Annotated in this window: 52 protein-coding genes (2 of these 52 cut by a window edge); 24 read left to right on the top strand and 28 right to left on the bottom strand. The window is 48.2% G+C overall.

All coding sequences use genetic code 11. The features are described 5' to 3' along the window. Both DVO77_RS05610 and DVO77_RS05605 read left to right on the top strand, forming a co-directional pair. On the top strand, positions 1–369 hold the 3' portion of the coding sequence (locus DVO77_RS05610) for a DNA-J related domain-containing protein (protein ID WP_119977640.1). The gene continues 315 nt to the left of window position 1, outside the view; the window shows 369 of its 684 coding nt (coding positions 316–684); its start codon lies off the left edge, out of view; its stop codon occupies positions 367–369. Between the two features lie 151 nt (positions 370–520). Further along, positions 521–1,183, top strand: coding sequence for a thiol:disulfide interchange protein DsbA/DsbL (locus DVO77_RS05605; RefSeq protein ID WP_119977639.1), 663 nt, complete (start codon positions 521–523; stop codon positions 1,181–1,183). Between the two features lie 155 nt (positions 1,184–1,338). Here DVO77_RS05605 and DVO77_RS05600 read toward each other — a convergent pair whose 3' ends face one another. From DVO77_RS05600 to DVO77_RS05585, 4 genes are all read right to left on the bottom strand, one after another. Continuing rightward, positions 1,339–2,496 carry a tetratricopeptide repeat protein gene (locus DVO77_RS05600; RefSeq protein WP_119977638.1) on the bottom strand — a complete coding sequence of 386 codons (1,158 nt, stop codon included), beginning with the start codon at positions 2,494–2,496 and terminating at the stop codon, positions 1,339–1,341. An 82-nt stretch (positions 2,497–2,578) separates the two neighbouring features. Next, complete coding sequence (locus tag DVO77_RS05595) at positions 2,579–2,929, bottom strand: hypothetical protein (protein ID WP_110457522.1); 351 nt, start codon at positions 2,927–2,929, stop codon at positions 2,579–2,581. A gap of 227 nt (positions 2,930–3,156) precedes the next feature. After that, positions 3,157–4,407: an ammonium transporter gene (locus tag DVO77_RS05590; RefSeq protein WP_110457266.1), complete on the bottom strand. Its 1,251-nt coding sequence runs from the start codon at positions 4,405–4,407 to the stop codon at positions 3,157–3,159. A 12-nt stretch (positions 4,408–4,419) separates the two neighbouring features. Then, positions 4,420–4,758, bottom strand: coding sequence for a P-II family nitrogen regulator (locus DVO77_RS05585; RefSeq protein ID WP_110457265.1), 339 nt, complete (start codon positions 4,756–4,758; stop codon positions 4,420–4,422). A gap of 251 nt (positions 4,759–5,009) precedes the next feature. On the opposite strand from DVO77_RS05585, the gene DVO77_RS05580 reads away from it, so the two are divergent. Then, complete coding sequence (locus DVO77_RS05580; protein ID WP_110457264.1) at positions 5,010–5,552, top strand: hydrolase; 543 nt, start codon at positions 5,010–5,012, stop codon at positions 5,550–5,552. A gap of 154 nt (positions 5,553–5,706) precedes the next feature. Here DVO77_RS05580 and nrfA read toward each other — a convergent pair whose 3' ends face one another. Further along, positions 5,707–7,107: an ammonia-forming nitrite reductase cytochrome c552 subunit gene (gene nrfA, locus DVO77_RS05575; RefSeq protein ID WP_119977637.1), complete on the bottom strand. Its 1,401-nt coding sequence runs from the start codon at positions 7,105–7,107 to the stop codon at positions 5,707–5,709. A 245-nt stretch (positions 7,108–7,352) separates the two neighbouring features. Here nrfA and narQ point away from each other — a divergent pair, with 245 nt between their 5' ends. Together narQ and DVO77_RS05565 are read left to right on the top strand one after the other, a co-directional pair. Continuing rightward, complete coding sequence (gene narQ, locus DVO77_RS05570) at positions 7,353–9,053, top strand: nitrate/nitrite two-component system sensor histidine kinase NarQ (RefSeq protein WP_119977636.1); 1,701 nt, start codon at positions 7,353–7,355, stop codon at positions 9,051–9,053. 41 nt (positions 9,054–9,094) lie between these two features. Next, complete coding sequence (locus DVO77_RS05565) at positions 9,095–9,724, top strand: response regulator (RefSeq protein WP_110457261.1); 630 nt, start codon at positions 9,095–9,097, stop codon at positions 9,722–9,724. A 147-nt stretch (positions 9,725–9,871) separates the two neighbouring features. On the opposite strand, the gene DVO77_RS05560 is transcribed toward DVO77_RS05565, so the two are convergent. Further along, on the bottom strand, positions 9,872–10,246 hold the full coding sequence (locus DVO77_RS05560; RefSeq protein WP_110457260.1) for a YacL family protein: 375 nt from the start codon (positions 10,244–10,246) through the stop codon (positions 9,872–9,874). 220 nt (positions 10,247–10,466) lie between these two features. Then, positions 10,467–11,225, bottom strand: a complete 759-nt coding sequence (fkpA, locus tag DVO77_RS05555) for an FKBP-type peptidyl-prolyl cis-trans isomerase (protein WP_110457259.1) — start codon at positions 11,223–11,225, stop codon at positions 10,467–10,469. Between the two features lie 212 nt (positions 11,226–11,437). Between fkpA and DVO77_RS05550 the strand changes: the two genes are divergently transcribed. From DVO77_RS05550 to pepN, 5 genes are all read left to right on the top strand, one after another. After that, positions 11,438–12,394 (top strand): WD40 repeat domain-containing protein, encoded by a 957-nt coding sequence (locus DVO77_RS05550; protein WP_110457258.1) that lies wholly within the window; start codon positions 11,438–11,440, stop codon positions 12,392–12,394. Positions 12,395–12,403: 9 nt separating this feature from the next. Further along, on the top strand, positions 12,404–12,616 hold the full coding sequence (locus tag DVO77_RS05545) for a SlyX family protein (protein ID WP_110457257.1): 213 nt from the start codon (positions 12,404–12,406) through the stop codon (positions 12,614–12,616). Positions 12,617–12,739: 123 nt separating this feature from the next. Continuing rightward, positions 12,740–14,107, top strand: a complete 1,368-nt coding sequence (locus DVO77_RS05540) for a COG3014 family protein (protein ID WP_119977635.1) — start codon at positions 12,740–12,742, stop codon at positions 14,105–14,107. A 25-nt stretch (positions 14,108–14,132) separates the two neighbouring features. Further along, a complete protein-coding gene (gene lpoB / locus DVO77_RS05535; protein ID WP_119977742.1) occupies positions 14,133–14,726 on the top strand; it encodes a penicillin-binding protein activator LpoB in 594 nt (197 codons plus the stop codon). 101 nt (positions 14,727–14,827) lie between these two features. Then, positions 14,828–17,488, top strand: coding sequence for an aminopeptidase N (gene pepN, locus DVO77_RS05530; protein WP_119977634.1), 2,661 nt, complete (start codon positions 14,828–14,830; stop codon positions 17,486–17,488). A gap of 176 nt (positions 17,489–17,664) precedes the next feature. Here the strand turns inward: pepN and DVO77_RS05525 are convergent, their stop codons facing one another. Together DVO77_RS05525 and DVO77_RS05520 are read right to left on the bottom strand one after the other, a co-directional pair. Continuing rightward, positions 17,665–18,225, bottom strand: coding sequence for a phosphoribosyltransferase (locus DVO77_RS05525; protein ID WP_119977633.1), 561 nt, complete (start codon positions 18,223–18,225; stop codon positions 17,665–17,667). Positions 18,226–18,491: 266 nt separating this feature from the next. Continuing rightward, the gene (locus DVO77_RS05520; RefSeq protein WP_119977632.1) at positions 18,492–20,264 is read right to left on the bottom strand and encodes an alkaline phosphatase D family protein; all 1,773 of its coding nucleotides are present in this window, start codon (positions 20,262–20,264) and stop codon (positions 18,492–18,494) included. 346 nt (positions 20,265–20,610) lie between these two features. On the opposite strand from DVO77_RS05520, the gene DVO77_RS05515 reads away from it, so the two are divergent. Beyond that, positions 20,611–21,030: a CBS domain-containing protein gene (locus DVO77_RS05515; RefSeq protein ID WP_110457252.1), complete on the top strand. Its 420-nt coding sequence runs from the start codon at positions 20,611–20,613 to the stop codon at positions 21,028–21,030. A gap of 4 nt (positions 21,031–21,034) precedes the next feature. Here DVO77_RS05515 and DVO77_RS05510 read toward each other — a convergent pair whose 3' ends face one another. Then, entirely contained in the window at positions 21,035–21,736 is a 702-nt protein-coding gene (locus DVO77_RS05510) for an LrgB family protein (RefSeq protein ID WP_110457251.1), read from the bottom strand. Between the two features lies 1 nt (position 21,737). Then, positions 21,738–22,178 (bottom strand): CidA/LrgA family protein, encoded by a 441-nt coding sequence (locus DVO77_RS05505; protein WP_119977631.1) that lies wholly within the window; start codon positions 22,176–22,178, stop codon positions 21,738–21,740. Positions 22,179–22,286: 108 nt separating this feature from the next. Between DVO77_RS05505 and DVO77_RS05500 the strand changes: the two genes are divergently transcribed. Next, positions 22,287–23,180, top strand: coding sequence for a LysR substrate-binding domain-containing protein (locus DVO77_RS05500; RefSeq protein ID WP_119977630.1), 894 nt, complete (start codon positions 22,287–22,289; stop codon positions 23,178–23,180). 100 nt (positions 23,181–23,280) lie between these two features. On the opposite strand, the gene DVO77_RS05495 is transcribed toward DVO77_RS05500, so the two are convergent. Continuing rightward, complete coding sequence (locus DVO77_RS05495; protein WP_119977629.1) at positions 23,281–24,201, bottom strand: DUF808 domain-containing protein; 921 nt, start codon at positions 24,199–24,201, stop codon at positions 23,281–23,283. A gap of 247 nt (positions 24,202–24,448) precedes the next feature. Between DVO77_RS05495 and rpiA the strand changes: the two genes are divergently transcribed. Continuing rightward, positions 24,449–25,111, top strand: a complete 663-nt coding sequence (rpiA, locus tag DVO77_RS05490; RefSeq protein WP_110457247.1) for a ribose-5-phosphate isomerase RpiA — start codon at positions 24,449–24,451, stop codon at positions 25,109–25,111. A gap of 190 nt (positions 25,112–25,301) precedes the next feature. Here the strand turns inward: rpiA and DVO77_RS05485 are convergent, their stop codons facing one another. From DVO77_RS05485 to nagB, 4 genes are all read right to left on the bottom strand, one after another. Next, positions 25,302–26,282 carry a catalase family peroxidase gene (locus DVO77_RS05485; RefSeq protein WP_162924151.1) on the bottom strand — a complete coding sequence of 327 codons (981 nt, stop codon included), beginning with the start codon at positions 26,280–26,282 and terminating at the stop codon, positions 25,302–25,304. A 268-nt stretch (positions 26,283–26,550) separates the two neighbouring features. Further along, positions 26,551–26,925 carry a PH domain-containing protein gene (locus DVO77_RS05480; protein ID WP_110457245.1) on the bottom strand — a complete coding sequence of 125 codons (375 nt, stop codon included), beginning with the start codon at positions 26,923–26,925 and terminating at the stop codon, positions 26,551–26,553. Between the two features lie 41 nt (positions 26,926–26,966). Next, the gene (locus DVO77_RS05475) at positions 26,967–28,880 is read right to left on the bottom strand and encodes a peptidase U32 family protein (RefSeq protein ID WP_110457244.1); all 1,914 of its coding nucleotides are present in this window, start codon (positions 28,878–28,880) and stop codon (positions 26,967–26,969) included. A 371-nt stretch (positions 28,881–29,251) separates the two neighbouring features. After that, positions 29,252–30,046 (bottom strand): glucosamine-6-phosphate deaminase, encoded by a 795-nt coding sequence (gene nagB, locus DVO77_RS05470; RefSeq protein WP_119977627.1) that lies wholly within the window; start codon positions 30,044–30,046, stop codon positions 29,252–29,254. A 338-nt stretch (positions 30,047–30,384) separates the two neighbouring features. On the opposite strand from nagB, the gene DVO77_RS05465 reads away from it, so the two are divergent. Continuing rightward, positions 30,385–31,035, top strand: coding sequence for a pseudouridine synthase (locus tag DVO77_RS05465; protein ID WP_119977626.1), 651 nt, complete (start codon positions 30,385–30,387; stop codon positions 31,033–31,035). A 147-nt stretch (positions 31,036–31,182) separates the two neighbouring features. Here the strand turns inward: DVO77_RS05465 and lysS are convergent, their stop codons facing one another. Beyond that, positions 31,183–32,685, bottom strand: a complete 1,503-nt coding sequence (gene lysS / locus DVO77_RS05460) for a lysine--tRNA ligase (protein WP_119977625.1) — start codon at positions 32,683–32,685, stop codon at positions 31,183–31,185. A gap of 12 nt (positions 32,686–32,697) precedes the next feature. Beyond that, a protein-coding gene (prfB, locus tag DVO77_RS05455) for a peptide chain release factor 2 (RefSeq protein WP_162924150.1) occupies positions 32,698–33,796 on the bottom strand; the annotation gives its coding sequence in 2 pieces (ribosomal slippage) (positions 32,698–33,720 and positions 33,722–33,796; 1,098 coding nt in all). 610 nt (positions 33,797–34,406) lie between these two features. On the opposite strand from prfB, the gene fdhF reads away from it, so the two are divergent. Next, positions 34,407–38,624, top strand: coding sequence for a formate dehydrogenase subunit alpha (gene fdhF, locus DVO77_RS05450; RefSeq protein ID WP_119977623.1), 4,218 nt, complete (start codon positions 34,407–34,409; stop codon positions 38,622–38,624). A gap of 358 nt (positions 38,625–38,982) precedes the next feature. Here fdhF and DVO77_RS05445 read toward each other — a convergent pair whose 3' ends face one another. The 4 genes from DVO77_RS05445 to ohrR all read right to left on the bottom strand — a co-directional run bounded on the left by DVO77_RS05445 (position 38,983) and on the right by ohrR (position 44,130). Further along, positions 38,983–40,647, bottom strand: coding sequence for a methyl-accepting chemotaxis protein (locus DVO77_RS05445; protein WP_119977622.1), 1,665 nt, complete (start codon positions 40,645–40,647; stop codon positions 38,983–38,985). Positions 40,648–41,135: 488 nt separating this feature from the next. Continuing rightward, positions 41,136–42,311: a 23S rRNA (uracil(747)-C(5))-methyltransferase RlmC gene (gene rlmC, locus DVO77_RS05440; RefSeq protein ID WP_119977621.1), complete on the bottom strand. Its 1,176-nt coding sequence runs from the start codon at positions 42,309–42,311 to the stop codon at positions 41,136–41,138. Between the two features lie 96 nt (positions 42,312–42,407). Then, positions 42,408–43,574 (bottom strand): glycerol-3-phosphate dehydrogenase/oxidase, encoded by a 1,167-nt coding sequence (locus DVO77_RS05435; RefSeq protein WP_119977620.1) that lies wholly within the window; start codon positions 43,572–43,574, stop codon positions 42,408–42,410. 115 nt (positions 43,575–43,689) lie between these two features. Continuing rightward, on the bottom strand, positions 43,690–44,130 hold the full coding sequence (gene ohrR / locus DVO77_RS05430; RefSeq protein WP_119977619.1) for a transcriptional regulator OhrR: 441 nt from the start codon (positions 44,128–44,130) through the stop codon (positions 43,690–43,692). A 448-nt stretch (positions 44,131–44,578) separates the two neighbouring features. Here ohrR and DVO77_RS05425 point away from each other — a divergent pair, with 448 nt between their 5' ends. The 3 genes from DVO77_RS05425 (at position 44,579) to DVO77_RS05415 (ending at position 47,127) form a co-directional block, all read left to right on the top strand. Further along, positions 44,579–45,034 carry a hypothetical protein gene (locus DVO77_RS05425; RefSeq protein ID WP_119977618.1) on the top strand — a complete coding sequence of 152 codons (456 nt, stop codon included), beginning with the start codon at positions 44,579–44,581 and terminating at the stop codon, positions 45,032–45,034. 276 nt (positions 45,035–45,310) lie between these two features. Then, the gene (locus DVO77_RS05420) at positions 45,311–46,729 is read left to right on the top strand and encodes a cytochrome C biosynthesis protein (RefSeq protein ID WP_119977617.1); all 1,419 of its coding nucleotides are present in this window, start codon (positions 45,311–45,313) and stop codon (positions 46,727–46,729) included. Between the two features lie 200 nt (positions 46,730–46,929). Next, positions 46,930–47,127: a cytoplasmic protein gene (locus DVO77_RS05415; RefSeq protein ID WP_110457233.1), complete on the top strand. Its 198-nt coding sequence runs from the start codon at positions 46,930–46,932 to the stop codon at positions 47,125–47,127. A 32-nt stretch (positions 47,128–47,159) separates the two neighbouring features. Here DVO77_RS05415 and DVO77_RS05410 read toward each other — a convergent pair whose 3' ends face one another. The 4 genes from DVO77_RS05410 to DVO77_RS05395 form a co-directional block, all read right to left on the bottom strand. Next, positions 47,160–48,362, bottom strand: a complete 1,203-nt coding sequence (locus DVO77_RS05410) for a GGDEF domain-containing protein (RefSeq protein ID WP_119977616.1) — start codon at positions 48,360–48,362, stop codon at positions 47,160–47,162. A gap of 119 nt (positions 48,363–48,481) precedes the next feature. Continuing rightward, complete coding sequence (gene ahpF / locus DVO77_RS05405; protein WP_119977615.1) at positions 48,482–50,047, bottom strand: alkyl hydroperoxide reductase subunit F; 1,566 nt, start codon at positions 50,045–50,047, stop codon at positions 48,482–48,484. 175 nt (positions 50,048–50,222) lie between these two features. After that, positions 50,223–50,792 (bottom strand): alkyl hydroperoxide reductase subunit C, encoded by a 570-nt coding sequence (ahpC, locus tag DVO77_RS05400; protein WP_110457230.1) that lies wholly within the window; start codon positions 50,790–50,792, stop codon positions 50,223–50,225. Positions 50,793–51,040: 248 nt separating this feature from the next. Then, positions 51,041–51,784 (bottom strand): spermidine synthase, encoded by a 744-nt coding sequence (locus tag DVO77_RS05395; RefSeq protein WP_110457229.1) that lies wholly within the window; start codon positions 51,782–51,784, stop codon positions 51,041–51,043. Positions 51,785–52,161: 377 nt separating this feature from the next. On the opposite strand from DVO77_RS05395, the gene DVO77_RS05390 reads away from it, so the two are divergent. Continuing rightward, positions 52,162–52,707 carry a mechanosensitive ion channel family protein gene (locus DVO77_RS05390; RefSeq protein ID WP_110457228.1) on the top strand — a complete coding sequence of 182 codons (546 nt, stop codon included), beginning with the start codon at positions 52,162–52,164 and terminating at the stop codon, positions 52,705–52,707. Between the two features lie 26 nt (positions 52,708–52,733). Continuing rightward, entirely contained in the window at positions 52,734–53,705 is a 972-nt protein-coding gene (corA, locus tag DVO77_RS05385) for a magnesium/cobalt transporter CorA (protein ID WP_119977614.1), read from the top strand. Positions 53,706–53,911: 206 nt separating this feature from the next. On the opposite strand, the gene DVO77_RS05380 is transcribed toward corA, so the two are convergent. Together DVO77_RS05380 and DVO77_RS05375 are read right to left on the bottom strand one after the other, a co-directional pair. Beyond that, positions 53,912–54,649 (bottom strand): dienelactone hydrolase family protein, encoded by a 738-nt coding sequence (locus tag DVO77_RS05380; RefSeq protein WP_119977741.1) that lies wholly within the window; start codon positions 54,647–54,649, stop codon positions 53,912–53,914. Positions 54,650–54,781: 132 nt separating this feature from the next. Further along, positions 54,782–55,771: a 2-hydroxyacid dehydrogenase gene (locus tag DVO77_RS05375; RefSeq protein ID WP_110457226.1), complete on the bottom strand. Its 990-nt coding sequence runs from the start codon at positions 55,769–55,771 to the stop codon at positions 54,782–54,784. Positions 55,772–56,133: 362 nt separating this feature from the next. On the opposite strand from DVO77_RS05375, the gene DVO77_RS05370 reads away from it, so the two are divergent. The 4 genes from DVO77_RS05370 to rluA all read left to right on the top strand — a co-directional run. Next, a complete protein-coding gene (locus tag DVO77_RS05370) occupies positions 56,134–56,544 on the top strand; it encodes a hypothetical protein (RefSeq protein ID WP_110457225.1) in 411 nt (136 codons plus the stop codon). Next, positions 56,519–57,049: a class I SAM-dependent methyltransferase gene (locus tag DVO77_RS05365; protein WP_119977613.1), complete on the top strand. Its 531-nt coding sequence runs from the start codon at positions 56,519–56,521 to the stop codon at positions 57,047–57,049. The genes DVO77_RS05370 and DVO77_RS05365 overlap by 26 nt, the downstream gene beginning before the upstream one ends. Before the next feature lie 29 nt (positions 57,050–57,078). Next, entirely contained in the window at positions 57,079–57,366 is a 288-nt protein-coding gene (locus tag DVO77_RS05360; RefSeq protein ID WP_110457223.1) for a hypothetical protein, read from the top strand. Between the two features lie 94 nt (positions 57,367–57,460). After that, positions 57,461–57,671, top strand: partial view of a bifunctional tRNA pseudouridine(32) synthase/23S rRNA pseudouridine(746) synthase RluA gene (gene rluA, locus DVO77_RS05355; protein ID WP_119977612.1) — the 5' end (the start) only. Its footprint extends 467 nt past the window's final position; 211 of the gene's 678 nt are visible here — the first part of the coding sequence; the start codon lies at positions 57,461–57,463; its stop codon lies off the right edge, out of view.

The raw sequence follows: 57,671 nt of genomic DNA, 5'->3' as shown, positions 1-57,671 counted from the left end.
GTAAAGTCGATGCAAATCCAAATTTTTAGGCGAGTGCCAAGCGATCTCAACCAGCAATTATCTGAAGACGACTCACTGCGTGATTACTACATGGATTGGCACAACTATGATACCAGTGCCAATGTGATCCAGCAGATCCTCGAATCATTTTGGCACCGCTATGAGCAATATATTGGCGCCAACCCCAACGCAATGCATAAGCGCCAAGCCTTAAGCGTATTCGAGCTCGATGATAACGCCACCAGCAAGATGATACGCAAACAATGGCGTCGCTTAGCCCTGCAATGGCATCCGGATCGTCAAGGTGGCGATGCCGCCAAATTTCGGCAAGTTTGTGAGGCTTGGCAAACTTTGCGTGAAAAGTGGTAAAACGCCGCCTCAATATACAAGCTAAGTCACATTGTAGGCACTGTTTCTTAAGCGCCGTTAAGTCATACTTAAGCTTTAACTATTATGCTAAAAATATTACATTTTTTTATGTTAATTACCATTAAGCAGCACGCTGTCATTTGAGGACACTATGATCAAACATATCGCATTAGCACTGACTCTAGCCATTGCTCCATTAAGCAGTTTTGCCGCACAGTTTATAGAAGGTAAGCATTTCACTGTCGTATCAGACAAGGCACCAAGCACCGAGCCCAAATTAACCGAGTTTTACTCTTTTTACTGCCATAACTGTTTCAATATGGAAACCCAATACCTAGGGGATATCAAGGCGAACCTTAAGCCAGGCGTCAGCTTCGACAGTAAGCATGTAGACTTTATGGATAGCGATATTGGCACCGAAGTGATGCGCTCACTGGCGGTGATCCAAGAGCTTAACGTCGAAGACAAAATGATCCATGCCATGTTTGCTGCCATTCAAGGTGAAGAGGGGGCCAACGGCCACAGCCATGACCATGATCACAGCGCTCACGACAAGCCTGAGATCAATACCCGTGATGATATCAAAAAGGTGTTTAGCGCCAACGGCATCGACGTCAGCAACTATGACAGCCTTGCCGATAGCCAAGCCGTGACCGATAAAATTAACCTGTGGCGTGCGCAGCAACGTGAGTTTCGCATTCAAAGCGTACCCACCTTTATCGTTAACGACAAATACGCGGTCAATTTAGGCCAAGTGCGCACCCTAGGTGAGTTGATTGATCTTATTAACTATCTGGCGGTTGAACATAAATAAGCCTTAGCTGAATGACTTTCTCCCTTTAAAAAGGCTTCTTCGGAAGCCTTTTTTGTATCCAGCCTCACTCAAATAATGTATGCGCTTTGCTCTAATAACGACTTAGCGTTAATGGTCTGAAGTTAATCTCTTATCTGATAGTGAGTAGCTTATATTTAATGGCTTTGCATCGCCTGTAATTTAGCTTGATAACGACGCTGATTAGCCGCATCGGTTGACAATGAGAGGGCTTTTTCTAAATGTTTCCGTGCATTACGTGTATCGCCTGTGACCCAGTAGACACGTGATAATCCAAAATAAAATTCATGACGATAATCGGCTTTCTCCACGGCTCGTTTATACCAAGTTAATGCCCTTTGGTACTCATGATCCATATAGGCCTGCTGCCCCATATTGTAGTAATAGTAGGGGTTGCTGATACGAGCCAACTCGAGAGTTTTATGCAATTGCGCCCACTCGACTAAACGCTGCTGACTCTCTAACAGCAAGGCATAATTGTACAAGACATTCATGTCATCATCATCAAGGGTTAACGCCAACTTGTATAAGGTTTCGGCGGCATCATCTAACCCTTTATAGCGATATAATATCGCCAAGGTATTGAGTGCAGGGATAAAATCGGCACGCAAGCGCAAGCTCTGTTTACTGTATTGATAAGCTAAATCATAATCACCGGCCACTAAAGATTCGGCCGCAACATTGTTATAAAACATCGCCATCACAGTGGTTTTATCGATACGGGATTTAGCATAACTGCGCATGGTTCGTTCGGGTAAAAAATCGATCTGGATCTCCTGACTAGCCACCAGCACGCTGTCCTTGGTGGCTTGTGGCAATAAGCGTAAATTGATGTGACCATTGATGAGATAAAACTGGCCTTGCTTATCCCACACGGGTGGCACCGCTATCTGCTGAAATTCAACCGCCACGCCAAGTGCATCAGCCATGGCGGTGGTAAGCAACACCAGCGACATACAATTCCCCGCCCTATCTTCAAAGGTCTGCTGAGGGATACGCGTTATATTATCTTGATAGCTAAAACCGCCTTGGCTGGCACTGATATAATTGGCTAACCAACGATGGGCCATGGTTGCAGTGCGTGACGCTTGACTGCTTTGATATGCCTGCTGCAGCACTTGAGTGGTCTGAGGTGACAAGGCAAACAGCTGAGCAGGCACCACAGGTAAGATAATTGACTTAAAGTGGTTATCTAAAAAATATTGCTCAATGTTATCAACCGAGCGAGTGCTGGGGGTTGAGGCGCATCCATGCAGTAACCCCATCATCCATGCAAGCCAAAGTAACTGCCGCATAAAACAGGTCTCAATCTGAACGCCATATCATTTAGCATAAATGAGGCCATGGTCTTTTGCCGTGCCAAAGCGTTACAAAATATTAGTTTGGGCTAGACTCTGGTGGGTCAATCTCAATATAAAGCTCATTATTAGACTTACCATCGCGATAAGGCCGATAGAAATGGGCGCCGCAATGAAAGTAGCGATAAGGCGTCGGCACCAGTACGCAGCCCAGTGGCAAGGCGCGTAAAATCGTGAGCTGTTGCTGCATTCGCAGCGCCTCTCGCCATTGATGGTCTTGCAACACTTGGTCTCGCACCGCAAATGCATCGAAAGGCTCACTGGACTTACGCACCACCACCTCGCCAGCGTGACTAGCACTGATAGACACGTAGCCAATAGAGAGCAGACTTAGGTAGAGGCTGTAGAGACTGACTCGCACAATGTTCATGGTCTTCCTCGCAATTAACTCGCCGTTGGCCATAGACAGTATGGCGCAATAGACACCTAGCGTGTGTCCACATCATACATAAAAGCGAGGCCACTGCACTACTGCAATGGCCCCGCAAATATCATCTTGTACGCCAACGATGATGATCACTTAAACGATCGTTCGCTATCATCATGATTACTTACGCTCAGCGCTTAACATTAGCTAAGCGCCTGAATGATTGAGACTTAGTTGGCACTCTTGAGCGAGACAAACTCAGGATAAGCATCGATACCACAGTCAGATGCATCCATGCCATTGTACTCTTCCTCCTCAGTGACTCGGATCCCCATAGTCACTTTGAGTACGTACCAGACCACAAATGAGCTACTAAATACCCAAGCAAAAATCACTGCCGCCCCAAGTAACTGCCCTGTTATGGTCGCATCGGCATTCGATAGCGGTACCAAGAGTAAACCAAATAATCCCGCCACACCGTGCACCGAGATTGCGCCTACAGGATCGTCTATCTTAATGCGATCAAACATCACAATAGAGAAGACCACTATGCCACCGGCAAACAGACCGATAGCACCGGCTAATAGCAATGAAGGCGATAACGGATCGGCAGTGATGGCGACGAGGCCAGCCAAGGCGCCATTGAGGATCATGGTTAAATCCGCCTTCCCCCACACCATCTTACACACGATGAGCGCTGCGATGGCACCGCTCGCGGCAGCCGAGTTGGTGTTAACAAAAATCTTGGCCACAGCCGAGGCGTTCTCCATGTCCGATACCAATAACTGCGAGCCGCCATTAAAACCAAACCAGCCCATCCACAACACAAACATACCTAAGGTTGCCATGGGTAGGTTAGACCCAGGGATCGGGTTTACCTGACCATTAGGGCCATACTTGCCTTTACGTGCACCGAGCAGCAACACCCCAGAAATAGCCGCTGTCGCGCCAGCCATATGTACAATACCGCTGCCAGCAAAGTCGACAAAACCCGCCTCAGACAGGAAGCCACCGCCCCATGTCCAGTAACCTTCTATGGGATAGATAACCGCCGTCATCACCACAGAGAAGAGTAAAAAAGACCAAAGCTTCATCCGCTCAGCGACCGCCCCCGAGACGATAGACATGGCAGTCGCCACAAACACCACTTGGAAAAAGAAATCCGATTCTAAGGCGTGGTCTGCATCGCCCGCTTGTGAGCCTATCAGTGCGCCTAACGAGGGCAACCAGCCGCCTTCGGTGTTATCGACATACATAATGTTGTAACCCACAATTAGGTACATGATGCAGGCGATGGAGTACAAACAGACGTTTTTGGTTAATATCTCAGTGGTGTTTTTAGAGCGCACCAAACCCGCTTCTAGCATGGCAAACCCCGCCGCCATCCACATCACCAGCGCACCTGAAATTAAAAAGTAAAATGTGTCTAGTGCGAATCGCAACTCGGTCACCGTGGTACCTAATGCCTTTAGTTCTTCCATTGTCTTATCCCCTTACAGTGCTTCGTTATCGAGTTCGCCCGTACGAATACGGATAACCTGATCTAAATCTGTCACAAAAATTTTGCCGTCACCTATCTTGCCCGTTCGCGCCGCCGCCACGATAGACTCAATCAGGTGATCAACGTTTTCGGCCTTAGTGGCAATATCGAGTCTAACCTTAGGTAAAAAATCGACTTGATACTCGGCGCCACGATAGAGTTCGGTATGGCCTTTTTGGCGCCCAAAACCTTTCACCTCGGTGACTGTCATGCCCTCTATCCCCATTCCAGCAATGGCTTCTCGCACATCATCCAATTTAAAGGGTTTGATAATTGCACTGATTAGTTTCATTCCAGCCTCCGGCTCGTGATTGTGATGTGGTATTGCAAGAGACAATTCAATCATCAGGCCAATAATGTAAAACCTTAATAATCATAACCTTATTTTTAAGGCATCAAGTTTACCCACCCACTGCCGCACCATTTTGGTGCGTACAGCCTGTCTATGCACAAAAAACAAGCGCCCGCCTATTCGACTTATGACCGATTGGTTATGGCGTTATCCTAGGTATGATAGAAAGCCAACCATGGGAGGAGCTGACTATGTTAAAACCACAGGATTGTGTGTTATTGATTGTCGATGTGCAGGGCAAACTTGCTCAAATGATGCACCAAGCCGACGCCTTAGAGCACAAGTTGACCACCTTGATCAAAGCGGCAGAACTGTTTGATATCCCCATTGTCTGGCTAGAGCAGTTACCCGATAAACTCGGCGCCACGAGTCCAGCATTGCACGCCCTACTCGCCCCGCATCACCAACCCATAGCCAAATCCCATTTTAGTGCTTGGCATACCGAGGCTTTTCGCCACGCAATGGAAGCCATCAAACGCAAACACGTACTCGTGGCGGGCATTGAAACGCACATCTGTGTCTACCAAACCTGTCGCGATCTACTCGACAATGGTTATCGGGTCGATGTCATCGCCGATGCAGTATCGTCACGCAGTGCTGAAAATAAGCAGCTTGGTATTCAGATGATGACTCAGTACGGTGCTAAAGTGACTAACTGTGAATCCTTACTGTTTGAACTGCAGTGCGAAGCCAGCGGCGAGCGCTTTAGGGCCCTGCTAAAGATGATTAAATAAACTGCTAGCAAGCGGCTGACCTATCTCGGGAGATAGGCAGAAGATAAAAAAAGCCCTGGTTAGATACCAGGGCTTTTTAGTGTGATCACTCAAGACAAACGATTAACCAACCACGCTAGATTTACTCACGTAACGGGTTTGCCTTTATCACTGCTTAGTACGTTGCTTCACGCTGCTTAGCTTCGGCATCCCACTTAGGCAGTACTGTTTTCTTGAACTCTTCCTTATCGGCGTTCATCTTTTTCATATCCATACCTAGCGCTGCTTGGGCCTTAGCCTTGGTCGATACGTCAGGAATCGCAATTGGTTGCTTAACCCCTTTCACTGCGAGTAACTGCGCCAATTTAATACGAGCGTCGCCCGCTTTATCGACCGCGGTACCGAGTATGCGTAAGGCTTCATCTGCTGCGTGCGCCGCAACACCATGAGAAGCCGTAGCGTAATCCCAGCGCCACTGTGAATGACGGATATCCATTAAAATAGGCTTCATTTCAGCTTCGCTAGCACCTGCATCCCACGCCGCTTTAGCTTCAAAGTGAGCTCTAACCAACTGTGCCTCAGCACGCGCCTTAAGGTCGTTTACTTTCACCTTACGTTCTTCGGTTAGGTTAACCATGAACTCTTTACTTTGAGTATGACAGCTACCACAGGCTTCTTCGAAGCGGTCAAATGGGTTACCCACTTTATGGTCGGTAAACTTACGGCCTTCGGCATTTTTCACCTTAGGCATATGACAATCGGTACAGGTCACATTGTTCTTGCCGTGGACCCCAAGCTGCCAAGTTTCATAACCTGGGTGCTGAGCTTTAAGCATAGGTGTTTTCGAGAGTGCATGGGTCCAATCGGTAAACTCGATGCTGTCATAGTAGACTTCCATCTGCTCAACGGTAGTGCCCATATCCCAAGGGAACTTAACAAAGCCCTTGTGATCTTTTGTTTTTTCGAAGTAGTACTCTACGTGGCACTGACCACACACCATAGATTGCTTATCTTTTTTCGACGCTTTATCAAAAGGCGTTCCTAGGGTGTTCATGGCGCGGTCGGCATACGGACGAGACATGCGCAACTTAGACGAGCCTTTTTCATGACAATCAGAACAACCGATAGTATTGACGATTTCAGCACCGCCTTTATGCCAAGTGCCCTTAAAGTAGCCATCTTCACCCTGCTCTTCGATCATACGTGGCACATCGGGACTTTTACATGACCAGCACGCCATCGGCATTGGGCCATCTTCATCAGACTTAGGCGCACCAGTACGTAAGGTATTACGTACATCCGTTACCGCATACATATGACCACGAGGCGCATTGTAGTCTTTGGCAAAACCATATCCCGCCCACAGCACCACTAAGCTCGGTACCTCCTCTAACATATCGACAACTTCTTCGCTTTCAGCGGTCTCATGCCAGCTGTTATATTGCTTCGCGAATTTGTCTTTATACACTTCATTACGTGGCTCAGTTTTGTCACTAGCCATCACGCCACTTGTCATTAAGCTTGCTGCAACCAACGCGCTCACTACAAAGGTTTTTTTTGTTAAATTTTTCACCATCTCATCTCCGTATTATTTATAGTTATCGATAATAACCACAATATCTCCATGGCCAAAGTTAGCCCTTAAGCTGTTTTTTAAATATACCTCTTATGGGGTAACTGAGATGAATTTTGAGTTAGATCATAATGTAAATGTGTTGTAAGTCACATTTTAGCCAATATGTTAACTTTTATGCTGATGACTCATTAATAATACTGGCCTTATTAGTCTTGCTCTTCTTCGATTTTAAGCGACGGTTCCCTATGAAAAAAGGCAGTCTCACCGCCACCATTTTTGCGCTTATGCTAACCTTCATTTTACTGTCCAGCGGCTTGGCAACCTTTGCTATTGCCAATTTAGCCTACAGTCTAGGTGATGCACGGGCAATTAACGCTTCAGGCTCACTGCGGATGCAAAGCTATCGACTGATGTTTTACGCCAACTCTGGTAGTGAAAATGCCGATGAGAAAATTGCCGAGTTTGAAGCCACCCTTTATTCTGATGCGTTAAAACGCGCGCTCAGCTGGATAAGTCCGGATGCATTAGGTGAGCAATACCAATTGGTTATCCAAAAATGGCAGGTGATGAAGCGTTATATCGAAACCGAAAACTCGCGCCAATATGCCGCCGCACTCAGCGATTTCGTCGATACCATAGATTTACTGGTGCTAGAAACTGAAAAACACGCCGCCTTTAAATTACGCCTGCTGACTGCCAGCCAGATTATCGGCCTCAGCCTAATGTTAGTTATTGCATTTTTTGCAGTACGCTTTACTCAGCGTAAAGTCGTGAAACCACTGCATCAATTAATGGAGTCTGCTAACACCATCTCTAAAGGTGACTTTAATGTTGCCGTGCCGCAGAGTGAATATGTTGAACTAAACGCCCTTAGTAACGCACTGGCCAGCACTGCCAAAGAGCTATCTTCGCTCTATGCCGACCTCGAAAATCAGGTCAAACAAAAAACCTTTGCGCTTACCCGTGCCAACAACGAGTTGAAACTCTTGTACGACAACCTAGTTATGCTGCACTCAGGCACACTGGAGATCAGCACGCTTAAGCAAGCCTTAGAGCAGCTCAAGGCTCATGAGCCAAATACCAACTTGCGCTTAGTAATCGCCCAAGAGGGGCAAGCGCCCCTGTGTATCGAAGCCGATGGCGGCTGGTCACTGGCAGCACCAGAAACCACCCGTTTTGCCCTTAAGTTTGCCGATAACGAATTGGGCCATTTAGAAGTACGCAGCGATAGCGAGATTAATTACGCATTATTTGACAACTTTGCCATCATGCTGGCGCGATCTATTGTGATTCACAATACTGGCAAGCAACGCCAACAACTGGCCCTGATGGAAGAGCGCGCCGTTATCGCCCGAGAGCTGCATGACTCTCTCGGACAACTGTTAACTTTTTTAAAAATTCAGGTCAATTTGTTATCAAAAGGCCTCGATACCGACTGTCGTAGCCCACAAGTTGAAAGCCAATTAAGTGAGATAAATGAAGGAGTCAATACTGCCTACATGCAACTACGAGAGTTATTGTCGACCTTCCGTTTAACCATAAATGACCCTAACTTATATAACGCCATGGAGGCGATGTTAGCGCAGCTACGCTGCCAGTCTCTGGCCCAAATCAGCCTTAATTACCAGCTACCGGCACAGTTATTGGGGGCCTATCAGCATATTCACGTATTACAGCTCACCCGAGAGGCCACGCTCAACGCCATTAAGCATGCCCAAGCGAACCATATCCATATCGATTGCACGACCCAAGGCGACAAGGTGGTAATAAGCATTAGTGATGATGGTGTGGGTGTCGATAAATTAACGGAGCGGGATCAACATTTTGGTATCGGGATCATGCATGAACGCGCCAGTCGATTATCGGGTATGCTAGAGTTCAGCGGTAACACTCAAGGTGGCACCACGGTCACGCTACAATTTCCACCTAAGACAGAGCCAGAATAACTTGGCTGCAATAACGGCACACAACGCCTGGAGACAAAACCATGGGTAAGCCCTATTCCGTATTAGTTGTCGATGATCACCCTTTATTACGTCGAGGCATCTGTCAGCTGATCGCTTCCGATGCCGATTTCACCCTATTTGGGGAAGCCGGCAGCGGTTTAGATGCACTGGCGTTAGTGGCCGTCAACGAGCCAGATATCGTGTTGCTCGACCTCAATATGAAAGGGATGACAGGACTTGATACCCTCAATGCCTTGCGTCAAGAGGAGATCACTAGCCGCATCGTGATTTTAACAGTCTCTGATGCTAAACAAGATGTAGTGCGCCTGATCCGCGCTGGAGCCGACGGCTACCTATTAAAAGATACCGAGCCTGATCTGCTGCTCGAGCAACTGAAGCAAGCGATGTCGGGGCAACAAGTACTTTCTGCCTCGGTAGAAGCTCATTTACAGCTCCTCCAAGAGGAACAAGATGAACAAGAATGGATAAGTAGCCTGACACCACGAGAGTTACAGATTTTACAGCAGCTAGCCGAAGGTAAAAGTAATAGGGTGATCGCAGAGCAACTGCATATCAGTGAAGGCACGGTAAAAGTGCATGTCAAAAACCTGCTACGTAAGGCCGATGCAAAATCACGCACCGAGATGGCTGTGCGCTACCTCAACCACTAAGCTTAATGAAACGTGAGTCTTGTTTAGGCTTAACCCCAGTTACGCGCAATCATGATTTAGTTGAGCGTAGCCATGGTTAAGCTTAAATCATGGCTAAATTTTCAATAGCCATGGGATGCGCCATGGATGACTCGACCCCGCCTTAGATTAGCGGCTCTCGTGAATAAAGGTACGCCAGTTGGCTAAGGCTTGCTCAAAATCTTCTAAACCACAAAACGCCTCAGACTCACCATTATAAAGTGACATGGACTCATCGAGCTCATAGTCATCTTCCATCTCTAACACATTCGCAAAGACCCGCACTTGCTCGGTGTCTAAGTCGACTGATATCGCTTTACCCAAGATACGCTTTTCACTGAGCGTGCCTTGCTGCAACTGCATAATCACTTGTTTAATTTGCTCATACAGCAAATTATCTTCGCCCAGTTCATCGACAAACCACAGCCCCATGATCTCATGGTCCATGGTGAAATTAGCCACTAAGGTGCCCGTTAATGTATTGCGGCGAAATTCATATTCCATCATTAAACCCTAAAATTGTTATGCCACTCTCAATGATAAATTCTACCCCAAGCCTACGCACAATGCGCTGTTATCTCGTCGGGTTCGCCCTGCTTGTAGACAAAACCAACGTTTCAGCCAGTTTCAAGCTTCACCTAAATGCTGCTCATTGCTACATAAGGCAAATTATAGCCACAAAAAAGGGCGCTAAGCGCCCTTTAATACTATATCGAGTCAGCGACTATTTTTCGCTGGCTGCCGCTGCTGCGGCTTTTTCGATAGAGAGTAATTCAACTTCAAAAATCAGCGTTGAATTAGCTGGAATAGTACCAGTGTCACGATTGCCATAAGCCAATTCAGCAGGAATAACAAACTTGTACTTGGCACCAACAGGCATTAATTGAACACCCTCGGTCCAACCTGGAATAACCCGGTTAAGTGGGAACTTAGCGGGTTCGCCGCGAGCAACAGAGCTGTCAAATTCGGTACCGTCAATCAATGTGCCCACATAGTGCACCTCGACAGTGTCTTCTGCTGCTGGCATGTCACCACTACCTGCGACTAACACTTCATATTGCAGGCCAGACTCTGTGGTCGTCACGCCTTCTTTAGCCTTGTTTTCTGCTAAGAATGCCGCGCTTTCAGCCAAGGCTTTTTCAGCCATGGCGGTCGCCTGTGCCTGACGCTTCTCATTTAAGGTTTCGTCTAGGCTTTGCAATACGGTTTGCATCTCTTCTTCGGTCAACTTGAGTTCATCATTTAGGCCATTCGTGAACCCTGTGATGATGAGGCTACGGTCAACAGCTAAACCTAACTCTTCTTGCTCTTTAATATGGCCTGACATGTATTTACCAATAGAAGCACCAACACTATACGCTTGTTTTTGCTGCGTAGTTTCTAATTTTACCTCTGCGGCGGTTGTTGATTGTTGCTCTTGGTTACAAGCTGTTAAACCAACCACTGCTAGCGCGACCAGTGAAATTTTGTAAATCGACTTCATTAAAAGCTTCCTCAGCATTTTCTCGTGGTTACAATAACCTTACTCTTCTAAGACGAACCACTTTATACTAGTTAATTAACATATACCAATTACATTATCGATGTTAAGCCAGCCCTATCACTGTGTTCCGTAAGCCCTAAGCGGCTTAGCAGTGACTGCTAGCGTCAATGTAATCGCCTTGAGCTAAAGACAATATATTGCGGAGCAAGTTCATGAAAAGTTTCACTGTGCTGCTAATTTGTGCATTATTTATCACCGCCTGCCAACCACAGCCTGAAACAAACGTCATCATCAGCCAACCCAGTTATAGCGCGACCCTGTCTGACGATGCGCATTATCTGTTGATCAGTACCGCCAATAGCGATTTACAATTATGGGATTTAACCACGCACACCCAGAAATATCGCTGGTTTCACGGTGAGCAAAAAAGCCAAGCCATCGACACCGCTATTTCTACCAATCAGCAATACGCCGCATCACTGAGTCGCGACTCAGTGGCGCTGTGGAGCATAGAAGATGGTCGCTCGCTCGGATGGTGGTCGTTACCAGCCAGCGGGCAAACTGTTGCGATTGCCGATAGTGGCGCCCTGTTAATCGGCCTCACCGATGGTAGCGTGATGTCCTTGGCGCCCAGCCAAAATCGATTAATCAAATTTCTAGGTCATAGTGAAAAGGTCAACAGCGTGGCCATCTCACGCAATGGAGAACTTGCCCTCTCGGGAGCCAATGATAACCAAGTGATCCTCTGGCATGCGACAACAGGCCAACCCATCCATACTTGGTCGCTGCCCAGTCGCGTGATTAACGTCAGCTTGAGTCAGCAAGGTGAGCTGGCTTTTGCCTCCGACAGCACCAATCAAGCCATCATTTGGAACACCCAAGATGGCAGCCAACACAGCCAGCTCAATATTCATCGGCGCACTCATAATTTTTCCAGTGCACGCTTTACTCGCGACAACAGCAAGTTACTAACGGGTACTCCGGCTAGAGAAGTGAGTGTCTGGCGAGTTTTAGATGGAAAAATGCTGGTTAATTGGCGAGTCAGTCGCACAGAGCATGCCCAAATCAAAGGAGCCGTTGTATACTCAGTAGCTGAAGATAACCATCAACAGGTCAGTAGCATTAGTAGCAATGGTCTACTGGAAACTTGGCCTATGCCCCCCTTATAGAGGAAATTATTGGTGCCACTAGAACAACGAATTGAAGAACTTGAAATGAAACTTGCGTTTCAAGAGAGTACTATCGAAGCACTGGATCAACAGGTCATTAAGCTTAATGCCATTGTCGATGAACAGCAGGAAAAACTGCGTATACTGGTCGACAAGGTGCAACAATCTGAGCCAAGTAATATGGCTAATCCCGCGGATGAAACGCCGCCACCGCACTACTAAATCGATCATCTGAGTGGCGATGCCCCGCCACTCTGGTAAGTTATCGCGATAGACTCTAGCGCATGGGAGCGAGACTGACATGAAGTTAACTCAGTATATTCATCATCTTAAGGTAATAACCTGATGAAACGACTCGTTATGATTATGCTCGTCAGTCTCAGTGTATCGGGTTGTGCCTTTAACAGCGTACTCATTAGCTACCCGTCGCAAATCGCCCCGATAAAAGCAGCATTAAATCGCCCCACCACCAGCCCTATCTACCACCAGCTGGATGATAAAATAAACGGCGCCGATAAATTGTTATACGCCCAAGAAGCTGGCAGAGTAGCGCAAATAGGTGGCGACTTCAGCACCAGTAAAGGCTATTACGATAAGGCAATTGACGCTTATCAAGCCTTTGATGAACAAGCTACCCTCAGCATCTCGGATACCGGCGCCAAAGCCTCTAGCCTGTTGATTAACGACAATGTGATCCCTTACCGTGGGCCTGGGTTTGAGCGCATCATGCTGCATCAGTACCAAGCCCTGAACTACCTGTTCAGTGGTGACAGCGAAGCCGCCTTAGTGGAAGTTCGGCGCAGTAATCAACTGCAAAGTTCAGAACAAGCCCGTTATCAAAAGTCGATGCAAGGGGTGCAGTCGATGGCCAACGGCACCATAGATGCCGAGATCAACAAACTGGGACAAGCTGCGGGCAGCACCACCAGCTCGTTTTTAAACGCCTACAGTTATTACACCACAGGGTTACTGTATGAGTTATTTGGCGAGGCTAACGATGCCTTTATCGATTATCGCAAAGCGGCGCAAATCACCCCAAACAACCCTTATCTGCAACAAGATTTAGTCCGATTAGCCAAGCAACTGTCAATGCCGCAAGCGGATGATTTTGTTCGCCGCTGGGGCGATGCTAACCCCGCCAGCGCAGGGCAAGGACAAGTGGTGTTATTAGTCGAGCGCGACTTTGTCCCAGAAAAGCAAAGCTTTACCGTGCCTTTTTCTATCCATGGCAATTGGCAAACGGCATCATTAGCCACCTATTACCCCGACCGCTCTCCTGTACGGCCTGCACAGATTAATGGCCTTGGGCGCCGCTTAACCGCCGCGCCACTCGCCAACATCGACGCCTTAGCCATCACAGCATTAAAAGAGGCGTTGCCCGCCGCACTGTTTCGCCAAGCGGCTCGCATTTACGCTAAATCAGAAATGGCAAGACGGGTGCGAAGCGACTCAAAAAAGGCTAACAATCAATTCGATGCGGCGGCGCTTGCCATACAAATTTTTAATGTCGTCACCGAACAACCCGACCGACGCAGCTGGCTAACCCTGCCAAAGCAAGCCCAAATCGCCCGCGATTATGTGGATGCTGGCCGCTATGCTATCCAACTCGACCAAGGTCAGGCGCAGACGATAGACGTACAAAGTGGTAGAACAACATTAATTTGGATAATTGATACTGGTAATTACACCCGCTTTTATTCAATAATCATTTAACCTCATTACAGGAATCGGTATGTTTATGAAAAAATTCAAGCTCATTTTTATCATTGCTGTGGCCATCGGCCTAGCGGGCTGTCAATCACGGGTTCAATACGGTGATGCCACTGAAGTAGAAACCGTAAATGAAAACTTCGGTTCCACCGATCTGCAAGCGATCACCGCCAAAATGGTCGACAGCATGTTGACTTTCCCACCCGTCGTGGCAATGACAGCCAACGACCGTCCCATTATTTTTGTCGACAAGATCAAAAATAAAACCTCTGAGCATATTGATACCGAATCAGTTACCGATTCGATCAGCAACAAGTTACTGCGCTCAGGTAAGTTCCGCTTTATCGACATGACTAAGGTAGACAGTGTTCGTAAGCAACTGGATTACCAAAATAACTCTGGCATGGTTGACCCTTCAACTGCCATTAATTTTGGCCGCCAAATCGGCGCGCAGTTTATGCTGTATGGCAACTTGTCGAGCATAGTCAAACAAGACGGTAGCACCACAGATGTGTACTACAAGATGACCATGCGTTTGATGGATCTCGAGACGGGCCTCATTGAATGGTCTGATGAAAAAGAGATCCGTAAGACACGTTCTAAGTCGTTCCTCGGTTTGTGATCTTTGCCTGCCAAAAAAAACCAGCAACGTGCTGGTTTTTTTATGACAGGTGATACATCGCCTTCCGATCACATCAGCCCAGATTGATTAATGACAACTCCATGGCTCAACACATTCTCGCGTTGAAACAGCGCCTGCCGGCTAAACAGCGACACTCAGGCCTGAGCCTGTGTATCATGGCCGCCGCGGTGCTATTGCTCAGCGCATGCCAAAGTACACCCACGACTCAGCCTGCTCACCAAGCACAAGATAACGCCACCATCAGCGCTGAGCAGGCACGCTCGCGTGCCAATCGCATCAGTGATATTCACTATCAATTGGCGCTAGATCTCAGCGATAATCAGTACTTTAGTGGTGAGGCGACCATCAGCTTTAGCTTAAATGACAACGACGCACCCTTATTATTGGATTTACATCAGGCACGGCTGCACCAGCTAACGATTAATGGCCAGCGCCTCTATCCCAATTACGATGGTCAGCACCTGCGCCTTTCCCCCTCGCTGCTTAATCGTGGTAGTAATCAAGTCAGTCTCAGTTATAGCCACCCATACAGCATAGGCGATCAGGGATTGATCCAAGCTATCGATGCCGTTGACGGTCGCCGTTACCTCTATAGCCACCTGCTGCCCGCCAGCGCCCAGCGCATGATGCCGGTGTTCGATCAACCCAACTTAAAAGCGGTGTTTCAACTCTCGGTCACCGCTCCCAGCGACTGGCGAGTGTTCAGCGCGGCCGCTGAGCGAGAACAACGCCACGGCACAAACCTTAGCCAATGGTTCTTTGCACCGAGCCCCCCGCTGAGTCCGCATACATTTTCGCTTATCGCAGGCCCATATCATCAATGGCAATCGGATGAAGCATCGCTGACGCTGCGATTGCTGGCGCGGCAATCGATTGCCCACCAGATAGACACCGACACTTGGCTGGCGCAAACCCATCAAGGACTCACTTTCTACCGTCAACAACTCGGTGTCGACTATCCTTTTAATCATTACAACCAAATTCTAGTGCCACACCTGCCGACACAGACGATGGCCAATGCCGCCAACGCCACCTTTGCTGAAACCGCTATTGATGCGACGCCTTCCTTGTCACTCAACTTACACACCTTAGCCCAGCAATGGTTCGGTAATTTAGTGACCTTAAACTGGTGGGACAGCTTTTGGCTCAGCCAGAGCCTAGGTATTTTACTGGCCAACAAGGCGATGATTGCAGACCCTTCCACCCCCGCCTGGTATCAAGACATACACAATGTTTACCAACTCGATGACAAGCACAGTCTAACCCCACCAGAACAGGCTGTGATGAATAGCGCGCAGGTTGAGCCGGGCGTCAATCAAGCCATGCTCAGCAAAGGGGTCGCCCTGTTAACTCAACTCAATTACTTGGTGGGCGATACCGCTTTCAACCAAGGCCTGCAGTACTACCTTGAGCAGCACCGCTTTGGCAATGCCAACCTTGACGATTTTATCGCGAGCCTAAGCTTAGCGGCCAAACGCCCGTTAGCAACATGGGCCCAGCAGTGGCTCTACCAGGCTGGAGTTAACCGTATCGAGGCGCAGTTCCAGTGCAGCAACGGCCGCATCAGCCACTTTAATCTACATCAGAGTGCCAGCGAGCAATATCCCACCTTACGGCAACAAAAGGTTAAACTGGGGCTGTTTACCTTGGGCCGTGACACATTGCATCGCAATTTGGTCGTGGCAACGACCTACAGTGGTAGCGACACTGAGATTAAGCGGCTGCAAGGGGTGCGCTGTCCCGATTTAGTGTTTCCCAACTACCAAGATTGGGGGTATGTGCAGGTACAACTTGATCCAGAATCCTTAACGACGGCGCTATTGCATCTGAGTAAAGTTGACGAGCCCAAGTTGCGCATCATGCTGTGGCAAACCCTGTGGCACAGTGTCACTCGGGGCGAGCTCACTCTCGACAGGTTTCTTGGCAGTGTATTTATCAACGCGCCACAAGAAGATGACCCTCAGGTATTACAACCTCTGTTAAGTCAGTTGAGGCAAGCCAAGGCATTGCTTGAGCAGATGAGTCCCAATCGGCAACATTACAGCCAGCGGGCGATGAGAGCATTAGAGCAGATGAGCCTGCGCCTGACCATGAGCCGTCAAGCTATGCCAGAGATCCAACACTTGTGGCTTGAGGCCTATATTGATTTTGCACTCAGCCATCAGGCTAAGCAGCATCTGAGCGCGCTGCTTAACGGCACCGAGTGGCTCACTGGCGTTGAGCTGACGCCAACCCTGCGCTGGGCCATGGTGATCCACCTTAATCGTTACGATGCCATAGGCGCCCAACGACTATTACAGCAAGAGAAGCTGCGCGACTCTTCGCCGCAAGCGCAAATGCTGGCCCTGAGCGCCGAAGTCGCCCAGCCCATTGCGGCGCAAAAACGCCAATGGTTTGAACGTATACAGCGGCATAACGCCGATGCCGATAGCCAGATGTTGGCCAAACTGCTGCGTATCATGCCGCACCTTTATCCTAGCGAGCAAAAAGCGCTTAGCCAAGCAACCGCCGAGCAACGCTTAAATGAGCTTGCACAGTTAGATAAACGTAATAGCGCCCGCTTTATGCAGGCCTACAACCAGTATTTACTGCCGCAAGAGTGCTCTTACGCTAGCGTGGCGCGCTTATCGCGCTTGCTTAATAGCGAGCCTGACTTGAGCCCGGTCACTCTGCGCGGCGTGAAGCAGGCTATCGAAGCTGAACAAGCCTGCATCACAATCCAGCAGCCTTTGCGTCAATAACATAAAAAAAATGCCACCCCAGAGGGTGGCATTTCTTTATAGCTTACCCCATGGATTAGCTACTTGAGCAAACCGAATACCGAGCAATATCTACAGCGAACATATAGGGTAACGGCCTAGGCCGACACTATGTAATACAGTCGATGGATAAACCGTATGCGATAAACCTAAGGGGCTTAAATAAATAGCTCTTTAATGTTTTTCAGATCGCTCTTGCCTTCCAGCAGCTCTTGTTGTGCTAACCCAGAAACTTCATGAGGGAACACCAACCAATCATCAGACTCATGGATAAAGTAATCCGGCTTTAGCTCAACCGCGGTGTTCTTAGGTTTGTAATAAGGACAAGCGATACGTACATCGGTTGGTATATTAAGGCGCATCAGCTCTTGAAGCTTGGTTTTAAGCGCATGGATGCTGCGGCCAGAATCGAATACATCATCGACAATCAATAACCCCCCATCGGCATTGGCATTTTCAACAATGTAATGCAAACCATGTACTTTAATCTTTTTGCTCTGCTGATTAATGCCATAGTAAGAGGAAGTACGAACGGCAATATGATCGGTGTCGACCTTTTTAAAATCAAAATACTCCTGTACCGCAATCCCTATTGGAGCACCACCACGCCAGATCCCGACAATAAATTGTGGTCTGAAACCACTGTCAAAAACTTGTGCTGCTAAACGAAAGGAATCTTCAAGCAACTCCTGTGCAGTAATAAAGCGTTTCTCTGACATCTGACCGTCCCCATCTTGTTATATTGAGTATTCGATTGGGCAAAGGCTAATCTAAAAAGATTAGCCTTTGCCCAAATTCAACGTAGCACAAGAATATCGGATTGAAACTCAAAACGATTAAAAAGTGGCTACGGGATTTTGGGGCTGGATTTTATACTAAAAAACCTGCCCCTGCAGGACTAAATAACTAAAACTGCAGGACAGGTTCACTTTTATAAACAGTAAAGCCACTAAGTAGCATAAAGTGAATTTATAAACATAAGGACTTACCCCAGCGTGATTTTCACCTCACCCGCCAGAGTAACGGCGCTCGCCTGTTTATCGCTGGCCTCGCTAAAGTCTGGCGACATTAGGGTATCGACATAATGCCAGTCACTTTTAACCTGATTGTGATCGAAGCTAAGTACCATAAAACCACGATCGCGCAGGTTGGTGTATTTCAGCCCCTCGACCAGATCAACAATGCCCGCTTCGGTAACACTTTGCTGATCGGCTTCAATGCCTAAATAGTACTCCAACCCTGGAGAGGAAACTGAACTGGTGGCAAACTCAACACCTACGTTGTCGCCATGGCTGTCGGTTAGCTCGTTTGCCCAGGCATTATGGGTGTCACCGGCTATCACCACCAAGTTAGCACCTTTGGCCTTAGCTGTGGCTAAAATCACTTCTCGCTCATAGGCATAGCCATCCCAGGCATCTAAGTTATAAGGAATGGCAGGCAGTTGCAGCAAGGCCATCACTTCGGGGGTTAACTTATACTGGTTAGCGATCAAATAGCTGTACTCTTGCGCCGTTAAGGTCGGATCGCCTGCCTGGGCCCGCGCAGCTAGTTGCGCTAAGGCCCCCAACTCGGCGTATTGGTACACAGACAATTTTTGGGTGGCGATAGCCGCTGGCAACAACATACTGCCCATCAGCACTTGCTGGCCCAGTACCTGCCACTTACCTGTGCCATTAAGCAACGATGCTTGCAACCACTGCAACTGCTCAGCCCCCAACATAGTGCGGGTATCACTGGTGACATCGGCCATAAAGCGCGCGCTGTCGATAGTATTGCTGGCATCATCGATATAGTCAGCATAATCGAGCTGCTTATCACGCGCTAATTGGCGGGTATCGAGCATATGTAAATCGACCAAGTCGCCAAAGCTAAATGAGCGATAGATCTCTTGATGATTGCCCTCAGACCATGGACGAATAGGCAGCCACTCAAAATAGGCTTGCAGCGCAGCAGTTTTGCGCGCTGTAAAATCCCCTTCATCTGCATTGTGGTTTTCTGCGCCATCAGCCCAACTATCGTTGGCCACTTCATGGTCGTCCCACACAGTAATAAAAGGGACTTTGGCATGTAGGGCATTTAATGCGGCATCACTGTGGTACTGAGCATAGCGCGTGCGGTAATCACTAAGGGTTAACAGCTCACCTGCGGGTAACACTTCCCGGCCAAGCTCGGCGGCATGTTCACTGGCATAGCCCCCTCGGCCATATTCATAAATATAATCGCCTAGATGGATCACCGCATCGAGCCCAGCCATCTCACTGGCCAACTGATACACATTAAAATAGCCTGCAGGAAAGTTAGCACACGACATTACCGCTAATTTAACTTGCTCCACTGCGCCCTCGGGTAAGGTCTTAGTCATCGCGACCTCGGAATAACCCTCGCCGCATTTAAAGCGGTAATAATACGCTGTGCCCGACATCAGCCCGATGGCATCGACTTTCACCGTATAATCGCGCGCGGCAGATGTGGTGGTTTCGCCATTGCCAATAATATTGCTAAAGGCTTCATCGGTCGCGATTTCCCAACTGACATTGAGCTCCCCCTCAACCTCGGGCGTGACTCGGGTCCACAAGATCACCGCCTCGTGAGTGGGATCGCCACTGGCAACCCCATTGAGAAACTCCCCACGGGCAGCGTTAGCTTGCTCATCATCGTCACTGCTTGAGCAGCCCATTAAGCCATAGGAGATGACCGCGGCGCCCACTCCTTTAGCCGACATGGCTAAAAAGTCCCTGCGTGAATAGTGTATTTTCATTGTTATCCCTTTCATGGTTATTCTTATATTGATGCCTATTATCCTGGCGAAACACACTTCACGTCATAGGAGTACAGCTTAAGCATGGCAAAGCAATCACCTTAAGTGATGCTCGGCGCCTGGTAAGAGGTCTAATGACAATAAGTATTGTGCAACGATATTGCAACATTATTACAGGTTAAGCTAACTGCCGATTAATTCACCTAAACCTAATTTTAAGGTGGCAGTGCGCCTGCGTGTAGTTAAGAATCAAACATAAAATTGTAACTAATAAACAGATATTTAACGCAGTCAACATTGCTGCTATTATCATCGACATACTCACTGTCAGTTGAAGGAATCAACAATGCACGTTAGCGATATTATGAGCACCAACCTCGTCTGTATTAGCGATCAGGCAACCGCCAAAGATGCCCACCTATTGATGCAGAGTCGTGGGGTTCGCCACTTGCCTGTCATCAGTGAGCATGACGGGCGTCTCGTGGGAATATTGACTCATAAGAAGATGATCTCCACCGTGATCCACATGCTTACCGCTTATGGCCCCGATGCGCTCGATCGCAAAGAGCGTAAAACCTTAGTGGCAGACATTATGGAAAAGCAATTTCAACAACTTAGCGTCGATGAGCCGTTAGCCGTGGTGGTCGACTATTTTATTGATAACAAATTGGGGTGTTTACCCGTTGTAAACGACAATAACAAGATTGAAGGGATCATCACCTCATCGGACTTTGTGAAACTGTGTGCCACACTGTTAAAAGCCTAAGGGCTCATAACAAAAGATAGGCAAATAGGGGCGCAACAACGACCATAGTGATGCCAGTAAAGATCATGGTGAGACTTGCTACAACGCCCTCCTCAGCGCCAAACTCTGCCGCCTTGGCCGCCCCCACGCCATGAGCAGACGCCCCTAATGCAGCCCCTTTAGCCAGTGGGCTGCTAATTTTGGCTAAGGTAAATACAGGCCCACACAACAACATACCTAAGACGCCAGTGAGCAAGACTAACATGGCAGTCAAGTCGGGCTCGCCACCAAATACCGTCGTTGCTTCTATGGCAAATGGCGTTGAAACTGAGCGCACCAATATACTGTGCGACAACTCTGGCGGCAGGTAGATCAATTTAACCAACAACCACGAAGAGAATAACCCCACGAGCAAGCCTGTGATAACCCCTAAACTCAGGGTTAATGGGTAACGGGCGATCAGATGGCGCTCTCGATAGATTGGCAATGCAAAAGCAATGGTGGCAGGTGCCAACAACGCACTTAAATAATGGCTGTAAACAAAGTAAGTGGGCAGCGGGATAGCCAACAGCCCCACAAAAGTCAACAGACACACAGGCGTCAAAATCATCGGTGACAACCACCAATAACCATAAGCACGATATAAACGTTTACTGACAAAATAACACAACAGGGTTACCACTAAGCAGACAATGGCTAAACTTTGAGACGCGATAAACGCTTGCATATTAATGGCCTACTCTTGTTGATTGCGTCGTCGCGGCCAATTCACTCTTACGGCGATTGCGACGGTGCTCAAATCGAAACACGCAGTCAATCACCACTCCTGTGATCAACAATACACAAATGCTGCCTAACACTAAGGTCAGTAGCAAGCTGACGCCATATTGCTCAAACAAGGGCGCATAATGCAGTGAAGCCACCACAGGCGGAATAAAAAACAACAAGAGCTCCCCTAACAGCCAAGTTGCACCAACGGCCACAAAACGTTCGGGTAACCAATTAAGTGCCAGTAAACCAAACAAGCCCAACAGGCCCACAACACTGCTAGGGATAGGCAGCGACAAGATATTCACTAACCATTGCGCCGATAAGGCGAGCAAACAGAGTAAGCCAACTTGCAATAGCGTCTGCAATAGACGTTTTAGCGATAAAAAAGAGTCACTCATAGCAGAAACTTAAACGGAAATAAGATGAATAGGATTATTTTACGCTTGCATCATTAATAGAAAAAATGAATATTATTTATAAATTGCATAACTAAAAGCTATTCATAAATGGATCTCAAGGCTCTGCATTACTTTGTCGAAATCGTTAATTGTGGTGGGTTTAATCGCGCGGCCTCTAAAATCCATATCAGCCAACCGGCGCTATCTAAATCGATAAATCAATTAGAAACCGAGTTGCAATTGCCGCTACTGATGCGTGGCAAACGCGGCACAGCCATCACCCTTACGATCCATGGCCAATTAGTTTACCGCTATGCACAACAACTCCTTGATACCAAGCAGGCACTATTTGACGAACTCGATGCACTCAAAGGCCTCAATCAGGGCGAGTTAAAACTGGGGCTCGCACCGCTGGGCAGCGCCGAACTATTTGCCCCCATCATCGCCAAATATCGCCAACGCTATCCACACATAAAGACCCAACTATTGGTGCGCGGCGGCGTAGAGCAGAGCTTAGCGCTGCAACAAGGCGAGATTGAGCTCGCCACAGGTATTATTGAACTCAATCAAGACCTTGACGCCATCGCCATTCATACTGAGCCCATGGTGGTGGTGTTACCCAGCCAACATCCGCTAGCGGCCAACACAGACATCCCGATGAGCGCGCTACAGCACTGCCCGCAAATTCTGTTTGAACCTGAATTTTCTTTACATGAAATGGTCATTAGCGCCTGCAATGATGCAGGGGTGACACTGGATAACCCCACCCATGTTAATCAGCCTGAATTTGGCATTGCCTTAGTGGCAGCAGGAATTGGCATCATGTTGCTGCCCAAGTTTATCGCCGAGCGTTATCAGCTCGAAGGCGTTGTCAGCCGAGCTCTGACACAGACCCAGCTTAAGTGGCGCATGAGCCTATTTTGGGAGAAAGAGAAGCCACTGTCATTTGCAGCCAGTGCCATGATAGATCTGGTGAATGAGCATCTACAGCTCCAACCATAAAACAAAACGCCGCCCTATTGGCGGCGTTGATAAACCTAGCGTAGTTAAGAGCGTGGAGTTACGACCCCATAGCGACGAACCTATGGCGACGAACCCAAAGTTACGAGCGCAGTTTACTGATCCCAGCCATAAGCAAGACGGCAATGGCACCGGCAAGCACACCAAACAGCGCATTAAGCACACTAGGGGTGATAAAGCTCAATACCGGCCCGAGCATCGCCCACTGCTCCACCACAGCTGCCCACTGGTTAAACAGTTCACTCAGGCTATGAATACCGTGGGTTAAAATACCGCCCCCCACCATAAACATCGCAATGGTACCAACCACGGTTAAGCCGCGCATCAGATAAGGCGCTGCATTAACTAAACTGTGGCCAAAGCGTCGTCCTAAACGGGTCTGCATACTTTCGCCCTGACGCTGGCTTAAGTAAAGGCCAGCATCGTCAAGTTTCACAATTCCCGCGACTAAGCCATAAACCCCAATGGTCATCAACACAGCAATAACAGTTAAAGTCACCACCTGCGTCATAAAGCTGGTGTGAGCCACGACACCTAACGTGATGGCAATGATCTCCGCCGATAGCACAAAGTCGGTACGAATCGCGCCGTTGATTTTCTGTTTTTCATAGGCTTGCAGATCGAGCGATGCGATATCTGCGTGAGGCTCACTGCTCGGCTCATGGGAGTGAGTCGCGCTATGATAGAGCTTCTCAAATCCTTCATAACAGAGAAACAGACCACCAAACATCAGTAGTGGGGTCACCGCCCAAGGAATAAAGGCACTGATCAACAAGGCCGCCGGCACGAGAATCGCTTTATTACGCAATGAACCTTTAGCCACAGCCCAGACCACTGGCAGCTCACGATCAGCGTTAATGCCAGACACCTGCTGCGCATTAAGCGCTAAATCATCGCCCAATACTCCTGCAGTTTTACGTGCAGCCATCTTACTCATCGCTGCGACGTCATCTAAAATGGTGGTAATATCATCGAGCAAAGTTAACAAACTTGCGCCTGCCATAGAGTCTCCTTTAATTAAAATATCCAGCGATATCCTTTAGCAAAACCGATTCATTCGGCCATACAACATAGATACCTGTTAAATTACGCCGCAGATAAGTCAGTTACCAGCAGAAAAATAGAATAATGTGCTATTGCCACATTCTCGGCTAAGTAAGTTAAACAAACAGAAGCATTTCACATACCCCTAACAGCAACTATGAGTATAATAACGACAGAAGATTCGTTTATTTTTACAGGAACTCCTTATGACTCAAGATGAAATGAAAAAGGCAGCTGGTTGGGCAGCCCTACAATACGTTGAGAAAGACACCATAGTCGGCGTCGGTACAGGCTCAACCGTCAACCATTTTATTGATGCCTTAGCCACCATCAAGGCCGATATCGAAGGCGCAGTGTCGAGCTCTGAAGCCTCGACTGAAAAAATGAAAGCCTTGGGCATTCCTGTATACGACCTTAATTCGGTCAATGAGGTAGCTGTATATGTGGACGGCGCTGACGAAATCAATGGTCATATGGATATGATTAAAGGCGGTGGTGCGGCGCTAACTCGTGAGAAGATTGTCGCGGCAGTGGCCAAAAAGTTTGTCTGTATCGTCGACAACACTAAGCAGGTGGATGTATTGGGTGAGTTCCCACTGCCTGTGGAAGTGATCCCTATGGCGCGCTCTTATGTGGCACGTGAATTAGTTAAGCTCGGTGGCGATCCTGTTTATCGCGAAGGTGTGGTAACCGACAACGGTAATGTGATCTTAGATGTTTACAACATGAAGATCGTTAACCCCAAAGAGCTAGAGGAGAAGATTAACCAGATAGTCGGTGTGGTCACTAACGGCTTATTCGCTCTGCGCGGCGCAGATGTGCTATTGGTCGGTACACCTGAGGGTGTCAACACCATCGAGCAAGACTAACCATTTGAGTGGTAGTCTGCTGTATACCGTTCACATGCAATAACCCAGCGGTATATTGATGATTAACCATTAAAAAGTAACCATTAAAAAGCCACCCCATCTCCATGGCGTGGCTTTTTAGTATGACAAGCTTGTACTAAAAGGCGGTTTTGCGTTAGCTAGCGCACCTAATACTGGTCATTAAACAGGCTTATTGGCCACTTAATCTCTTACCAAAAGAAATAGCGTAAGCAGTTGAACGTAAACGTAAAATACGGTCATCACTAGATTCAACCCCTTGAGCCAACGCATTAGGATCGAAGTTAATCAAATCGCAGCTGTTATCGCCGCTGCTGGTAATACTCAATGTGCCCAAGGTGATCACTTCACGATCTTCTGGCCACGCTTGTGATGGATTATTGGTGACATCATCGGCCTGACCGATAACCGCTTGCAGCTCAAAATGGGCCGGACCTTGGCTTAGCTCCTCTTTCAATTTGTCGGCTAAAAAGGTGTCTGGCAACTGCTTCATCTGCGCTTTAGTTAACAGTTTCTGCCCTTCGGTCGGGACTAAACGCCATTTAAACTTGGTTTTCTTACCTTGGTCATCGACAAAATAGAAGGCATGAATACCGTGATAATTAACCGATGCATATGAACTTGGCGGATTATTGGCTTGCAGCCAATTAAACTGCGGTAAGGTGCTTGGGTGCTCCTGACGGTATTGTGCCACCTGACTAAAATCCACTTTACCTTGTTCGTCAGGCACTAAGGTTTCAAGTAACCCTAAAAAGACTTCGGGTGACTTACCCGGAAAGACTGGCGTGGTTAAGCCTGCAATGTAGTGCACGCTACCATCGGCCATGGTGAACTTAACTCCCACTCCACGAGGGCTTCGCTCGGTTTCATTGGCCGCAGGGTTGCCACCCGCCATTGAAAAACGAATGTTAGCCGTGGATTTTTCACCATTAAATAGGGCACTACTAGAATAGCGACCACCCGCATCGGTTGGGGTGAACTCACCCACGGCGCACACCCCTTTGGCATGCCCTTTACGCACACCCGGTTGTTTACCCGCAAGCTTTTCAAATACATTAATAAAATCTACGCCTGTGGCTTCTGCGTGAGCCACGCCGCTTGCAGCCATGGTTGACACTAAACATGCTGATAGTGATAGTGCTTTAAAATTCACGATTAACTCCGCTAAACGTTATCAATTAAATACGATGGACAGTAAGACCGCGCTTGATCACCTTTTATTTCAACTGAGGTTAAATGAGTGAGTTTAATTACCAGCGACTAGTCAGCATAGCTTTGCATTAAGCCTGCCCTTGTTGAGCTTGAAGCTAAAAATGATAATCGCTGCCGCGTCATGCCACAGAAAATAAAAAAAACGCCTAAGGCATATCGATGCCTTAGGCGTTTTAGAGGAGTGTACTCACTTGAGGCACCCGGCCACACTAGAGCGAAAAGTTCGCTATGGTTTTTTGGATCCCAACCACATCGGTGCCTTTTTTGAGCTCTTTGACCAGTGGATCTTTTTGTCCAGAGATCCACAGCTTCAATTCGGCATCCATATCAAAGGTTCCGGCAGTTTCCACTTGAAAGTGAGTTATGGCCTTATAAGGCACAGAGTGATAACTGACCTTTTTCCCTGTTACCCCTTGCTTATCAATCAAAATGAGGCGCTTATTGGTAAATACAAACATATCGCGCATCACGCGATAGGCCAAAGCCAACTGCTCATTGTCGCCCATAATGGGGCCTAGATCGGCCGCCAACTCCTGTAAATCAACCTCTGAAGCATTGCCCATTAGCGCATCTAACAGTCCCATGATCTTTTCCTTAAGTCAGTGAATGTGGCGCTGAGAAACGCCTATACTTGCCGATTGGCACCGACCACCATCATTTCACATTTAGGGCAGTCAAATACCAGTTTTAGCACATCCTTGCCGATCTCCAAAATCATAGGGTCGGCCTTAATGCCTGGCACCTCTTTGGGGCAAAGGTTAAAGTTAAAGCGTAAGCAGTGTTTAGTCACCATCAAGGGCGCATCATCACTGATGCCATTTTTCTCGTAGGTATCTTCAATCTCAATCACCCCGTGACGGGTATAAAACGCCTTGGCTTGCTCATTAGCCACATTGCCCATAAAGCTCAAGTGCTTTACAGGGTAAACTGCATCTTGATTATATTTCCACGCTTTAGGACGCTGATAACTGTCGATACGAGCCTGCTCAAGGGCGGCAACCGTGTCACGGCGCAGGCCATTTAATACCGAGGCTGGCATAAACCAAGGGCTGGCGGTGTCGATAGTGATTTGACGTGCATTAAAGTCGGTGCTGCCGAGTTTTGATAGCTGTTTACGCACATTTTGCAGGGCCTTGTCGGGATCGCTAGCCGGCGTCTTCTCCATAGGCAATGCCACACTGGCGCTGATGCCATATTGATCCGTCATGGTTAAAGCTATGCCATCATGGGTGTCGGCTAACATCATATCGACGTTAATAATGCGCTTAGACGACTCTTTAGCCAGCAGCGTTTCGAACGCCTGATCGTGGTTTCGATATAAGGTTGCGCCCACTTTAAGGTCGCCCGGTACGGCAATCACATACAGTTTATCGCCGTCGGCGCGATTGACTCGCAGCCCTTGTAGTTTATCGTCTGACTGTTTGGCTTTTTCATAATTGGGCGGGAAATAACACAGACCGTCGCCATTATTAAACCCATGGGTCGAGCGCACTTGGATATAGTCTTTACCCAGTGCCACCACACTACCGACCTCTTCACCAATATATTTGGGCGAACGGAAATCACTCACCCCTTGGCTGCGGTCATTAACAAAGTAGTCGGTTCTGCCGCGGTTAAAGGTTTTTTCGGTATTAGGGGTAAAGCTATGTTCACAGCGGCCATGGCTTGAGGCAGCAAACTCGGGGCGACGCGCGATAATTTTATCGAGTTCTTGGCGATAATGAGCGGTAACGTTTTTAACGTAACTTAAGTCTTTTAAGCGCCCTTCGATTTTAAATGAGCGAATACCGGCATCGATAAGCGCTTCTAAATTATCGGTTTGATTATTATCTTTTAAAGACAATAGGTGTTCATTTTGTGCCAGCACCTCACCTTGACGGGTCTTTAGATCGCCAGGCAAACGACACATCTGAGAACATTCGCCTCGGTTAGCGCTGCGATTACTAAAGGCATGACTTAAATTACACAGGCCGCTATAGGCCACGCATAAGGCGCCGTGAATAAAAAATTCCAGCTGCATATTGGTATTGGCGGCCACCTGGCGAATTTGGCTTAATCCAAGTTCTCGCGCTAACACCACCTGCGAAAATCCTACCTGTTCGAGAAACGCCACTTTCTCTGGGTTACGGTTATCCATTTGCGTGCTGGCATGCAGGGCGATAGGCGGAATGTCGAGCTGCAATATGCCCATATCTTGCACGATAAGCGCATCGGCGCCGGCTTCATACACCTGCCATATCAACTTTTCGGCCGCTTTTAGCTCATCATCCATCAAGATGGTATTGATGGCGACAAACACCTGCGCATGGTATTGGTGAGCAAACTGACATAAACGGGCAATATCTTCGACGCTATTACCCGCAGTTGCACGCGCCCCAAAGGCTGGACCACCGATATACACCGCATCGGCACCATGACGAATAGCTTCAATACCAAAATCAGCATTTTTAGCGGGAGCCAATAGCTCTAGGCGGTTTGAGCGGGTCACAACAGGGGCTGGTGACGGGCTATCGGGGGTAAAAATCTCAGGCTTATCCATGGGGCGTTACTCAATCAGGTCGCTGCTTCATAAAAATTAGGCCGCGATTATAACAGACACGGCTAACATAGCACGGTCAAGCGTAGTCGATTTTAGGCGTTTTTTGCACGGTTCACTCAAGCCGCAGATGCCCAGTACCCTAGTAGCAAGCCGTTAGAGCTTATCTGTCAAAGGAAAAAGGGCTTCAATGTGAGAGGCCTTGCGACCGTCAGCCTTAACCACTGATGGGCAATAAAACGCTGATGGCCAATAAAAAAGGTGCGCAGGCAGTAGACCAAGGCACCTTAAGGATGGTGAATATCATTTAGTTAAAGGAGTGTAGGAGGCCTAAATCAGCCCAAGGAAACCTTAACCCTGCAGCCGCGAGTCTGTTAGCCCTTGGCTAATCTGGCCTGTAATTTTTGGTTTTCCGCTTCAATATGTTTATAGAAATCACAATCATCCAATTGAGACGCCGCCGCCTCATCGAGCACTAACATGGCATTACGGTGCAGTTGCAGGGCTGAAGCCGGACACGATGCACTCAATGCGCCCTCAACCGTCGCCTTAATCGCCGCGGCTTTATTGGCGCCCGTCGCGAGCAACAACACTTTTTTCGCGTCTAATATGGTGCCTATCCCCATGGTGATCGACAGATGGGGCTGATATTCATCGGCTGAGAAAAATCGGGCATTATCTTCAATCGTCGCCTTGGTGAGGGTTTTAACTCGCGTGCGCGACATTAAGCCCGATGAGGGTTCATTAAAACCGATATGGCCATTACGCCCTATGCCGAGCAGCTGGATATCGATGCCACCCGCTTGGGCTATCTGGCGCTCATAGCGCTCGCAGGCCTCAATCGGATCGCTAGCATCACCCGGCGGCACAAAGGTGCGCTGCTTATCGATATCGATATGGTCAAACAACTGCTGATCCATAAAGTAGCGATAGCTTTGTTTATGCTGACCATCGAGCCCTAAATACTCATCTAAGTTAAAGCTGGTCGCCTGGGCAAACGAGACATCGCCCACTTGATTAGCACCAATCAATAAACGGTATAAAGCCAGCGGCGTCGAGCCCGTAGCCAACCCCAACACAGAGCTTGGCTTGCGTCTTAGTTGTTGAATAAAAATATTGGCGCCATATGACGCGACATCGTCACTGTTGTTTAAAATCACAATTTGCATAATCTAGACTCGCCTAAACCTGACCCGTAAAAATGACTGACTCGGCCACGCCTACCCACCACTGACCCAAAAAACCAGTTAATCAGCCTTCGCGCGCAACATCAATCACCACCTTTTGATAACATGACTATAACCAACAATGACAGCGTTGTCATTAGTAATCCTCTTCTGGACCGAGTATCATAGCGCCCGTAGATCAAACAGCATCTTTAGCATAGGCAGGCACCTTGGTATCGCAGTTGCCAATAGAGCCAAAACAACCCGCTAATACTATGAAAATATTAACTATGTGACCTTGATTTGGGTTATATAGCCTCAGTTTTTTATACAGGTTATTTATGTCCAAACCTCACACCGCCATCAACGATATCAGTGATATGGCTCATTTGCCGTCAGCGCAAGACTTTAAAATTTTCAAACCTTATGGCTACCTGAGCCAATTTGTACCCGAGCGGCGCAAAAGCAAAAAACTTCTCGGTGAGTTAGCCGATTTCCCCGCTGGGATCATGGCGATTGGTCGGTTAGATCACGACTCGGAAGGCTTGCTGCTGCTCACCACCGACGGCATGACTAGCCACTTGGTTCGCAGTAAACAGATTGAAAAAGAGTATTACGTACAGGTAGATGGCGAGATAGACGCCAAGGCCGTTGCTGAGCTATGTCAGGGGGTTAGCATAGGTATTAAGGGGGAACAATATCAGACTCTGCCTTGTAAGGTTAAGCTGCTTCATGAGCCACCTGCACTGCCGGAGCGAGGCAAAAAAATTCGCGATCCGCGCCATGGGCCAACCCGCTGGTTGTCCATCACCTTGACCGAAGGCAAGAATCGCCAAATCCGAAAAATGACCGCCGCAGTGGGATTTCCCACCTTGCGCCTAGTGCGAGTGCGCATTGGTTCAATTTATCTGGGCGACATGCAAGTCGGTGAAGTGCAATCCCTTGGCCCATTAGCCGCACAACTGGACACCTATACCGAGAGTCCGCGCTAATTATCGCTATGCCACTGACTAAGTGAGCCGACTGTGAGCCGATAAACTGAAACGCTAACCATACTGGCTTCACTTGCAGCGATAAGACGAATTTTGGCCGTAAAAAAACCAGCCCGAGGGCTGGTTTTTTTTATTCCTAGCAGTGCATTAGCCTTGTGGGCGCATCGCTGGGAATAAGATCACGTCACGAATCGTGTGCGTGTTGGTAAACAGCATCACCAAACGGTCGATACCAATACCTTGACCTGCCGTTGGTGGCAAACCGTGCTCTAGCGCGGTGATGTAATCGGCATCATAGAACATGGCCTCATCATCGCCTGCATCTTTCGCGTCAACCTGAGCCTTAAAGCGGCTATCTTGATCTTCGGCATCATTAAGCTCTGAGAAGCCATTAGCCACTTCGCGGCCACCGATGAAGAATTCAAAGCGGTCGGTGATGAAATGGTTGTCATCGTTACGACGCGCCAGAGGTGAGATATCCGCTGGGTAACCGGTAATAAAGGTCGGTTGCATCAGCTTAGGCTCTGCGGTTTCACCGAAAATTTCTTCCAGTAGTTGACCACAAGTCCAGAACTTCTCAATCGTCATGCCTAGGCTCTTAGCGAGGTTACGCATAAACTCAAGATCTTTGACCTCTTCATAGGTCATCGACTGAATAGTGGCGTTGTCTGGATTGTACTTTTTAATCGCATCTAGCATGCTAAGACGCTCGTAAGGGCCACCAAAGTCAACCGTGTGCTCACCGTAAGGCAGTTTAGCTGACCCACAAAGTTCAATCGCAATCGAGCTCAACATCTCTTCGGTCAGATCCATCAGATCGTTATAATCGGCATACGCCATATAGAATTCCATCATGGTGAATTCTGGGTTATGGCGTGGCGACAGACCTTCGTTACGGAAGTTACGGTTGATTTCGAACACTCGCTCAAAACCACCGACCACTAAACGCTTAAGGTAAAGTTCTGGTGCGATACGCAAATACATTTCGATATCGAGCGCATTATGATGAGTCACAAATGGACGCGCCGACGCACCACCAGGGATGCTGTGCATCATTGGGGTTTCAACTTCCATAAACTCTTTTTTCACCATGAAGTTACGAATAGCGGTAACCACTTTCGAGCGCATGATGAAGGCATTACGAGAGTCTTCGTTAACGATAAGGTCAACATAACGTTGACGGTAACGCGTTTCTTGGTCTGTCAGACCGTGGAACTTCTCAGGTAGTGGACGCAGTGCCTTAGTCAGCAGTTGGTACTGCTCCATATTGACATACAGATCGCCTTTACCCGACAGGTGCAACTGACCGGTGACACCGATAATGTCGCCGATATCTAGCCCTTGATACTTAGCTTTAAGCTCTTTTTGAACATCTTTACCGGCGTAAGCCTGAATGCGACCACTGACATCTTGGATCACCAAGAATGGACCACGCTTGGCCATGATACGCCCAGCAATCGAGCGCTGCACATTCATGCCCTCAAGCTCTTCTTTGCTGTAGTGACCATATTCGGCCTGAATATCTGCCGCTTTATGTTTACGATCGAAGTTATTTGGGTGACCGTTAGCAGGGCAAGTTGCGCGGATGTGCTCTAACTTGGCACGGCGCTCTGCAATTAACTTGTTTTCGTCTTGGGTTTGTTCAGTCATCTTCTTCTCTCGTTAAAGGCCAGATTTAAGGCTAGCTTCAATAAACTTATCCAGATCGCCATCGAGGACGCTCTGAGTATTTCGATTTTCTACACCGGTACGCAGATCTTTAATACGTGCATCATCGAGCACGTAAGAGCGGATCTGGCTACCCCAGCCGATATCCGATTTAGCATCTTCGGCGGCTTGTTTATCAGCATTCTGTTTAAGCATCTCTAGCTCATACAGCTTTGCTTTTAACTGTTTCATCGCCGCATCACGGTTTTTATGTTGCGAGCGATCATTTTGACATTGCACCACGGTATTGGTGGGCAAATGGGTAATACGAATCGCCGACTCGGTCTTGTTAACGTGCTGACCACCCGCACCCGAGGCGCGGTAGGTGTCGATACGCAAGTCCGACGGATTGATGTCAATTTCAATGGAATCATCAATTTCTGGGTACACAAACACAGAACAGAATGAGGTGTGACGCTTACCCGACGAATCGAATGGCGACTTACGCACTAAACGGTGTACGCCCGTTTCGGTCCGCAGTGAACCAAAGGCGTATTCACCGGTAAATTTAATGGTGGCGCCCTTAATGCCGGCCACATCGCCGTCGGTCACTTCTATCAGCTCTGGCTTATAGCCCTTAGCTTCGCCCCAACGCAAATACATGCGCAGCACCATATTGGCCCAATCTTGCGCCTCGGTGCCGCCCGAACCCGATTGAATATCCAAGTAACAATTTGACGCATCATTTGGACCGGAGAACATGCGACGGAACTCAAGCTCTTCTAACCGTTTCTCAAGTTGTTGTAATTCCGTGGTTGCACCGTTGAAGGTCTCTTCATCGTCCTCTTCAACGGCCAGCTCAACCAAACCTTCGATATCTTCTAAGCCACTGTCCATATCATCGATCGTTTTGACGACCGCTTCTAAGGAGGCGCGCTCTTTACCTAAGGCCTGAGCATTCTCAGGATCGTTCCATACTTCAGAGCTCTCAAGCTCTCGACTGACTTCTTCTAGACGCTCACGCTTAGCATCGTAGTCAAAGATACCTCCGAAGAAGGTCGGTACGGTCAGCGAGTTCCTTGATTTTGAATTTTACTGGATTTACTTCAAACATGATTTAATCAACTTTTAGTCGGATTTATACACGGATAGAAAACCCGCTATTTTAACTGAATCACCCGCATTAGCCTAGGGGCGAATCCGATAGATTTACGCTTATTTAATCCCTAAAGGGCATTAGCCCGCAAATGGCTAGTCTAACGCGCTACACTCAGGTTAGCGGACACGCCTTGACACTTTGATTTAACGTGCCTCTTGCCCATGGCACACAGAGCAAACAGATGCCCGCTCGCACTTGGCCTGCACACGAACAACTATCGACAACCGACAGCCCATTCACCATGCGTTCAAGCAACGTTCAAAAAAACACTCACAACAACTGTCAAAAACATCATAGGCAAAACAGTGATACTGCCGAGAAAAACCGCTCACCTTGCCAGCTATGTCACACCAAGTTTTAATGCAAATGGCATCAGAGCACACTCTTAAAAGCTATTGCGATCTCACTGGCAGAACCAGCATAAATAGTCACTTCTAAGACCTGTCGACAAAACCCCTCTGGGTATACTCAAGCAAAATCTTATTCTCAAAAAACGCGCTGACGCATGGCATTCATCTCGCGACGCATTGCCGAGCATAGTCAACGATGCTAAAAAGGTCCCTATATGATAACGCTCAGTTTCGACGGTAAAACCGCTCATGCCTCTGCAGATGAAACCTTACTGAGCTGTGCCCTCAATGCGGGCATAGCCATTCCTCATTTATGTTATCAAGGTGCCAACCTCAGTGATGAGCAGGCGATGAATCAGCAAAGTTGTGGCCTGTGTTATGTACAGACGCTCGACACACACGGCAATAGCACAACCGTGAAAGCCTGTGAGACAAAAGTGAGCCACAACCTCAAGGTCATCACTCACTCCGCCGCCCTGAGTAAAATACGCCAAGCCTCACTCAAACAGTTACTGAGCGATCATTATGCCGACTGCCAAGCGCCCTGCCAGCAAGCCTGCCCTGCTGGCGTGGATGTACAGTCTTACTTACTGCATATCGCTCAGGGCAATCATCGCCAAGCGGTAAAAATCATTAAAGATACCTTGCCACTACCCTTGTCCATTGGCCGTGTCTGCCCCGCATTTTGTGAATCCGCTTGCCGCCGAGGTGAGTTAGACGAGCCGCTGGCCATTCGACAACTTAAACGCCACGCCGCCGATATTGACCTGCAAGGCGACAGCTATGTGCCAAGCAGGTTAGCGCCAACGGGCAAAAAGGTCGCCATCGTCGGCAGTGGTCCAGCAGGGATCAGTGCCGGCTTTTATCTGTCCAATGCCGGCCATGATGTCACCCTATTTGAAGCCATGCCGCAAGCGGGCGGCTGGCTAAGATACGGTATTCCCGAATACCGCTTGCCCAAAGCCATACTGGATCAAGAGATAGCCTTGCTGTGTCAAAATGGCATGAAAATCCAAACCAATACCCGCTTAGGCCATGAGATCCACCTCAATGATTTACTCGCCACATTCGATGGCGTTTGCCTAGCCATTGGCGCGCAAAAAGCGGTGCCGATGAACTACCCAGGTAGCGAGCTTGATGGCTGCTATCTTGGGGTCGATTACCTTAAAGATCACTGCACCGATAAGCGCTACACCACAGGACAAAAAGTGGCGGTCATTGGTGGTGGCAACACAGCTATCGACTGCGCCCGCACCGCACTGCGTGAAGGCGCCGATGTCACTTTAGTGTATCGCCGTACTCGCGATGAGATGCCCGCAGAAGCCTATGAGATAGCCGAGGCCGAACATGAAGGTGTGCGCTTCTATTTTCTCACTAATCCCATTGAAAACCATGGCGATAGCCAAGGGCGCGTCAATGCCGTGACCTTTGAGAAAATGGCTCTAGGCGACGCTGATGCCTCTGGGCGACGCTCACCTAAAGCCACGGGAGAAACCTTTACTGAAGCGTTCGACACCGTGATCCCCGCCGTTTCGCAAACCCCAGACATGGCTTTTTTACAACACCCACAGAGTCAACTGAGCGTGGGCGAAGTGGCATTAACCCGCTGGAATACCTTCTCTGGCTGCGAGCACACCATGTCGGCGGGTATCGATAAATTATTTGTGCTCGGTGACTCTCGCACCGGCCCTGCAACGGCCGTGGCCGCGGTCGCCGATGGAAAAAAGGCAGCGATGGCCATGCAAAAACTGCTGGATGGCGGGCTCACCTGCGAGTTAAACCCCAAGACGTTTAACTCACAAAAACGCAGCAAAGCGGCATTAGACTGGCGCCACTTTCCTCAGCAATTACAGCAAAATAAGGCTAAGATGCCCGAGATCGCCTTAAGCGACAGAGCAGATAATTTTGCAGAGATTGAATTGGGCTTTAGCAATGACGTCGCCATGGCGGAAGCGGCTCGCTGCCTCGAATGTGGCTGCCAAGTTAATACCGATTGCCGCCTAAGAGACTATGCCAGCGAGTATCGTGTCAGTAGCCAAGACCTTGGCAATGAGCCCCGCGCTTTTGTCGCCGATAGCAGCAGCCCATTTATCCATTTCGATCCCAACCGTTGCATCAGTTGCGGCGCCTGCGTGGCCATGTGTCACCAGCAAGCGGGGCATCACGCCATCAGCTTTGAGCCTGACAGTTATCTGGCCATGCCCCAAGGCAGCCAAACCCCATTGCGCCAAGCTCCCAGAGCCGGCTTTAGCGTCAGCATGGCCGACAGCAATTGCGTGCAGTGCGGCAATTGTGTTTCAGTATGCCCCACCGGCGCACTCACTGATGCACGCGACAAACGTCAAGGGCGCAGCCTTAGCCACTCACAAACCTCAACGGTTTGTACCTATTGCGGCATAGGGTGCCGCATTACGCTGCATACTGACCCGGAAAGCCATACCATCACTGGGGTCAGCGGTGACACTAGCTCTCCTGTTAATGAGGGGATGCTTTGCGTTAAAGGGCGATTTGGCTTCGATTTTGTTAACAGTCCAGAGCGCCTAACCACGCCGTTACTGCGTAAGGCGGGCGTTTTGGTCGAGGTCAGCTGGGAGGAGGCCATCGGCTTTATTGCCGATAAGCTTCAGCAGATAAAAACCCAACACGGCAGCGATGCCATAGCAGGACTTGCGTCCGCTAAAGCCACTAACGAAGACAACTACCTGTTTCAAAAGTTGTTTAGAAGCGTGATTGGCACCAATAATATCGATCACTGCGCCCGTCTGTGCCATGCCTCAACGGTAACTGCCTTGCAAGACTCGCTGGGTAGCGGCGCCATGACCAATGATATCGCCTCTATCAAAGAGTCCGATCTGATTGTGATTTTGGGCTCAGACACCGAGTCGGCTCACCCCATTATCGCCTCAAAAATTAAACAGGCCATACAGCAACACGGTGCACGTCTTGTGGTTATCGATCCCAAACGGGTCAGCATAGCCGATCACGCTCAGCTCTATCTTTGCCATCGCCCCGGCACCGATGTCATGCTATTAAATGCCCTGATGCAGCAGATAATCACCCACAATTGGCACGACAGCGACTACATCAACCAAAGGGTCGATGGCTTTGACGCTCTGCAAGCCGAGGTGATGAAGCCAGACTACAGCCTTGAAAATGCAGCGCTTATCACCGGCGTCAGTGCAGCCGAAATACAGCAACTGGCGAAGATGATAGGCACGGCGAGCAAAACCGCCCTCTATTACGCCATGGGCGTAACCCAGCACACCTCGGGCCATGATAACGTTACCGCCATCGCCAATTTACAACTCTTGTGCGGCAACATAGGCATGGCGGGCGCGGGGATCAATCCCCTGCGCGGACAGAGTAATGTGCAAGGCGCCTGCGATATGGGCGCACTGCCCAACTATATTACTGGCTATCAAAGGGTTGACGATCCCAAGGTGCAGCAACTCTTTAAACAGGCGTGGCAACAACCGCAGTTGCCGAGCACTGTCGGTATCGCCGCCACCGAGATGATGCATGCGCTGGCACACGGCAAACTAACAGCCCTCTATGTGATGGGGGAAAATCCGGTACTGAGCGATCCTGATCAAGCCCATGTATTACAGGGGTTGGCCGCGGCCGAGTTGTTAGTGGTACAAGATATCTTTATGACCGAAACGGCTCAGCTTGCCGATGTGGTACTGCCCGCTGCCAGTTTTGCTGAAAAACAAGGCCACTTTACCAATACCGAGCGCCGAGTTCAGCAACTGCAAGCAGCGGTGACCCCGCCTGGGCAAGCACGCCTAGACTGGCAGATAGTTCAAGCTATCGCCAATCAACTTGGCGCCCACTGGCATTACCAAGATGAGCCCCAAATTTGGCATGAGATAACCCAAGTTACGCCACAATATCGCGGCATGCGTTGGCAAGATACCGCGGTTAACGGCCATGCAGGGCGCCACGGCATTCAGTGGCCTTGCCCGAGCGAAGGCCACCCAGGCACGCCTATTTTACACACAGAACAATTTACCCGAGGCAGGGCCATAATGAAGCCAGTTGGCTATCGCTTACCCGCCGAAATGCCCTGTGAGCACTATCCCTTTATTCTCTCGACTGGGCGCTTGCTGGAGCAGTTTCATACCGGCACCTTGACCCGTAAAACAGCAGGCCTCAATGAGCTGGGCAGCCCTAAGGTGATGATCTCTGCCTTCGATGCCGATAGGCTCCAGATAACCAACGGCGACATGTTAATACTATCGACTCGACGTGGCAGTATTCGCATTACCGCCTTCGTCACTAAGCGGGCGCAGGCGGGCGTGCTATTTTTACCGTTTCACTTTGCCGAGGCCGCGGCCAATAAACTGACTCATAATGTGTTAGATCCTGTGGCTAAAATCCCCGAGTTTAAGATTTGCGCTGTGAAGGTCGAAAAGGAAATTGAACTAGCCTAGTCCTGGTTAAGCCTAGTCCTGGTTAAGCCTAGTCCTGGTTAAGCCTAGTCCTGATTAAGCCTATGCATGGCGAATCCTAAGATAAGCGAGAAGCGCCCCTGATGAGGGAATCCATAAATGGATCCCCTCATCGAGAACCATTTAGGGCATCACACATCCTACCGCCCTAAATGGGTAAACACTTTATAGAGGAAGATACGTCATGACACCGAAGACCAGCCCCAAACGGCTAGTAGCAAAAAGGCCACCCATTAATGGGTGGCCTTTTGTTATGACACTGCTGGTATGTTTTATATTTATGACACCAAGCTGATTAGCATTTTTTGGCATCAAACTTATCATTTCCAGCCGATAGCGCTTACACCTTAAATTGGCCTACTAACGAATCTAGGTTACGCCCTTCGTGAGCCAACTCTTGGCTGGTATCTGAGGCGCTATTGCTCGACTGCAGTAGCTCGTTGACAATATCTTGGATAGCAAACACATTACGGTTAATCTCTTCGGTTACCGAGCTTTGTTCGGTGGCGGCGGTGGCAATTTGGGTACTCATATCATTGATAGAGGTCACCGCAGAAGTAACGGCGCCTAAGCTGTCGGAAATCGCCCGCGATGAGCTGACTGAGCGATGACAACTTTGCTGGCTCGACTCCATGCTATTAACCGCCAGCGAGACTAAGTTGTGCAGCTCTGACAGCATTTCATTGATCTCTAAGGTACTCGCTTGAGTGCGACTGGCCAGGCTGCGCACTTCATCGGCAACCACGGCAAAGCCTCGCCCTTGCTCACCCGCTCTCGCCGCCTCGATCGCGGCATTTAGCGCCAATAGATTGGTCTGTTCGGCAATACCACCAATCACACTCAGTACGCTGTTGATTTTTTGTGATTGCTCATTAAGCGAGGTAATGTGGGTGGCGGCGGTATCGATTTCGGCCATTAATGCCGACACTTCGCTCAATGAAGTATCGACACACAGCTGGGCATTACCCACATCTTGTGTCGCAGCTTGTGTCGCCTCGGCGACCTGAGTTGTGCTCATCGCCACTTCTGATGCGGTCGCCGACATTTCGGTAATCGCGGTGACCACCTGATCTGTCTCATTATTATGGCTTTGTAACTGCTGCGACATGGTATGCGTCTGGGCTAAGATGTTATCTGCGCCCCCCTTCACGGCCAGCGTTGCCTGTGCTACCTGCTTGATAATGCCTTGCAGCTTTTCGACAAACTGGTTAAAGGAGCGTCCTAACATGGCTATCTCATCTTGACCTTCAACCTCAAGCCGTTTAGTCAGATCGCCCTCTCCCTTGGCAATATCTTCAAGGCTGCGCACCATATTATGAATTGGATTGACCATACGCTGCGCCGCAAACAGCATCACCACGGTCGTAATACCAATGATCACTAAGACAATAAACACAATTGTCATCGCCTTATTCTGCATATTTTTGGTCATCAACGCGCGATAGTCGTCGATAATCACATCCAAGTCATCAACATAGGCCCCCGTCCCTATCACCCAATTAGTACCGGGAACCACAGCGCTATAGCTGAGCTTAGGGATGATTTGGCTGGTACCAGGTTTGGCATACTCAAATTCAAAATGACCATCGGCATTACGGGCAGAGTCAATAAGCCCTACCACAACTTTTTTACCGTTGGGGTCAGTCATACCTATCTGATCTGTGCCTTCCAATGCTGGCGCCACAGCATGAAATATGGTCTTACCGGTAAAGTCATAAATAAAGAAGTAACCTGCGCTGCCAAACTGGACGTTACGCAACGCCGCACTAACATCACCGCTATCGCCGAGACTCAGCTGATACTTAACAATCTCAACGCCTATCTCTATCTCTTCCTCTAATAGGCTCTTTCGCTCACTGTAGAGGGTGTCACGAAAAGTGTTCATGTTTTCTTCAAGGGCGTTCGACTCTAGGGTATAGGTGATAGCCACCAGCAACAAAAAGCTGATGATTAACGGCAGTAAGGCAAACACCAGTAGCTTATTCTTCATTTTAAGTTGCCACATTTCCATGCTCCATAACAGATTGATACATTAATTAAAAACAGAGGTTAATCGCTTGCTTGATGAACCCAATAGTTAAACTATAGTCAATATCGCTTTAGCTGCCGTACAAAAAATACCAAGAGCAACACAATACCTTGTTTCATTATGAAAAACTCAAGTATCACCTGACCCACAGCGCACTAAATGGAGATAAGCCGAGATCACCATAAGGCAAATATACCCGACCAGTTGGACGACAAGACATTGAAAATTAATGGCTTAATATCAGTAATGATCGAACAGTAAGACAGCCTATTAACAAGATAGCCTGCTAACGACTTACACTTTTACAATATCTATCACTAAATTGAGCCAGGCTTTCAGCAGCAAAGTCGACTCCTATTACTAAAGTACGACAGTCTAACAGCAAAGCTAAAACGAAATTGCCACTTATCTGGCAAAATCAAGCAGGTCATACCACATTAGCACACTCGAGAAACACAATTGCGTTACACATCCTTAACTAGCAAGGTTAACACTTCGAAGTGATCGGTATGGGGAAACATATCAAAAAGTTGAACTTTGGTGATGTGATAGCCTTTGATCTGGCGTAGATCACTGGCCAAGGTATGAGGGTTGCAACTGGAGTAGAGAATCGCTTTTGGGGCGAACTCACTTAATGAATGGCACAGAGATTGACCTATGCCACGTCTAGGAGGATTCACAATAATCAGATCAGGCTTATCTTGAGCTTGCTTACCGCTGGCAAATTCGGTCGAGTCGAGGGCGGTAAATTGCACCTTCTCTAACCCCATCGCCTCTGCCGACTGTTTGGCGCATGCTATCGCCTCAGGTTCGATTTCGATGCCGGTTAACGCTATGTCGCCAGAGGCGCAGTGCAAGCCAAAGCCGCCCACACCGCAAAACAGATCCCAAATCGATTGAGGCGCAAGCTCAGCGGTCCACTCACGAGCAGTTTGATATAGCTTTTCAGCCACCATGGGATGGGTCTGAAAAAAACTCTTAGGGCGAATAGACAGCGGCACGTCATTAAAACGTTCTTCTAAGCGAGTCGCCTCAGTGAGGAACATTTCCGTGTCCCCCTCAAGAATTGCCATATGCACTGGCTGCAAGTTAACCGACACCACCTTAATTTGTGGATATTCAGATAATAAAGCTGGCAGTTCGCGCTCAATACGAGCAATGGCATCGGTGGAACGCAACACAAACCTGAGCATATATTCACCGCGAACTCGGCTGCGGGTGAGCAAAATAAACTTCAATTCGCCTTTTTGTTTATCGACCCGATATGGTGGAATACCAGCTTGGCGCACAAACAGCTGTAAGCGATGCAGCAGCTGCTGCATATCATCAGGGTAGAGCTGGCAATCACACAGACTGACAGGCTCGCCACTGGGGCTCACTATGCCTAAAATAGGCTGATGAGCGGCGCCCAGCACCACCATTTTGGCCTTGTTACGAAATCCATTTTCAGGCCCACCTACAGGTGCCAGCCACTCTTGTACCGGTAATCCATGCAGCAACTGGCGTAATACTGCCGATTTAGCCGTTAACTGCTCGGCTAAAGGTGTCTGAATATGACGACAAGATAAACACTGCTTAGCATCGAAATGGGCACACTTCACGGGTGATAGGCTCTGAGATAAATAGAAAAGACGGCCCATTTTAGCGCCTTTCAGCTAAAGAATCACCTGCTGAGCAAGGATCTTTCACCACGCCTAAATCAAGGCTTAATGCCTCTATCCGTGATGACAGTCCATTTAGCCTAAGGGCAAATGATCAACATCGGCTTTTATCGGTCTGACACCTATTTGCTCACGCAGCCATAGCATAGCATCGGCGGCGGTATGCCTAAAGGTGGTGAGCTTACCCCCATAAATGGTCAATAAGTGTGGGTGACTCGGCTGAGCATCCATGATGGTGTCTCTAGGGGTATCGAACGCTGTTCTCGTCTGTTTAGGTAAGACTCGCACACCGCAATAGTGACCAACGACCTTGCTCTCGAGAGCATCCATTGCCATATGGGCAAAGTAATGACGATAAATCCCCAGTAAATATTGTGTTTCTGCAACCGTGACCTTGGCATCCTGCGGCGTCGCAATCGTCGTCTCTGTGGTGCCTATCATGGTTTTACCATGCCAAGGCATCACAAATACTACCCGCTTATCGTAAATAGACTCGAGATATAAAATGCCAGCAGGCGCGGCAATATCCAGCACCAAATGACTGCCCTGCACCAGCTCGATAGCCAGTTTATCCACCTTAGGAGTGACAAGTTCTAAGGTATCGTTGACCCAAGGCCCAGTGGCATTAATGACGCAGCGCCCGTGCAGACTCGCAGCCCTGTTGTTGTGACGGTAATTGACCACGCAGCCGTCGCTGTCATGAATGATCTGCTCTATCTGCACCTGAGTGATAATGTTGGCGCCAAGTTGCTCGGCACTGGCGGCAACGGCACGGGTCAGCGCCAAATCGTCGGTTTGCGCGTCCCAATAACGAAACACGGCCCTAAGCCCCTTGAGCGTAATACCAAGTGAGCTCCACTCTTTTGCCTCCAGCGACTTAAATTGCCCCAACGGGTCAAACTCACTGAGCAAGGCATAAAGGCTCAGCCCAGCGCGTATAGCCAATGGGCCGCGCTGGCTGTCTTGGTAGACGGGAATATAAAAAGGCACAGGTTTTACTAAGGTGGGAGCTAAGGATAACAACGCTTTACGCTGTGCTAACGACTCTCGAACCAAGCCCAGTTGGCCACTTTCTAGGTAGCGCAGGCCACCGTGGATAAGCTTACTGGAATTGGATGAGGTTTGTTCACCAACACCATATTTTTCAAGCACGGTAACGCGATAACCTGCCGCTTGTGCCCGCTGCGCGATACCCACACCGGTTATTCCGGCGCCAATGACGATTAAATCGACAGCGTCCATAGCACTTCTTATCCCCTTAAAATCATCGCGCATTTATATCAGGTTAACTTTAAATCCGATGCGCTATCCTGGCGCGAACCAATATAACAAACAACCGCCACGCGTTTATCTTGATTCAGCTTAAATAGGCATAAGCTTTATCGCACAGCTGTTTTAACTGAGCAAATTCAGCATCTTCGCCACCTAACCTACAGCGCATTTGCATGGGCACTTGCTGAGCCTGCGTTTCAAGCTGCAAGCCTTTGTCGGTGAGGTGTAACACTCTGACTCGCTCATCTGTTTCACTGCGACCGCGTGTCACCAACCCTTTTGCTTCGAGGCGCTTTAACAAGGGCGTTAAGGTACCAGAGTCTAGGTGTAACTTTTCACCTAAGGTTTTAACGCTGATCCCCTGATGTTGCCACAGCACCATCATCGCCAAGTATTGCAAATAGGTGAGATCTAACGCCTCAAGCAAGGGGCGATAGGCTCTGATCATGGCATTGGTGGCACTGTATAAAGCAAAACAGATCTGATTTTCCAATATCAAAGGGTTATGGCTGTTATCTTGACTCATTTACGGTTGTTCCAGTATTTAATTGCACACAACTTTTCATCAGTCTACTGCAATCTTGATCCAACTGACAACGACAAACATTGCGATCGCGCTAGTAAGACAATGCCATGCCGATCCAACGCGTAAAACACCTGATTTGTGTAATGACTCAATTATTATCACCCAATTTGCATTTTATTAACGAATGCGGTTGATTTATAAACACCTTTCCCCTAAATTGCCCAGCTTATACTAGGCTAAAAATGTGACGCTGCGCCGTTAATGGCTGCATACTGGCCTTGCTCAACTTTATAGAGCACAAAGGCAATTAACTTGCAGTAAAAAACAACCCTAGCCACAACTTGATAGACCTGAAGTCATACTTTGCTACAAAACCTAAGGTTATAGACCTAAGTCAAAGACTTGGCTTAACAAAATAGATCACAACAACACATTGGAGGTGTTCACTATGAAGCAGCTAATTCTGGCTCTGCTTTCACTACTATGGTTAGGCAATGCCGCAGCACACTGCCCACAAGAGCTTGAGTTGGTAGGTATAGCATTTGATGTCAACAGCTCGTACTTTGGAAAACATCACGCCAAGCAACTGCAACAGCTCATCACTGATACTCAAATCGATAACGGCTACTTATTACTCGAATTTCCTATCTATAAAGGCCAAACCGATAAAAAGCTGCGAAAATATGACCGTTGGCTGGCGTATCGACGCATCGAACGCGTGAAAGAGTACCTTGCGAAATCTGATTACAAGGCGCCCATTATGACCCGCATCCTCACAGCGAGTAATGACAATAGCCGCACCCTAAGCATACATTGGTGTCAAGATGCTCATCCAGTAACGATCGCCGCCAAGGAGAGTCGCTCAGAGCAAACTGATACCGCTGATGCAAACCTAAGCGATTAAACCCACGGATCAACCACCTACACCGCAAATGAAATCGACGAATTAAGCCCAAACTGGCGGCAATCGCCGCCAGCAATACAAGCAATAAACATGCGTTATCCCTCGTTGATCTCAGCTGCAAAATCTGCCCCAGTTAACACTTACCTGCCATTTCACGATTTGCATTGCAAATATGACAGATAAACTTAATCTCCCTTTGGCTGCGCAGTAAACTATTGATAACAGGGTTTTCACCCTTGCCATCTTGATCAGGCGAGCACTTCCCGAGGAGGGAACATGTTAAGAATTGTCATTTTAAGTTTGTTATTGCTATTAAGTCTCAGCCCTTTTACCAGCCAAGGCGCCGACACAACCACTCAATCTGATACCACTTGGCACTATGTCGACGACCAAGGGCAGTTAAAAATAAAACTATACTTTTTTTGGTCTAAAACCTGCCCCCATTGCGCCGAGGCCCACCCTTTTATCGATTCGCTGCCACAACAATATCCCTGGATAGAGCTGGAGTCACACATGATTTCGGCCGATGGCACCATGGATAAATGGCAACAGATTGCCCAAAAGACCCAAGTACCTGCCCGCTCGGTGCCCTACATTGCCGCCTGCGATAAAGCCACTGTGGGCTACAGTAGCGAAGCGGTCACCGGGCAGTACATAGTGCAAAACCTTAAAGCGTGCTATCGCGCCTTAGGTGGACAAGTCAGCGATGACGAGCATCTGGCCCCACAGGCCAATGCCGACACTGCCGATGCCTCGCCCCTCTTTGGCACCTGCAGTGAAAGTGAACAAGCCGGTACCTGTGACCTAGGGCTAGGCGCCAGCCCAGATGCCACTCCGACTCCTATAAGCCAGGTGCAACCGGTGGAGTTGCCCTTTATTGGCGTTATCGCTCCCGAGACCCTGTCGCTACCGGTACTCACTGTAGTACTGGCTGGGGTGGATGCATTTAACCCCTGCGCTTTTTTCGTGCTGTTATTCCTATTATCCATCATGGTTAACGCTAAAAGCCGAAGCAGAATGTTGATTGTGGGCGGTATTTTTGTCTTTTTCTCCGGCTTTATTTACTTCCTATTTATGATTGCATGGCTCAATATTTTCGAACTGCTCGGTGCGGGTAGTGACGGAGGATTGATTATTCTCGGTGCAGGATTAATGGCCTTAGTCGCAGGGATTATCAATATCAAAGACTACTTCTTTACCAAAGGAGAGGTCACCTTGTCTATGTCGGCAGAAAACCGCACCGGACTCATTAAGCGGATGGGTAAACTCACCAGCGCCAGCAGCATGGCGGCGATGATCGCTGGCACTGTGGTATTAGCCATTTTAGCCAATGCTTACGAGCTGCTTTGCACCGCTGGTTTTCCGATGATTTACACCAGTGTATTGTCGATGCATGAACTCCCCGCATTCGATCGCTACCTGTATCTGGCTTTTTACAATATTGTTTATGTGATCCCACTGGCCATTATTGTCATCGCCTTCAGTGCCACCTTAGGTAAACGTAAGCTAACGGAGAAAGAGGGGCAAACCCTCAAACTGATGTCGGGCATCATGATGATTGGACTGGGCGGCACCTTAGCGGTCGATCCTACGGCACTGCAAAACGTCACGTTAGCGATCGCCTTGATTGCCGCATCCATTGGCTTAACCTTGGTTATCACCTTAGGCCGTAAGTTGATTGCGCGCCAAGGTTAGGCTGCCATGCGGTGATGGTATGGCACATCACCGCGCTTACCTTAAAAAGAGAATTAAAGCTGCGCAAGGCTAGGCCGATAACACTATAGTTAAGTTAGGCTAAGAGCTAATTTAATTGCGTTTCGCGTTAACGATACAAAAATCCATATGATAATGGGCTATCGTTAACATAAGGCACCATTTAATTTAAGGCAGTCCTCATGGCAGTAACGATTGGTACCAGCAACCTCCAACCCAATATGAGCAATGGCAGTGTTGGGGTAAAAGTGGCTCAGCTTGCTAAGGAGCAACAACAAGCTGAGGGAGAAATTGCACTGCAATTAATTAATGCAGCGACGCCCGCACCAAGCGCGGCGCCAGTTGGAAACATAGGCAACAATATTAATACCACGGCATAAGCGCACACTTATAAGCCAATAAAAAGCCCACATTAGGTGGGCTTTTCTACATCACCTGCATTATAAAAACACGCCTGCTTTGGACTCGCCACGGGCTTAGCTATGCCAGCCTTAAAGGTGTTACGCCCCGCTTTTTTAGCCTCGTAGAGTAATGCGTCGGCGCTGCGAATAAAGGCCGCGGCATCGATCCCCTCTTGCCACTGGCACACCCCTTGAGAGACTGTAAGGTAAGGAGCAATATCTGAGGTGGCATGAGGAATTCGCGTATGCTTGATAGCTGTCTTTAGCTTTTCGGCGATCACCACAGCTCCTTTTAAGTCGGTCTCCGGCAAGATAAGAGCAAACTCCTCGCCACCATAGCGAGTCGCTAAGTCACGCGGACGATGAGCGATTTCCGACAAGATAGCCGCCAGCTGTACCAAACAGCGATCACCTGCGACATGGCCTTGACTGTCATTAAGACGTTTAAAAAAGTCCACATCGAGCAATATTAAACTCAGCGGATGACGGTTACGTTCTGAGGCTCTGATCTCTTGATGTAAAATCTCGTCAAAATGGCGTCGATTGCTTAAATTAGTCAACACATCGATCAAGGCCATGCGGCGAAACTGCTTCACTAACATCTGCTTTTCCACGTCTCGCAAGATAGCCGTATCGAACCACTGGGCTAACACTTTCTGTCCAGTAAAAATGATCACAAAAAAGCAGCCGAACTTGGTAAAGGCAAATACCAGACTTTCAGGCAGCGACGTCATACGAATGATCAATCCCATCAACATCAAAGGAATAATAAAAGCCAACATCCAGTTTCGCTTAGGAAATAGGGCTATCGCAAAGGTTACCACCAAAATATCAACCAACGCCTCAACTCCAGCCAATGCCGAATATTGATTAAATCCAAGCAAAGGTGAGGCCTGCAAAAATAAACTAATGATCAAAAACAGCCACGCCGCCGCTAACAGCAAGAAGTAGCTCAGCACCATGCGCTGAGTCATCGCCTCCCGCTCCATCCAGATGCCCATGGCGAGCCCCAATAGCGACACCAACAACACAGGCAACACCATTAGCGCCAACACATCGAAATACTCGGCTGACAAGGATCTCACGTAAGCGCTCATAGAGATGGCCACGATTAAAAACAATGACAACAGTGCAGCCCACTTAATGCTGTTAAGTATGTAGCGCAAAGTCTCAATTTTATGTTGCTGCTCGAAGTTAATTATTTGATTTGTCATACATAAGACGGTGAGTTACCGATAATACCTCAATAAAAATCTTCTTGTTAAATCAGTATATAAGCAGATACAGAAACAGCCAGCTAAGCTGGCTGTTTAATCAAGGTATTAGGCTAACATTACGCGGCTTGGACGCTGCTGTCTTCGCTATGACGGATCAGATAATCAAAAGCGCCTAATGAAGCCGTGGCTCCACTGCCCATGGCTATGATGATCTGCTTGTAGGCCGAATTGGTGACATCACCTGCGGCAAATACACCCGCAAGCGAGGTTTCCCCTTTCCCATCGACAATGATCTCACCACGGTTAGTCAGCTCGAGTGTGCCTCTTAACCATTCGGCATTCGGCACCAAACCTATCTGCACAAATATACCCGCCAAGGCGATATGGTGGCTTTCGCCTGTGGCTCTGTCAGTATAATTTAGGCCATTAACACGTTGACCATCGCCAGTCACCTCAGTGGTCATTGCCTGAGTAATAATATCAATATTGCCCATAGATGCGGCCTTGCGTTGCAGCACATCATCGGCTCTAAGCTTGCTATCAAACTCCAATACCGTGACATGTTCAACGATATTGGCTAAATCGATCGCCGCCTCAATACCTGAGTTCCCCCCACCAATGACGGCAACCCGTTTACCTTTAAACAGTGGACCATCGCAATGTGGGCAGTACGCGACCCCTTTGCCCCGGTATTCTTGCTCGCCGGGGACATTCATTTCTCGCCAGCGGGCACCTGTGGCGATTAACACGGTTTTGCTGCGCAGCACTGCGCCGCTTTCCAATTCAAGTTCAAATAGCTCGCCAGATTTAAGGCTCAAGGCACGTTGATTATCCATAATATCAACATCATATTCGTGCACATGGGCTTCAAGGTTAGCCACCAGCTTTGGCCCTTCGGTGGCTTTCACTGAAATAAAGTTTTCGATGCCCACAGTTTCGGCGACTTGACCACCAAACTTGTCGGCCACGATTCCGGTACGTAACCCCTTTCTGGCTGCATATATGGCCGCCGATGCACCCGCGGGGCCGCCACCGACAACCAACACATCAAACGCTTGTTTCTGATTTAACTGCTCAGCCTTACGGCCAGCGGCATTGACGTCTAGCTTATTAAGGATCTCAACCACACTAATACCGCCCACAGAGAAAGGCTCACCGTTGAGGTAAACAGAGGGCACCGCCATAATGTTGCGTTGATTCACTTCTTCTTGGAATAGTGAGCCATCAATCAACACATTGCTAATATTAGGGTTAATAGCTGCCATCATATTCAGTGCCTGCACCACTTCTGGGCAGGTTTGGCAGCTTAACGATACATAGGTTTCAAACCGATACTCGCCGGGAAGTGCGCGGATCTGCTCTATTAGCTCTGCATCGAGTTTAATCGGATGCCCACCGGTGTGCAGCAAAGCTAACACCAATGAGGTAAATTCATGCCCCATAGGCAAACCAGCAAAGCTGATGCGGCTATGGGTTTCGTTGTTGGTTACTGTCATTGACGGGGTGCGTTCACCCGCGGATTCGGTCACTGACACTAAGCTTGAAGCGTCAGCTATATCGGCAGCTAACGACTTTAATTCTAACGCTTTAGGACTGTTATCTGCTGATACGACAAGTTCAACTGGGCGCTTGAGGTTTTGCAGATAGGTAGTCAGCTGATTTTTTACATTCGCATCTAACATAAAAGCTCCTAAATATAGGCGACTCAAAAATGAGTAAAGAAAAATAGCGATAAAGTGCCGGCTCAGGCATTGCAGGGGGAACCTGAGCCGGCATTAAGATAATGGGGCTAAGTGATGAACTTAGCCGGTAGCGAATAAGCCAGATGTGGCTCTATCCGCTAGGGGTGAGGCTGTGTTAGATTTTACCCACTAGATCTAAAGAAGGTGCTAGGGTGTCTTCACCTGGCTGCCATGCAGCAGGACAAACTTCACCGTCGTGTGTTGCAACATACTGAGCAGCTTGGATCTTACGAACTAACTCAGCTGCACTACGACCAATACCTAGATCATGAACTTCAGCCACTTTAATTACACCTTCTGGGTTAATAACAAAAGTACCGCGAAGTGCTAAACCATCTTCTTCAATCATCACACCAAAGTTGCGTGTGATAGTACCGGTTGGGTCACCGATCATTGGGTATTGAATTTTGCCGATAGTGTCTGAGCTATCGTGCCATGCTTTGTGAGTAAAGTGAGTGTCTGTTGACACTGAGTACACTTCAACGCCCATAGACTGTAGCTTCTCGTAGTGATCGGCCATGTCACCTAGTTCGGTAGGGCACACAAACGTGAAATCAGCTGGGTAGAAGAACACAACTGACCACTTGCCTAAAAGGTCTTGCTCGGTTACCGAGACGAAATCACCATTGTGGTATGCAGTTGCAGAAAAAGGCTTGATTTCAGTGTTGATGATAGATTGTGTCATGTCATGCTCCATTTAGGGTTATTAACAGATTAACGCTTGGGTAGCAGCCGTTTGCTGCAACCCGTTGTTTGTTTCGATGGAGAGATAATAACGCGGCGTGACAATTAAATATAACGGGTAAAAACTATCATGCTAATCGATTTTTGTAATTGAACTTTGATCGCAATGAAAAAATCGATTAGCCCTAAGCGACTATGTTGCAGTGACTAATTATAAAAGTGGCGCATTTAAATGCTAACAGCTAAAAATCACTCCCATAGCTCGAATCGCGTTAAACTGCGGCCCAAGGGAAAGTCCAATTGCAAGGATAACTGCTGCGCCTCGGCTTTTAAGCCACTACTACTGACCGACTTAGCCACTTTCCCCGCAATTACCACCCAATTACCGCCACCGGTTAAACAGGCTCTTACCTCGACAAAATGGAGCTGCAGTAACGCTAATAGCTCTCGATTTTGACTATGTTCTTTCCAGCAATTGAGCACCAAATACCCCTCACCCTTAAGCAGGCTCGCCGCATTGGCAATGAAAGTTTCTGACAGCTGGTTTTCATCGACACCGTCGGCACCATAAATATCGGCAAAAATCACATCGGCCTTTTTATGCTCCCGCGCCACCAAAAACTCGGTGGCATCTTGATGGATAAGAGTGAGCTTTTTGCCCGTAGGTAACTGAAAGTAGCGTTTAGCAATATCAATCACCTCGCCGCGCAGCTCGACGGCGGTAATATTAATGGCGCGATCGTAATGACGTAACGCATGAATTAAGCCCCCACCACCCAGGCCTAACACTATGACTCGCTTAGGCTTAATAAAAAGCAGTACCAATAACATGGCTTGTAAATACGTATGCTGGGGAATGTGCGGTGATGACTTAAGCAGTTTGCTTTGTTCATCGCTATCGCCAAACGAAAGCAGGCGCATCTGGCCATCTTCGTTAACGATTAAAGGGCCGTACTCATCCTCGCTGCGATACAAGGTTTGAAAATCTGTCATCTGGACTCCGACAATAAGCATAATGAAACACTGAGCCTATCGCGACCGGCCCTTGATGGCGGCGTGATGTAAGCCGAGTAACAAAGGCGATAGTATGACTGAATCGGCGCGCTAACACAGCCACCACAGGGTGATTTATCCTCCACTTCAACCCCGTTACACAGATAAACCCACCGGTTTGCTCGATTAGTCGACAGAACACCCCCAGCTTGATGCAACAAGCTCGTTAGCATAATGGTTATCGCTAAGCCACTCCCCCTCAACTTATGATCCCACATTAACCTGTAAGCCAATTTGCTGATGCGTAACAAGAGTCATTGCATAAGCCTGCATCATGTAGTAAATGTTAAAAGTCTTTTATTTATAAGCTATTACTAATGACCTATTCACTACTTATCGTCACCCTGTTTATTGTATTATTTATTTTTGGCCAGCGCCTATTGACCAATTGGGTCAGTAAACTTGCCCAACATAAACAGGTATCAGCGACTCGTTCGAAAATGGTGATCCAATACATTAGCTACCTCTATTTTACCCTGATGGTGTGCCTAATGGTGGTTTCGCTCGGGATTGAATATCAGCAAGTGTCGCTGTTTATCTCATCCATCTTTGCCGTACTGGGTGTTGCCCTTGTCGCACAATGGTCGATACTGAGTAATATTACCGCCGGCATTTTAATCTTCTTCGTCTTTCCCTATCGCATTGGCGACAAGATTAAAGTGATTGATAAGGATGAAGATGTCACAGGGATCATCGCCGACATATGTCTATTCCATGTATTGATCCAACGCGACGACGATGTGCTTATCACTTACCCTAATAATTTGATGCTGCAAAAAGGGGTACTCAAGTTATCCAGCCATGCCCCAGCACTCATTAACGAAAAAGATGATAAAGACCATATCCAAATCCAAAGTGATTAAGGCGTCATCTAACCAGAGGCAAGACTATGCTGACCACTCTTCTCTACAGCCCACAAGATAATTCGCTCATTCAAGGCGACGACTCCCATATCGCTCAGTGGCAACAGAGCGATGACGCCATTTTATGGCTTAATATTGATGGCGAGTTAACCGAGCCACTGCAAGCCATGTTAAAACAAACCTTTAACCTGCATCAGCTAGCGCTGCAAGATGCGTCACGCGATAGGCATCCACCCAAGATTGAAGATTTTGGCGATCACACCTTTATTTTGCTGCGTGGCTTGTCGGCAGATTCTGAATCCATTAATTGCGATAATATTCTCTTGGCGATGTTTATCAGTGAGCGCTTTATTATCACTCGCCACTCGGCCCGCTCGCTCAGCATCGAGCGCACCATGGCGGCGCTGCACGCGGGCGATATCTCCCTCGCCACTGGGACTGGGGCCTTAAGCCTTAAGATCAGCCGCTTTGTGGTGAAACGCTACCATAAAATTCTGTTTGATTTAGAAACCCGCCTCGAACAACTTGAGTCGGTCATGCTGACCACCGCCGATGATAAGGTACTGGCCGAAGTGGTATTGTATAAAACCGATCTCACTCGTTTGCGGCGTAACTTTCACTATCATGTGGAGTTGTTTAACAATCTGCGCGATGAGCCATCGCTCCCATTTGATAGCGCACTGGCGCATGAGATCAACGATGTGTGTGAGCACCAACATCGCGCCGCGAGTCTGGCAGACCTGTTTTATCAAGTTGCTAGCGACTTAATTGACGGTTATATCTCCATTAGCGCCCATCGCTTAAACAACATCATGAAAGTACTGACGATTATTACCGCCATATTTGTACCTCTGACCTTTATTGCTGGTATTTATGGCATGAATTTCGAGTATATTCCCGAGCTAAAAAACCCTTACGGTTACTTTATTGTCTGGGGCGTGATGCTCTGCATCACGGCGGTATTGATTTGGCTGTTTCGACGCCGAAAATGGATTTAATCACTTCAATACAAGATTACCGCTAGGCGAGGCATAGACAATGGCCAAGCTGCGCCATCACAAAGGGCTAATCATGGGTAAGGATTAGCCCTTTGAATTTAATATGATTATGTTAAAGCGGAGTTGGCAAGTCGACAGTGACTAACACTTAATGTCTAACGTATAGTGCCTCTCACTTGGTGCCTAGCCGGCAACCCAAAAGCTGCCTAGCGTAGCACCCGCTGAAAAAAAGCCACTGCCTGGCCATACATCTGTAAGGCTAATGCCGGGTCATATCGCTCACCCTCATCGCGCATAAAGGCATGCTGAGCGTTAACCTCAAGCCAGCTAAAGCAGCGCTTGGTTTCGCTAAGTTTGGCATAGATAAGTTGCCGCCCGGCGACATCCACATGTGGATCTTGCCTACCAAACACTAAGGCTAACTCGCCTTGAATATCGCCAGTGCGACTCAACGAGTCGTTGCCCTTATTACAAGGTAAGGTATTAGAGTGAATATCGGTTGGATACAGGCAAAAGGCCCCGACCACATCGCTATTGAGCGCGGCGCGATAGGCCAAGTGGCCGCCAATACACACGCCCATCGCCCCCACTAAGCTGCTGCAAAACGGCTGGCGCTGTGCAAATTCCACCAAGGCCTGAGTGTCGCTATCGTGATGCTCTAACCCTTTGGTAAATTTGTCTTGGTTACCCTTATCTTTGCCCGCATCATCGTAAGCCAACACAGTACCTAGCGGGTTAAGTTCGTGAAACACTTCGGGCACCAACACCACAAAACCATGACCAGCCATGATTGCGGCGGCGCGCGCAATAGGTGCCGTTTGCTGGAAAATTTCAGAATAGAAGATGATGGTCGAAAACGGCCCTTCGGCATTGGGACGGTAGAGATAGCATCTCATGGGACCTGTGGGGGTATCGATATCGTGAACAGCCTGTTTAACCATCATACTCATGCCCTCGGGCTAATAAATGTACTTATAATTTATCAGCCTAAGGGGAGAATGTCAGGTAAAACTCATCGTTAACCATGGCGTTAAAACTGCGTCATAAGCGCCAGGATCAATCGCGGTTTATTAAGGTTAATAAAGCTGGTTAGGACAATCCTCGCCATCAAGCAGCTGCTTAATATTGGTTAAGCTGGTCAGGGCAATTGACCCCAACGCCTCTTCGGTTAAGAAGGCTTGGTGACCAGTAAAAATCACGTTATGGCAGGCCGACAAACGTCTGAACACATCGTCTTGAATGATCTCATTAGACTTATCTTCGAAAAAGAGCTCCTTTTCGTTTTCATAAACATCTAAACCCAAAGATCCAATTTTGCCCTCTTTTAATGCCTCCATGGCATCCATCGCATTGAGCAGGCCGCCACGGCTGGTGTTGATCACCATGACTTTAGGTTTCATCTTGGCAAAACTCTCTTGGTTTAACAGATGGTGATTATCTTGGGTAAGCGGGCAATGCAAGCTGATAATATCGCATTGGGGATAGAGCTCATCGAGGGATAAATAGGGCACGCCTAAATCAATAACAGCTTGGTTAGGGTATGGGTCGTACGCGACCACTTTACAACCAAAGCCTAACAGCACCTTAATGGTGGCTAAGCCGATGTTACCCGTGCCAATAACGCCGACAGTGCGGCCATGCATATTAAAGCCAACCAACCCTTCGAGCGAAAAGTTTGCATCTCGAGTACGTTGGTAGGCTTTATGCACCTTGCGATTAAGCGTCAACATCAGCGCAACCGTATGTTCGGCCACCGATTCTGGCGAGTAAGCCGGTACGTTAACCACTTTTAACCCTAACCGCTGCGCTGCCACTAAATCGACGTTGTTAAAACCAGAACAGCGCATGGCGATAATCTTGGTGCCGTTTTTAGCCAGTTCAACCAACACCTCTTCGCACAGAGAGTCGTTAACAAAGGCACAAATCACCTCAAAACCTAAGGCCAACTTTACTGTTTTCATGCACAGACGAGAATCAAAATACTCTATGCGGGCGCCAAAAGCTGTGTTGGTGCGATTGAAATGCTCCATGTCGTAGTGCTTAGCACTAAAAAAACCAATTTTCATATTTGATTCCCAATAATGTGCGTGACCATAGGTCACAGAAAAAGAGTGTTCCTAGCGTCAATGCTAACCCTAACAAGCTGTTACCCCTTGTATATTCGGGTTATCATTCTGCCCTCCAAGGCTCATAGCGATATAGCCTAATGTCCACATTCTAATAAAGATAAAATCAGTGTAAGAGATCATTATAACTCAGGCATTACACTTGGATCATGACCACTGATCATGGCAAGTCAATATAATTACCCAACCCCATGATAAAACCGCAAGCTTCATCACGAAAACTCTCTCGCAACAGGGCGCCAATGTGCTTTGCCATGATTTCCTGATAAGCTCAAGACAAACTTATTGATGCCATTGATCTTATGGGACGACAATCGATTTCTGAAAAACAGTTTTGGTTACAACGCCTGAGTAAAACCAGTTTACGCGCCATACATATTTTAGGCATTACCGGGGCCGGCGGAGGGATTTTATTAGGGGTAGCCAAAGCCGACTGGAGCCTATACTGGATACTTGCGATGGGATCGGGCAGTCTATTAATGCTGTGGGAGATCATGCGTGACTGGCGCTGGCTTATCCAACTAAAGGGCGTACTCACTATAGTAAAACTAGGATTATTAAGTTTATTTATTCCGTTGGCCAATTATAAACCCGAACTACTCATCGTCATTGTATTATTGTCGGTCGTGGTCTCCCATGGGCCAGCAGGATTACGCCACTACTCAATTATTCACAGGCGACGTATCGATGGAAAAAAAGAGATTAAAGGCTAACGTAGCCCCCTTAATTAGCCACTATTTACCCAATTTAGCTCAGCCTGCACAGCTGCAGATATTAGATCTAGCCTGCGGTGGTGGCCGCAATGGGTTATGGTTCGCGCAGCAAGGGGCAAATGTGACCTTCATCGACAAGGATATCAGTAATTTACCCAAGCTTCTTCCACACTGCCATGCATTAGCTTATGATCTTGAAGATGGCTCCGCGCCCGCTCTGCCTGTACATGAGTTTGATATAGTACTGGTGTTTAACTACCTACACAGACCGCTATTTGAGCAAATAAAACACTGTGTTAAGCCAGAGGGACTGTTAATTTACGAGACCTTCACTACAGAGCAAGCCAAGGTAGGCCGGCCTAAAAACCCCGCTTTTTTGCTGCAAGCCGATGAGCTGCTCACTCAATTCGATGAGTTTGATATATTGCACTATTTTGAAGGTAATGTAGGCTGTGAGGATGAGCCCATCTATAAAGCCCAGTTTATCGGGCAAAAACGCGCTTAGCCTCATCAACATAGCATTAAGGACGTTACATGTTTCCCTATCCCCAGCAATATCGCTTAGCGGCGCCGCCGCTCATCACCGTGCTTATGGTTGTTTGGGCGTTATTGTCTAGGGCATTATTAGGGGACGCTAGCCCTATTGGTTTCTACCCACTGTTTATGTTGTTTCCGCTCAATATCCTGCTGCATGGCCAACTGCTTTGGCAGGCCAAAGGGATGGAGCGACTCGATCAAGCTCTGTACGCCTTTATTCATCTGTCGCTGGCTTTTGTGGTTTGGACCTTTGCCATCATGCATGTCAATGGCCATAGCCTGTAAACTGCGCCCAATTTACCCGCTGCAGGTGAGTTTTGCTTGCGAGCCATGACGCTAAACGGTATCTTGGCTGCCGCTTAAAAATACCGAACCGACTATGAAAGATTTTGTATACACTCCACCCACCACGCCTTGGCTAGATGTGGTGCATCAAGACAAAGATATCATCGTGCTCAATAAACCCTCTGGGCTGCTCTCAGTCCCGGGGCGCGATCCCGCCTATCATGACAGCGTTTTTGCCCGCGTACTCAGCCAACACCCTAACGCCCAGATAGTACATCGTCTCGATATGGCAACCTCTGGCATTA

It is taken from the genome of Shewanella algidipiscicola (assembly GCF_003605125.1).
In the GTDB taxonomy this organism is placed as follows: Bacteria; Pseudomonadota; Gammaproteobacteria; order Enterobacterales; family Shewanellaceae; genus Shewanella; species Shewanella algidipiscicola.
This window is presented reverse-complemented; position numbering and strand designations above follow the sequence as displayed.

Excerpts from the sequence above, each read along its gene's own strand:
- DVO77_RS05605 (WP_119977639.1), top strand. The coding sequence starts at position 521 with ATGATCAAACATATCGCATTAGCACTGACTCTAGCCATTGCTCCATTA.
- DVO77_RS05600 (WP_119977638.1), bottom strand. The coding sequence starts at position 2,496 with ATGCGGCAGTTACTTTGGCTTGCATGGATGATGGGGTTACTGCATGGA.
- DVO77_RS05595 (WP_110457522.1), bottom strand. The coding sequence starts at position 2,929 with ATGAACATTGTGCGAGTCAGTCTCTACAGCCTCTACCTAAGTCTGCTC.
- DVO77_RS05590 (WP_110457266.1), bottom strand. The coding sequence starts at position 4,407 with ATGGAAGAACTAAAGGCATTAGGTACCACGGTGACCGAGTTGCGATTC.
- DVO77_RS05585 (WP_110457265.1), bottom strand. The coding sequence starts at position 4,758 with ATGAAACTAATCAGTGCAATTATCAAACCCTTTAAATTGGATGATGTG.
- DVO77_RS05580 (WP_110457264.1), top strand. The coding sequence starts at position 5,010 with ATGTTAAAACCACAGGATTGTGTGTTATTGATTGTCGATGTGCAGGGC.
- nrfA (WP_119977637.1), bottom strand. The coding sequence starts at position 7,107 with ATGGTGAAAAATTTAACAAAAAAAACCTTTGTAGTGAGCGCGTTGGTT.
- narQ (WP_119977636.1), top strand. The coding sequence starts at position 7,353 with ATGAAAAAAGGCAGTCTCACCGCCACCATTTTTGCGCTTATGCTAACC.
- DVO77_RS05565 (WP_110457261.1), top strand. The coding sequence starts at position 9,095 with ATGGGTAAGCCCTATTCCGTATTAGTTGTCGATGATCACCCTTTATTA.
- DVO77_RS05560 (WP_110457260.1), bottom strand. The coding sequence starts at position 10,246 with ATGGAATATGAATTTCGCCGCAATACATTAACGGGCACCTTAGTGGCT.
- fkpA (WP_110457259.1), bottom strand. The coding sequence starts at position 11,225 with ATGAAGTCGATTTACAAAATTTCACTGGTCGCGCTAGCAGTGGTTGGT.
- DVO77_RS05550 (WP_110457258.1), top strand. The coding sequence starts at position 11,438 with ATGAAAAGTTTCACTGTGCTGCTAATTTGTGCATTATTTATCACCGCC.
- DVO77_RS05540 (WP_119977635.1), top strand. The coding sequence starts at position 12,740 with ATGAAACGACTCGTTATGATTATGCTCGTCAGTCTCAGTGTATCGGGT.
- lpoB (WP_119977742.1), top strand. The coding sequence starts at position 14,133 with ATGAAAAAATTCAAGCTCATTTTTATCATTGCTGTGGCCATCGGCCTA.
- pepN (WP_119977634.1), top strand. The coding sequence starts at position 14,828 with ATGGCTCAACACATTCTCGCGTTGAAACAGCGCCTGCCGGCTAAACAG.
- DVO77_RS05525 (WP_119977633.1), bottom strand. The coding sequence starts at position 18,225 with ATGTCAGAGAAACGCTTTATTACTGCACAGGAGTTGCTTGAAGATTCC.
- DVO77_RS05520 (WP_119977632.1), bottom strand. The coding sequence starts at position 20,264 with ATGAAAATACACTATTCACGCAGGGACTTTTTAGCCATGTCGGCTAAA.
- DVO77_RS05515 (WP_110457252.1), top strand. The coding sequence starts at position 20,611 with ATGCACGTTAGCGATATTATGAGCACCAACCTCGTCTGTATTAGCGAT.
- DVO77_RS05510 (WP_110457251.1), bottom strand. The coding sequence starts at position 21,736 with ATGCAAGCGTTTATCGCGTCTCAAAGTTTAGCCATTGTCTGCTTAGTG.
- DVO77_RS05505 (WP_119977631.1), bottom strand. The coding sequence starts at position 22,178 with ATGAGTGACTCTTTTTTATCGCTAAAACGTCTATTGCAGACGCTATTG.
- DVO77_RS05500 (WP_119977630.1), top strand. The coding sequence starts at position 22,287 with ATGGATCTCAAGGCTCTGCATTACTTTGTCGAAATCGTTAATTGTGGT.
- DVO77_RS05495 (WP_119977629.1), bottom strand. The coding sequence starts at position 24,201 with ATGGCAGGCGCAAGTTTGTTAACTTTGCTCGATGATATTACCACCATT.
- rpiA (WP_110457247.1), top strand. The coding sequence starts at position 24,449 with ATGACTCAAGATGAAATGAAAAAGGCAGCTGGTTGGGCAGCCCTACAA.
- DVO77_RS05480 (WP_110457245.1), bottom strand. The coding sequence starts at position 26,925 with ATGGGACTGTTAGATGCGCTAATGGGCAATGCTTCAGAGGTTGATTTA.
- DVO77_RS05475 (WP_110457244.1), bottom strand. The coding sequence starts at position 28,880 with ATGGATAAGCCTGAGATTTTTACCCCCGATAGCCCGTCACCAGCCCCT.
- nagB (WP_119977627.1), bottom strand. The coding sequence starts at position 30,046 with ATGCAAATTGTGATTTTAAACAACAGTGACGATGTCGCGTCATATGGC.
- DVO77_RS05465 (WP_119977626.1), top strand. The coding sequence starts at position 30,385 with ATGTCCAAACCTCACACCGCCATCAACGATATCAGTGATATGGCTCAT.
- lysS (WP_119977625.1), bottom strand. The coding sequence starts at position 32,685 with ATGACTGAACAAACCCAAGACGAAAACAAGTTAATTGCAGAGCGCCGT.
- fdhF (WP_119977623.1), top strand. The coding sequence starts at position 34,407 with ATGATAACGCTCAGTTTCGACGGTAAAACCGCTCATGCCTCTGCAGAT.
- DVO77_RS05445 (WP_119977622.1), bottom strand. The coding sequence starts at position 40,647 with ATGTGGCAACTTAAAATGAAGAATAAGCTACTGGTGTTTGCCTTACTG.
- rlmC (WP_119977621.1), bottom strand. The coding sequence starts at position 42,311 with ATGGGCCGTCTTTTCTATTTATCTCAGAGCCTATCACCCGTGAAGTGT.
- DVO77_RS05435 (WP_119977620.1), bottom strand. The coding sequence starts at position 43,574 with ATGGACGCTGTCGATTTAATCGTCATTGGCGCCGGAATAACCGGTGTG.
- ohrR (WP_119977619.1), bottom strand. The coding sequence starts at position 44,130 with ATGAGTCAAGATAACAGCCATAACCCTTTGATATTGGAAAATCAGATC.
- DVO77_RS05425 (WP_119977618.1), top strand. The coding sequence starts at position 44,579 with ATGAAGCAGCTAATTCTGGCTCTGCTTTCACTACTATGGTTAGGCAAT.
- DVO77_RS05420 (WP_119977617.1), top strand. The coding sequence starts at position 45,311 with ATGTTAAGAATTGTCATTTTAAGTTTGTTATTGCTATTAAGTCTCAGC.
- DVO77_RS05415 (WP_110457233.1), top strand. The coding sequence starts at position 46,930 with ATGGCAGTAACGATTGGTACCAGCAACCTCCAACCCAATATGAGCAAT.
- DVO77_RS05410 (WP_119977616.1), bottom strand. The coding sequence starts at position 48,362 with ATGACAAATCAAATAATTAACTTCGAGCAGCAACATAAAATTGAGACT.
- ahpF (WP_119977615.1), bottom strand. The coding sequence starts at position 50,047 with ATGTTAGATGCGAATGTAAAAAATCAGCTGACTACCTATCTGCAAAAC.
- ahpC (WP_110457230.1), bottom strand. The coding sequence starts at position 50,792 with ATGACACAATCTATCATCAACACTGAAATCAAGCCTTTTTCTGCAACT.
- DVO77_RS05395 (WP_110457229.1), bottom strand. The coding sequence starts at position 51,784 with ATGACAGATTTTCAAACCTTGTATCGCAGCGAGGATGAGTACGGCCCT.
- DVO77_RS05390 (WP_110457228.1), top strand. The coding sequence starts at position 52,162 with ATGACCTATTCACTACTTATCGTCACCCTGTTTATTGTATTATTTATT.
- corA (WP_119977614.1), top strand. The coding sequence starts at position 52,734 with ATGCTGACCACTCTTCTCTACAGCCCACAAGATAATTCGCTCATTCAA.
- DVO77_RS05380 (WP_119977741.1), bottom strand. The coding sequence starts at position 54,649 with ATGATGGTTAAACAGGCTGTTCACGATATCGATACCCCCACAGGTCCC.
- DVO77_RS05375 (WP_110457226.1), bottom strand. The coding sequence starts at position 55,771 with ATGAAAATTGGTTTTTTTAGTGCTAAGCACTACGACATGGAGCATTTC.
- DVO77_RS05370 (WP_110457225.1), top strand. The coding sequence starts at position 56,134 with ATGGGACGACAATCGATTTCTGAAAAACAGTTTTGGTTACAACGCCTG.
- DVO77_RS05365 (WP_119977613.1), top strand. The coding sequence starts at position 56,519 with ATGGAAAAAAAGAGATTAAAGGCTAACGTAGCCCCCTTAATTAGCCAC.
- DVO77_RS05360 (WP_110457223.1), top strand. The coding sequence starts at position 57,079 with ATGTTTCCCTATCCCCAGCAATATCGCTTAGCGGCGCCGCCGCTCATC.